The organism is Arthrobacter sp. Soil736 (assembly GCF_001428005.1).
GTDB lineage: Bacteria > Actinomycetota > Actinomycetes > Actinomycetales > Micrococcaceae > Arthrobacter.
Genome location: NZ_LMSB01000005.1, coordinates 57,672 through 113,363, shown reverse-complemented (window position 1 = coordinate 113,363; position 55,692 = coordinate 57,672). Strand labels below are relative to the sequence as shown.

Sequence of the window (55,692 nt, the reverse complement as noted above, 5' to 3'; positions counted from 1 at the left end):
TTGCCGGACGTGCCTTCAACGATGGTTCCGCCGGGCTTGAGTGCGCCGGACTTTTCTGCGGCGTCGATGATGGCGACGCCGATGCGGTCCTTGACGCTGTTGGCCGGGTTGTAGAACTCGAGCTTGACGGCCACCTGGGCGTCCAGGCCTTCGGTCAGCCGGTTGAGCCTGACCAGGGGGGTGCCGCCTACCAGCTGCGTTACATCGTCGTAGATCCGTGCCATGTACTTACGCCTATCTCTCAGGAGGGAATACTTTGGTCAGCCTAACGAGGGCGCGAGCGACCCTGCTAAGCATTAAGCCATGCAGAGTAATATTTCCGCGCCTTCGCCAGCTTGGGGTTGATGATGACCTGGCAGTAACCCTCCTCGGGGAACTTGGCGTAAAAGTTCTGGTGAATATTTTCCGCGGGATAGAAGTCAGGAAGCCGGCTGACCTCGGTCACGATCGGCCGTGACCACAGGGCCTGGTTCCGCTCGATCGCTTCCTCAAAGAGGATCTTCTCCTCGGTGGTCTCATAGAACATGGAGGAGCGGTACTGCGTGCCGACGTCGTATCCCTGGCGGTTGAGCGTTGTGGGGTCGTGCAGTGCGAAGAACATGTCCAGGATGACTTCGGCGGGGATAACGTCTTCGTCGAAGGTGACGGCAACGACCTCCGCGTGGCCGGTGATGCCTGAGCAGACGGAGTAGTAGTCCGGGTGGCGGTCGTGGCCTCCGGTGTATCCCGAGACGACGGACGTGACGCCCTTCGTTTTCTGGTAGACGGCGTCGAGGCACCAGAAGCATCCTCCGCCAAGCACAAAAGTTTTCATGTCCTCTTCAATGGTTCAGGCGTGCGGATGATTCCCCTAGTAACCCTACGGGCTCGTAACGGCCGCGGGCCAGAGGCGACTGTAGGGTAAAAGTATGAGTATGGAACCTGTGAACAGTGACGTGGCAGCAGAGCCGGAGGAAGCTCCGGCCGCCGCGGATGCCGCGGAATCATCTGATGCAGCCACGCTCGGGCAGCTCATGCTCGCCGTCGAAGAGCTCTGGCCCGAGTCACTGGCGGAGGACTGGGATGAGGTGGGCCTCGTGGCGGGGCACCCGTCCGCTGAAATCACCCGGGTCATGTTCGCAGTGGATCCCACGCTTGAGGTGATCGACGAGGCCATCGAATGGGGCGCGGAGCTGCTCATCAGCCACCACCCGCTGCTGCTCAAGGGCGTCACCACCGTCGCGGCGAATACCGCCAAAGGCAGGGCAGTCCACCGCCTGATTGAGTCGGGCACGGCGCTGCTGACCGTCCATACCAACGGCGATTCCGCCGTCGGAGGCGTGTCTGACGTGCTGGCCGACGCACTGGGGCTGGAAAACGTCGCACCGCTGACGCCTGCCGCCAACGGCCTTCCGGAGGAAGGCATCGGAAGGGTCGGCGACCTCGCCGAGGCAATGACCCTGGGCGACTTCGCGGCCCGGGTCTTCGGCATCCTGCCGTCGGTGGCGGGCGGGGTCAGGGTCTCCGGCGACAAGGACGGCCTGGTCCGGCGGATTGCCGTCTGCGGCGGGGCGGGAGACTCGCTCTTGGACGAAGTTCGGGCCAGCAATGCGGACCTGTTCGTCACGGCCGACCTCCGGCACCATCCGGCGTCCGAGGCGCGTGAAGCCGCAGTCAACGGCCGCCCTTACCTTATTGACGTGTCGCATTTCGCGAGCGAATGGCTGTGGCTTCCGGCTGCCGCGGACGCGCTCGGAAACGTGCTCGCTGACCAGGGCCTCGACGTCGAGATCCGCGTGAGCACCACCAACAGCGATCCGTGGGACTTCATTCTGACTCCCGGCGGGGACTAGAGTCTATAAAGCCCCGTAGGGGTGCCCGGCTCAGGCCGGATGGGAACAAGCGGAGGTAATCGTGGCCAAGGCAGCACCGGCGGAACAGTTGAAGTTGCTCGATCTCCAGGGCCTGGACGCCAGGCTCAGGTCCCTGTCCAACCGCCGCCGCAGCCTTGAAACAGACCCCCGGATCGCGGACCTCCAGGCGGCGCTCGGCATCGCCAACGGAGAGCTCGGCGCCGCGAAGATGGCCGTGCATGACGCGGAAGCGGAACTGAAGCGCGCCGCGGCCGATGTGGAGCAGGTGGCCAGCCGTATTGAACGCGACGAGACACGGCTCAACAGCGGCACTGGCCTGTCCAAGGACCTCGTGGCCCTGCAGAAGGACATCGCCTCGCTCAACAAGCGGCGCTCCGATCTCGAAGACGTCGAACTCGAGGTGCTGGAGCGGCTGGACGGCCTGCGTGAACGGCAGACGGCCCAGCAGCGCATCGTTGACGACATCCAGGGATCGTTCGGTGTGATCCGTGCGGAACTCGACGCCGCCCTTGCCGAAATCTCCGCCGAGGCAACCGAGGTGGCCGCCAGGCGTGCCGAATTCGCTGCAGGCCTGGATGCGGGAATGCTCGCCGTGTACGAGAAAACGCTGGCCAAGCGGGGAGTTGGCGCTGCCAGGCTCTTCCACGGCACGTCTGAGGGTTCCGGCATGCAGCTGAGCCCCGGCGACCTCGCCGAAATAAAGGCCGCAGCCGAGGACGAGATTGTCTTCTGCCCCGACTCCGGCTGCATCCTGGTGCGTTCCGCCGAGTGGGTCTGACCCAACTAGTGCAGTGTCTCAGTTTTGTTTGATGGCTTGGAGTGCGACGCGGCCGCGGGAGACTTTCTCGAGAATGGATTCCGCGGTCGCAGTCCAGATCAGGGGTTTGGGGTCCTTGTTGTTGACCTGGATGTATTCCTCGATTTTCTCGATCAGGTCCGGCACTGAGTGAAAGACTCCCCGGCGCAGGGCCTTGTCACTCAGGTCCCTGAACCAGCGTTCCACCAGGTTCAGCCAGGACGATGAGGTCGGGGTGAAATGCAGGTGGAACCGGGGATGCCTGCCCAGCCAGGCCTTGACGTCGGCATGCTTGTGCGTGGCGTAATTGTCCAGGATCAGGTGGATTTGAAGGCCTGCGGGGACTTGTTTCTCAATGGTTTTCAAGAAGGCCAGGAACTCCTCGTGGCGGTGCTTGGGAATGCAGGAGCCGATCACTTTTCCGGTGGCCACTTCCAGGGCGGCAAACAGCGTGGTGGTCCCGTTGCGTTTGTAGTCATGGGTCATCGTCTCCCCGCGGCCCTTCTTCATCGGCAGCGAGGGCTGGGTGTGGTCCAGCGCCTGGATGGAGGTTTTCTCATCCAGGCACAACACGATCGCGTTCTCCGGCGGGTCAATGTAGAGCCCGCACACATCGATCAGCTTCTCATCAAAGTGCGGGTCCGTGGAAAGCTTGAACGTCTCCACCAGGTGCGGCTTCAATCCCCGCGCCGCCCAGATCCGCTGCACCTGCGCCGGGGACACCCCCGTCCTCGCCGCCATGGTCCGCACCGACCAATGGGTCTGCGCCTCGGGCCTTGAATTCTGCGTCAGCTCAACGATTTCCTGGATCTTCGACTCGGGAATCACCGGCTTGCGCCCCCGACCGGGCTTCACCGACCCGAGCTTCTTCAATCCGTCCTCGGCAAAGCGGACCCGCCAGGCACGCACCGTTCCCGGATTCACACCCACCACCCGGGCGATCCACTCATTGGCAAACCCATCGGCCGCCATGAGCAACACCTGGGCCCGCTGCACCTCCCGGTGGGCGGCAACCTGGGACTTCGACAAAGCCTCCAAAACAGGACGCTCAGCCTCGGACAGCGTCAAGGCGGGTGCTGGATTCGACATACCCCAAGTTTAAACCACTACCCATGATCTATTTTGGAGACACTCCACTAGGTAGCAGCACACGCGGTTCCCAGCGCTGAGAACGGTGCCTGCTGCTACCTACTTGGGTGTCAGCCGGGCAGGATGATGTTCAGGGCGTGTGCCTTGCGGGCCGTTCCGGGCTCGAGTTCCGAAGTCCATTTTTCGCTGGCGGCCTTGTGCAGCTGCTGCGGCGTCTCCGGAGCCTTGCCCCGGCGGGTCAGCAGGTGCCGGGCCAGTTCGCCGCGGGTGTGCTTCGCGAAGTGGCTGACCACCTTGCGCGTGCCGTTCACCTCGGTGAAGACGTTTACAGCCACGGTGTTCAACGGCGGGGGAGCCCACGCCGCGGCATAGGTGCTCGAACGGCAGTCAACCAGCAGCTGGCCGTCAGCCGCGGCGCCGAGGGCGTCCGTGAGCTGCGGCTTCCAGAACGACGCGAGGCGTCCGACGTCGGGCAGTGCCGTTGACATGGACAGCCGGTAGGCGGGGACCGGGTCCGCGAACCGGATGGCGCCCCAGAGTGCCGAGATCACCAGAACCGATTCATCCGCCTTGCGTCGCTGGACCGCCGTCATCGTCTTGTAGCCCAGGGCATCGTAGAGCACGCCGGAATAGACCTGGTGGGCAGGCGCCGCCGGTTCCGCGTGAAGCCGGGTGTTGCGCTCGACGTCGTCCTTGAGCGACGCTCCGACGCCCAGCAGCGCCAGGGCGTCCTCGTGGGCACTGACAGTTCCCAAGGCGTCGAGCACCTTGGCCCGGTAAGTATTGAGCTCCGGGAAGCTCAGGGACGCCCAGTCCATGGCCTTGCCGCGGACGGCCGGAGTCTTGCCTTCGGACGGGGGGAGCAGAATTAGCACCGTACGATCTTACCGGTACGCGGAGTCGGCCGTTCTCCGCGAGGCACACTCAGCCGAGGTGCCAGCCCAGGAAGGACAAGACGTTCGGCAGGACGGACCGCCAGTAGGCGTCATCGTGGCCGCCCGGCTGGAAGCCGCCCTCGACCGGGACGGGGAGGCCTCGGACGTAGTTTTTTACCGTGGCGAACAGCTCGTCCTCAGTGCCGCAGTCGACCCGTTTGGGTGTCGCTGCGAGCCTGGGCCGGAGCGCGAACACGTCGTGGGCCGCGAAGTCAGCGGGGCCGTCGAAGGCGCTTTCCATTTGTGAGTCGTAGCTGCCCCAGACTGCCGGACTCATGGCCGCCACGGCCCAAATGCCGGGCATCCGGGCCTGGGATGCCAGAAGCAGGGCGCCGAAGCCGCCCATGGATATGCCGAAGAGTCCGATCCGCCCGATGTCGTAGCCCCGGGCGCCGAGGAACGGAACAAATTCCTTCACCAGCATCGACTGGGTGTCGCTGCCATCGGCGCGTGCGTGCCACCAAGTGTCGCCGCCGTCCACCGACGCAATGGCGAACGGCGTCCCGCCTGCGGCGAGATGGCGCTGCAGGATTACGTGAGCCTCGAGCGCATCGAAGATTCCCCTGTTGTTGCCGCCCAGTTCATGGAGGAACACGGCAACGGGGTAGTCTGTGGCGCTCCTCCCGGGGAGGACCGGCGTGGCGACAGTCCAGTGGGTTGTCGCCCCCCTCCGGTATTTCGAGACGAAGGACCCGGTGCTCATTTTGACAGCGGGAGGTCCGGCAGGGGATGTCGACGGCGGCGCTATGGCCGCCGTCGTGCTGACCGGTGCCGTACCGGCCGCCGTCGTACTGACCGGTGCGGGCCTGGGGTCCGGAGGGCCTGTGCAGGCTGCCAGCGCAACGGCGCCAACACCGGAAGCTGTCCACTGCAGCAGCCGACGCCGGGCAACGGGACGGTTGTCCATTTCCCGATCATAAGCCTCGGAGGTGCCTGCCGCCTCGGCTGCCGGCCGAACGGCCGGCCCGGCTGGTTACGCCGCCTTCACCGAGGACGGTGCGGCCTTCGACGATTCAGCTTGTGACGATACCGCCCGTGAAGCTGCGGCCGCCTGCGCTGCCTGGCTCTCCCGGGCGAGGAATGCCGAGAGCTCCCCGATGGTGCTCATGAGCGGCGCCGGGAAAACGACCGTGGTGTTCCTGTCCACGCCGATTTCGACCAGTGACTGCAGATTCCGGAGCTGCAGTGCCAGCGGATGCGCCATCATGGTGTCCGAGGCGTCGCCAAGGGCGGCCGCAGAGATGGCCTCGCCTTGGGCAGCGATAATCTTGGCGCGCTTCTCCCGTTCGGCCTCCGCCTGGCGTGCCATGGCACGCTTCATGCCCTCCGGCAGCTGGATGTCCTTCAGCTCCACCAGCGTGACCGCCACGCCCCACTCGAGCGTCAGAGCGTCCAGGATCTCCCGGATGTCGGTGTTGATCTTCTCAGTCTCTGACAGTATCTGGTCAAGGCTGTGCCGGCCCACCACCTTCCGCAGCGTGGTCTGGGCGATCTGGTTGATTGCGGCAGCGACGTTCTCGATCACGACAACGGACTTCACGGCGTCGACCACCCGGTAGTACGCCACCGCGGATATGTCGACACTCACGTTGTCCTGGGTGATGATGCCCTGCGACTGGATGGGCATGGTCACGATCCGCAGGCTGACAAGGTGAAGCCGGTCGATGACAGGAATGATGAAGCGTAGCCCCGGCATTCTGACTCCGACGACCCTGCCCAGCCTGAAGAGCACGCCCTGCTCATACTGCCGAACGATCCGGATGGACATCCTGGCCGCTATCAGCAGCAGCACCAGGAGGATGGCGACAATAACGATGGTGGTGGGGTCCATGGGGATCCCCTCCTTTGTGAGAGTTTGAGCGTATTAATTGTCTCACCACGCCCTCCGGCTGGCTCCTGCGCCGGCGCGGAGCATGGCAGGCCGGGAAGCCCGTAGACTGGACGGCGGATGGGTTGACCAGGCGGCCGCGCGTCACGCGAGTGGCTCGAGGAACGTCCGGGCTCCGCAGAGCAGGGTGGTGGGTAACGCCCACTCGGGGTAACCCGCAGGCCAGTGCCACAGAAAACAGACCGCCTGCCCCGCGCCGTTTTGAAAGCGGCACGAAGCAGGTAAGGGTGAAACGGTGGTGTAAGAGACCACCAGCTTCCCGGGTGACCGGGAAGGCTAGGTAAACCCCACCCGGAGCAAGGCCAGACAGGGCGCGATTGAGGGCTGCTCGCCCGAGTGCCCGGGTAGGCCGCTGGAGGGCGTCGGCAACGGCGTCCGTAGATGGATGGCCGCTACTCCCGCGCTGGTAACGGCACGGGAGCACAGAACCCGGCGTATCGGTCAACCCATCCACTTAATGCCCGCAGATTCCGGCCGGCCGCAGGTGTGAGTGATTTCACGCATTCCGCGGCGGTCCGGGCACCCGGGCAGCCCTAGAATGGACAGTGAACGTAGAAGTTCTTCCGCCGGATCTGCGTTTGCAGCCGGCGTTTTTCTTTGCAACGTCCAACGGCATCCGGGGTGGACCGAAACCCTGCCGGTGCCTGCGGCCCTGGATAACTTCCGGTGGCCGCCCTCCGGTTTACGAGGACGTATCCGGTTGAACCAAGGAAGGTAGTTCTGTGAGCCAGACGTCAGATTCTTGTCTTGATACGTGGATGGGCCGGGAGGCTCTTGCTGAAGCCATGATTCCGGTGATCGGCCGGCTGTACCGGGAAAACAACGTGGTGACATCCATCCACGGCCGCAGCCTGATCAACAAGTCCGCCATGAACATCCTCAAGGCACACCGCTTTGCTCGCCGGATGAGCAAGGACGAGCTCCTGCTCGAGGAAACGGCACCCCTGCTGGACACCCTCGCAAAGCTGGAGCTCGGTGCAGCGGCGATCGACATCGCGCGCCTCAACCAGAAGTTCAAGTCCGACGGCGGCGACGCCACTCTGGAGGAATTCCTCCGCGCCGAGCTGGCAGAGGTAGTGGGCAAGCGGGGCGGCGACGACCGCACCAGCACCGACGTCGTGCTTTACGGGTTCGGCCGGATCGGCCGCCTGCTCGCCCGCCTCCTCATTGAAAAGGCCGGCGGCGGGCACGGCCTGCGCCTGCGCGCCATCGTGGTGCGCCGCGGTTCCGACAACGACCTGTCCAAGCGGGCGAGCCTCCTGCGCCGCGACTCGGTCCACGGATCCTTCGAAGGCACCATCCGGGTGGACCAGGACGCCAACACCATCACTGCCAATGGTGTGCAGGTTCAGGTCATCTATTCGGACAACCCGGCCACGATCGACTACACGGCCTACGGCATCAAGGACGCCCTGGTCGTGGACAACACGGGCCGCTGGCGCGACACCGAGGGTCTGTCCCAGCACCTCCTGAGCAAGGGCGTGGCGCGCGTGCTGCTTACGGCCCCGGGCAAGGGTGAGCTGAAGAACATCGTCCACGGCATCAACCACGGCACCATCCTGGATTCGGACAAGATCGTCACGGCGGCGTCGTGCACCACCAACGCCATCACGCCGGTCCTGAAGGCGATCAATGACAAGTACGGCGTGGTCCACGGCCACGTGGAGACAGTCCACTCCTTCACCAACGACCAGAACCTCATTGACAACTTCCACAAGGGCGACCGCCGCGGCCGCTCGGCCGCGCTGAACATGGTCATCACCGAGACCGGGGCAGCCAAGGCCGTGGCCAAGGCACTGCCGGAACTGCTGGGCAAGCTCACCGGCAGCTCCATCCGCGTCCCCACCCCGGATGTCTCCCTGGCGATCCTGAACCTGAGCCTCGAACGGGGCACCACCAAGGACGAGGTCAACGACTACCTGCGGGAAATGTCGCTGCACTCGGTCATGCGCAAGCAGATCGACTACATCGACTCCCCGGAGGTCGTGTCCACGGACTTCGTCGGCTCACGCCGGGCAGGCATCGTGGATGGTCTGGCCACCATCTCCAACGAAAAGAACCTGGTTCTCTACGTCTGGTACGACAACGAGTTTGGCTACAGCTGCCAGGTGGTCCGCGTCATGGAGGAAATGGCCGGCGTGAACCCGCCGACTTTCCCCGCGAAGGACTCCGTCAAGGACGCAGCCCCCGTGCTGGCCGCCGCCACGGTCTAGGAGCACTGACTAGAAGCCCCGGCCTCGCGGCCGCCCGCCGCAACCCGCTGCCACGGCAGCGGGTTGCGTTGTTTCCCCGGAACTTCCCAGCTGAGTCTCTGGAATCAGCCGGGAAAGGGGACCAGACTGGTGTCATGGAACACGACTCGACTCTCCAGCACGAGACAACCTTGGAACATGCCCTCGATGTGGCGCGGGCCAACCAAAAGAAAGCTCAACAGCTGTTAGACGACGCCCGCGCTGCGCACGCGGCCGGCGAAATCGGCGAAGACAGGGTGGGCCAACTGGAACGCCTTCTTGACCTCGCCAACGTGGACCTTCGGCGGGTGATGCGGGAGCAATAGCGTGCAGTAGTATTCCTCGACTGTTCCTGCACAGCGCACCGTTCCTCAACACTGTGGATATCGGCCGCGATGTCAGTGCTCCGGCCTAGGCTCTGGGGGTGAGTAGAAAACCCGACCCGAAGCGCCCGAGCACATGAGCGTCAGCTGGGCTGCCTACCGACGTGCCCGCCGCCGCTCGCGTCAGGCGTGGGCCGTGCTGGGGGTCTTCTCCGTTGCCCTGGTCGCTGCGATCATCTGGTTCTTCACCGCCGGGCAATTTGTGGTAGCGGAGCCGGCCGTTTCCGGTCCGAGTGAGGCCCCTGTTTTCGACCCGGCCTGGATGAAGCCTGTGCTTCCACCGCGGCCGGTGCCCGACGGCAGCGCGGCTGCTGCCCTGGAGGGCCTCGCCGTCAAGGGCCGGGCGCCGAAGAACAACTACCAGCGCACGGCGTTCGGGCCGGCCTGGCAGGATGCCGACCGCAACGGATGCGATACCCGCAATGACATCCTGCGCCGCGATCTCCGCGAGGTTGTGTTTGCGAAGGACTCCAAGTGCAAGGTTGCCTCCGGAACGATGCACGAGCCGTACGTCGGCCGGATCGCCACGTTCACGCGCGGCGCGGAAACCAGCAAGGACGTGCAGATCGACCACGTGGTCGCGCTGGGGGACGCCTGGCAGAAGGGAGCCCAGCTGCTGACGCCCCAGCAGCGGCAAAACCTGGCCAATGATCCGCTGAACCTCATTGCGGCGGACGGCCCGGCCAACCAGGAGAAGAGTGCTTCGGACGCCGCCAGCTGGCTTCCGAAGAACAAAGCCCTCAGGTGCCACTACGTCGCGCGGCAGATCTCGGTGAAGGCGGCCTACGGGCTTTGGGTTACCCAGCCGGAGAAGGATGCCATGGCCCGAGTGCTGAGCTCCTGCCCGCAGCAGCGGACCATTGCCGCCCGGTGAAGTCGAGAACCATGACGCCCGGGCCTGGCGCCCCGGCAGGGGAGAGCGGGCCGTGAACGGCGGGGTCAGTGCCCGAACGGGTCCGGATCCACTCCCGGCATCCACGTCAGCCCGGCGACGCCCCAGCCGCTCTTCTTGGCCTGCTTCATCGCCTTGCGGGCGTACCTGTCAATGAGACGGTTCACGTAGAGCCGGCCATCCAAGTGGTCGTATTCATGCTGGATCACCCGGGCGAACCACCCCGTGGCTTCAAAGTCCACCGGCTGGCCGAATCCGTCGAAGCCCTGGACCCGCGCCCAGTCCGCCCGCTTCAGGGGGTACTGGCCTCCCGGGAAAGAGAGGCAGCCCTCAACCTCCTCGTCCGGATCGGGCAGGGCGCCGGAGATCTTGGAAAGCGTCAGAACCGGATTGACCAGGACACCGGACGGCGGCGCGCCGTCCTCGTTGTCGTACTCGTAAACAAAGATCCGCTTGCCCACGCCCACCTGGGGTGCGGCCAGTCCCACGCCGTTGGCTTTGTCGTTGGTCTCAAACATGTCGGCAATCAGCTGGCGGAGTTCGTCGTCGAACACCTCGACTTCGGCCGCGCGTCGGTGCAGCACCGGCTCGCCCCAGATGGTGATAGGCAGAACGGTCATGTCAGATGGATCCTTTGGTGCTGGGCGGACTTCAGCCGGCAGTGGTGTGAAACGAACAAAGGCCGCACCGGATAACCGGTGCGGCCTTTGTGATTGGCCGGCAAGTCAATGCCGTCCTTTGTGAGGGTGAGCGACGGGGGTTGAACCCGCGACCTCCTGGACCACAACCAGGCGCTCTGCCAACTGAGCTACGCCCACCATGTGCCCCACCAGACTGTCCGGCAAGCCGTTCGTCCGAAAAGGCAACGTCAAATAGTTTACCTGCTGTTCGGGGGTGGTTTTGCCACTTTTGGCCATTTCGGCAAAATTTCCCTCAAACGTGGCGCAGATTACTTTCCGGGCTCCACTGCGGCCGCCGTGGGAACGGTCCCGGCAGCGAGCTGATCGACGGGTGCGGCCGGGCCGGATACCCGCTTGGAGATCTGCTGGGCGGTGGCGCTGTCCGGGCCCGGCGCGGGCACGAAGACCGCCTCCCGGTAATAGCGGAGCTCATCAATCGAATCCTTGATGTCACCGAGCGCGCGGTGTCCGCCGTGCTTGGCAGGTGCCTGGAAGTAGGCGCGGGCGAACCAGCGCCGCGCCAGCTCCTTGATGGTGCTCACGTCAACGATCCGGTAGTGCAGGTGCTCCACCACCGAAGGCATGTCACGGGCCAGGAAGACACGGTCCGTGCCGACCGAATTTCCGGCGAGCGGCGCCTTGCGGGCATCCGGTACCCACTTGCGGATGTACTCGAGGACGGCGGCCTCGGCCTCAGCGAGAGTCTTGCCCTTGGGAAGTTCTTCGAGGAGCCCGGAGCGGGTGTGCATGTCCCGGACGAAGTCGTTCATCTGGGCGAGTGCTGCGTCGTCGGGCTTGATAACGACGTCCACCCCGTCCCCGAGGATGTTGAGTTCGGAATCCGTCACCAGGGCGGCCACTTCGATCAGGGCGTCATTAACACTGTCAAGGCCGGTCATTTCGCAGTCGATCCAGACGATGCGTTCGTTAGTAATAGGCACCCGATCAGCCTACCGTTTAGCCGTCCTGCTACGGTCCGGTGCTAAGATTTCGGGTACGTGGCGGTGCCCCTGTGCGCCTGCCGCAATCCATTCTGGCCGGATATAACGGGTGCAGATGGTGGCAGTATGCCCACAACAGATTGGACGATCCTGAGATGACGGCGCCCGTGCCTGCGATTGGGGAAAAGGCCACCGGCACTTCCACAGACCCGGCCCGGGCAGAGGTGGACAACCGTCGCTCGTCCATCCTCGCGGGTTTCATTGGCTCGGTATTCATGGTCATCGGGTCCCTTGGCGTCGGATGGCTGGCCCCGGCGTCGGAGCTGCGTCGGATGCCGCTGTTCATTTGGATGCGCACCGAGGCTTCCGGCGTCGCGTTGTCCATCGTGCTGCTGGCCGTCGGCGGCATGCTGCTGGTCCGGGCCTGGCTGAGGCTGGGCCAGCACATCCATATCTGGGGGAATGCGGCCCGAAAAGCCACCCTGCAGGCCATTGCCGCGTGGGGCCTGCCCATGATGTTCACGGTCCCGTTGTTCAGCCGGGACGTCTACGCCTACATCGGCCAGGGCCGCCTGATGGTCGAGGGGTTCAATCCTTACGAGAACGGCATCTCGGCGCTGTCCAACTACTTCCAGCTCGGCGCTGACAAGATGTGGACCGAAGCCCCGGTGCCTTACGGGCAGCTGTTCCTTTGGATCGAGCAGTTCGTGGTCTGGTCCACCAACGTCCACCCCGAGGCAAGCATCATGCTGTTCCGCCTCGCGGCGCTGGCCGGGGTGGCGCTCTGCATTATCTACGTCCCCAAACTCGCCGAACTCCACGGGGTCAATCCCCACCGTGCACTCTGGCTTACGGCGGCGAATCCGCTTTTCCTCACCAACTTCATCGCGAGCGTCCACAATGACGCGCTGATGATCGGCCTCGCCCTCGCCGGACTTTATTACTCAGCCACCCGGCGCGTCATCCTCGGAATCGTCCTTGTGACGGCCTCCATTGCAGTGAAACCCATCACCGTGGTCTTCCTGCCCTTCATCGGACTGCTCTGGGCGGGCAAGGGAGCGAGCTGGCCGCGGAAGTTTGTTTTCTGGGGCCTGACCGCGGGAATCAGCTTTGCCCTGCTCTACCTCATGAGCCTGGTGAACGGGTTCGGCTTCGGGTGGATCAACGGCTTGTCCGCACCCGGCAGCGTGTGGATCTGGTACGCCCCGGTGGGCCTGCTGGGCCTGGTGATCGCCTCCATCGCCAACGCGTTCAGCCTGGACGGGTGGGGACTCGCCAAACTGGTTTACGACGCCGGCAAGGTGCTTGCCGTGGGAATCGTCGCCTGGCAGATCTTCAAGGGCGACCACGACCGCATCATGCGCCGGCTGACGCTGGCGTTCGCGGCTGTGGTGGTGCTGGCCCCGATGATCCAGTCCTGGTACGTGGTCTGGCTGATCCCGCTGTTTGCCGTGACCGGCATCCGGGATGACTGGCAGGTCAAGGCCCTGTACTTCATCGTGTCCTTCTTCATGGTCTATGCGATTTCAGACCAACTGGAAGTCTTTCCGTATCTGCAGACCGAGGACCTGGGCCTGGCCTTGGCGCTGGCCCGCAACGCCGCGGCCATCATCGCCCTGCTGTTTGCGCTTTACCTGATCTTCCTTGACCGGAGTACCAAGCTGCTTTTCAGCAAGTCGGACCTGCCCGTCACCACGCGGCCCGTCATCTGACCGGGACGTTTCTCAGGGCTTCCCTGCGCGAGAGCGGGCTGAGCGACGGGCCGTTCCGGGCCACAAATTCCAGGACCCAGCCGGGCCCGGTCTTGGCGTACTCACGGAGCACCCACCCGATGGCCTTGCGGATGAAGAAATCCCTGTCGGCCATGTTCGCCTCGATGACGCTCGCGAGCAGAGCCGTGTCCGTGCGGGACTTCGCTCCCAGCTGGGCAGTGATGGAGGCGCGCCTGATCCAGACGTCCTGGTCCGCGCTCCAGCTGAGAAGCAAGGGGGTGAGTTCCTCCCGGTGGGCCTGGAGCAGGGCACAGATCCGGTGGGCCACGCCGTCCACATAGTCCCAGGATGCGCCTGTGCGGATGATTTCCTCGTACACCGGAAGCATCCCGAGGTCCCGGGCCACCAGCCGCAGCCCGGTGAGGTCGATCGCCGCGTAGCGCTTTTCGCGGTATTCGGCCTGCCGCCACAGGGCGAGCGCCGTTGACCGCAGGTCCTCGGCGGATGAAAGGGATGGGCCGCCGCAACGGCGCTGGCGGTCTTTCGCACGTCCGGCACGCGGACGCCGAGGGACGGCGTTGACGACTTCATGTAGGCCTGGGCCGCGGCGCCGCGGCCCGGGTCCGCCGCGGCGCGCAGCCCGGAGCGGATGGCGGCCAGCACCTCTTCATTTGCCATGCTGCCAAGATAGCCCGTTCAAGGAATCCGCGGCGTGGATTGCCGGTGCCGGACCGGCGCGCGGGGTCCTAGAGTAGGCAGGTACGAGGCAATGCCCGGCACGGACCCACCTGCCGCGCCAAAGAAATCCTGGAGGCCCCCACATGTCCATGATCAAGACTCCCGAGGAAATTGCCTTGATGCGCGAAGCGGGACGCGTCGTGGCCAACACCTTGGCCGCGGTCCGCCAGGCTGCCGCCGTCGGTGTTTCCCTGAAGGAACTCGACGACGTTGCCGCCGCCTCGATTTCCGACGCCGGAGCCACCCCGGCGTTCCTCAATTACCGGCCGCGCTGGGCATCCGTTCCGTTTCCGGGTGTGATCTGCACCAGCGTGAATGACGCCGTGGTGCACGGCATCCCCAACGGATACCGGCTGCAGGACGGAGACCTGCTCAGCGTGGACTGCGGCGCGTTCCTTGAGGGCTGGTGCGGGGATGCCGCCGTCAGCCTTATCGTCGGCACGGTAGATCCGCTGGACCAGGCGCTCATCGACGCGACCGACGCTGCGCTGGCCAGGGGCATCGACGCTGCGCGGGTGGGCAACAAAATGGGCGACCTCGCGTACGCGATCGGTGGCGCTGCCCGCCGGGCAGGGTACGGGCTGTTGGCCGACCACGGCGGGCACGGCATTGGCCGCACCATGCACGCGGAGCCGCCAGTGCCCAACGACGGCCGGCCCGGGCGGGGGATCAAGCTGGCCGAGGGGCTGGTCATCGCCATCGAGCCGATGCTCATTCTCGGCGGCAACGGTGATTACTACCACGACGAAGACGAATGGACGCTGCGGTCCGCCAACGGCGGCAGGGCAGCCCACAGTGAACACACCGTGGCCATCACGGCGGGCGGTCCGGTGGTCCTGACCCTGCCGTGATCCAACGCTGACGCTGCCCTGACTGCGATATTCTTGCTGGAGCTGAGGAAAGTTAGCGCTAACAAAGGAGACAGGACGCCATGCCGCGCACGGAGCACGCCATCAGTTTCGGCCCCTATTCGGCCATCATCACCGAGCGCAGTGGAGCCCTGCGTGAACTGCGGTACGACGGGCGGGACCTGGTGGTCGGCTTTGGTGCGGACGGCCCCATCCCGGATTACCGGGGCGTGGTCTGCGCTCCGTGGCCCAACCGCGTGGCCGGCGGCCGCTACAGCCACGGCGGCAGAACATTTCAGGCGGCCATCAACGAGCCCGAAAGGAACACGGCGCTCCACGGCCTCGTGCTCGATGTGCCGTGGACCCTGGCGGAGCGGACGGATTCCTCGGTCACGCTCCGTTGCCACGTCGGCGCCGGACCCGGCTATCCGGGCGTGCTCGCGGTGACCGCGTCCTATCAGCTGCTGGCCGACGGGCTCCACTGCGCTGTCACTGCCGCCAACGTCGGTGAGACGCCGGCCCCGTACGGGGTCTGCCCCCATCCGTACCTCGTCGCGGGCCCCGCCCCGCTGGACGAATGGCGGCTGGAGCTTCCGGCCCGCGAATTCCTCGAGGTCACGCCGGACCGGCTGCTGCCGCGGCACCTCAGGAGTGTCGAGGGGCGTGAGTTCGATTTCCGGAACGAGCGCGGCCTTGGTCCCGTCCGGATTGACCACGCCTTCACGGGCCTCAGCCGCAACCCCGACGGACTGGCGGCGGTCCGTGTCTTTGACCCCTCAGGCACGGGAGTGGAGATCGAATGGGACGAGCGGTGCCCGTGGGTGCAGATCCACACGGCGGACAAGCCCGTGGGGCCGGACCGGCTCGGGCTGGCCGTGGAACCGATGACCTGTCCGCCCGACGCGTTCAACTCGGGAACCGATGTGGTGGAGTTGCTCCCCGGGTCGTCGCATCAAGCAGGCTGGACGATCCGCGCCCTCAGCCGATAGCGGTGCCGGCGGTCAACCGGAGCTGGGCGGCCCGACCCGCAGCCGCACCAGTGCGCGGCCGGGAACGGCGTCGCTGACCACCTCAAAGCCGGCCTCCAGGAAGAGCCTGAGCGTCCCGTGGTACAGATCCGGGGCGCCGGCCTTGGGCCGTTTTGCGGCATCCACCGGATAGCCTTCCACCACTGTTGCCCCGTGGGCAGTTGCATGTTCGACGGCGGCCCCCAGGAGCGCGGCTGCGACTCCGCTGCGGCGGTGGCCGGGGGAGACGACGAAGCAGCTGACGGACCACACGTCGGCCGCTCCAAGGGACTCGTCAGAGGACTCGGCAATGTCCGGGCCGGCGGCCTTGAGGACCTGCGAACGCAGAATCCGCGGATAGCACTGCCGCGGCTCAACGGCACACCAGCCCACCGGAGTGCCGTCCCGGTAAGCGAGGACGCCCGGCGCCGGCATGCCGCCGTCGAACCTGTCTTTCAGCAGGGCCTTGCGTTCGGCAGGGGACGTCGCCGCAAAGTCAGCCCCGGCCAGGGCGAAGAACCGGCACCAGCAACGTGACGGTTCGCCCCGGACGCCGAACAGTTGCTCGACGTCGGGCCACTGCGCTGCTGCGGTGGCGACGCCGCCTTCGGCGTCGTTGTCCGGCTGTGTCATGGCAACAGCCTAGATCAGCCCCTCCGGGCTGGCGAGGTCGTCGGCTGCGGGCTACGCGGCAGCCTCCGGGGCTGTCTCGGTGCTCCGGCGAAGCGTCACCTGGCCGGTCACCGCAACGGGAGATCTCCTCCAGCGGAAGCCGCACCGTTGACAGCGCGGGGCGGAAGTCGCGCAGGGTTTCGATGTCGTCGAACCCGGCGAGAGAGGCGTCGCGCGGGATCCGCAGCCCCTCCGAACGCAGTGCTGCGGCGGCGCCGATGGCCATGACGTCGTTGACCGCGAAGATGCAGACCCGGCGGCCGGCAGAGTCCGAAGTCCTGCCCGCCTTGATGCGGGCGGCCAATGTATACGGGCGACGACTTCAACTATCCGGAGCTGATCGACGGCGACGGCACGCACCATTCGGACGCCCTGCTGGGCATCTTCGCCGCCATCTACCCGGCAGCATCGGCGGCGCTGCAAAGCTATGACGCCGGCGACCCCGCCAGGGCCCGTGCCATCCTGGATTCCACCCGGGAACTGGGCAAGCACATCTTCAGCGCCCCCACGTTCTACTACAAGACCGGCATCGCGTTCATGTCCTGGCTCAACGGCAAGCAGCCGGGCTTCCAGATGGTGGGCGGACTGCACTCCGGCCGTTCCGTGGTGCACCTAGCCAGGACCTTCGAACTGGCGGACCAGGCCGGCCTGCTCAAGGACCCGGCCCTCGCGGCGTTCCGAATGTCCGATTTCCTGCGCATCAACGGAGTGGGAGTATGAGCGACTTTTCACGGCTGTCCCTGAATAGCGCCACCACCAAGAAGTGGACCCTGGCCGAGGCGGTCGACGGCTGCGTCCGGGCCGGCATCCCGGCGATCGGTCCGTGGCGGGACATCGTCGCCGACGCCGGGCTCGACACAGCTGCAAAGCTGATCAAGGACGCTGGCCTGCGGGTTTCGTCGTTGTGCCGCGGCGGCTTCCTGACGGCAGCGGACGCCGACGGCCAGGCAGCCGCCCTCGCCGACAACCGCGCCGCCATCCTGGAAGCCGTGGCACTGGACACCCGGGAGCTGTTCCTGGTGGTCGGCGGCCTCGCGCCGGGGAGAAGGACGTGGTGGCTGCCCGCCGGCGCGTGGCTGGCCGGCTCGAAGACCTGGTCCCGTTCGCCGTCGAGCACGGAATCCGGCTGGTCCTGGAACCGCTGCACCCGATGTACGCAGCGGACCGCGCCCTGATCTCCACGCTGGGACAGGCCCTCGACCTGGCGGCCCCCTACGACGCGATGGCAGTCGGCGTCGCCGTCGACACGTTCCATGTCTGGTGGGACCCCGAACTGAAGGCGCAGATTGAACGGGCCGGCCGTGAAGGCCGGATCGCTCGTACCAGGTGTGCGATTTCAACCTGCCCATCGCGGCCGACGCCCTGCTGTCCGGGGGCATGATGGGCGACGGCGTCATCGACTTCGCGACCATCGGCACCTGGGTCCGCGACGCCGGCTATGCCGGCGACATCGAAGTGGAAATTTCAACCGGGAAATCTGGGACGCCGACGGCGGCACCGTCCTCGCCGTGATGAAGGAACGGTACGAGGAACTCGTGCTGCCCTTCGCCTGAAGCGCGCCAGCACGCCGCGGACGGCCCGGCACGGCCCTGCACGGGATAACGGTGCCGGGCCGCAGCGCTCAGCTGAAGTACTTGGCCGCCTGTCCTTAACAGGGCTGCCGTCCGCGGGTAGGGTGAGGCCGAGGAGGCAGGCTAATGAATGATCAGATCAGGGACGCAGAGGCGTCAATCGTCGTTGCGGCACCCGCGGAGAGGGTCTGGAAGGCCCTTACGGATCCCGACGACGTCAGGGAGTATTTCCTGGGCACGAACGTCACGTCCACGTGGCGTGAGGGCGACCCCGTGACCTTTGCCGGGGAGTGGAAAGGCAAAGCCTACGAGGACAAGGGTATTGTCCTGGCCAACAGGCCCAACGAGCTGTTGAGGATCAGCCACTACAGCCCGCTGACGGGCCTTCCCGATGTTCCCGAGAACTACCACACGGTAGAGTACCGCCTGGATCCGCGGGCTGACGGCACGGAAGTCAGCATTAGGCAGGGCAACAACAGGAGCGAATCCGAAGCGGACGAGTCGACCAAGCTCTGGGACATGGTGCTCGGCAACCTCAAGGAATATCTGGAGCGCTGACTCGGCGGAGCGGTCGGAGGTTACCGTGCCAGGCCTCCCGGCGCCGGCGTCCTTGGCGGCCGGCTTTTCAGCGCCGGCGTGCGGCCGATGCGCGCCGGCGGTGGTCAGCGGCCCGGAGCTGGATGATCCTCGCGGCGCCGGCAATTGCCACTAGCACGCCGCCGCCGACCGCAGCGATGAAGAGTGCGATGCCGAGGGCCACGGCACCTTCCAGCCCGAAGAACTTCACTTGGACGAGTTCCTGATTTTGCAGGATGAAGACGATCAGCAGCACAAGGACCACCAGGGCCGACGCGACCGCGGTCCAGATCATGCCCGCCCGGGTGACCGGACGTTTTGGTTCGTTCCTGGCCGCCGGAGTGGTGCCTCCGTCGTAGCCGGGAAGGGAAGCGGTGCCGGGCCGGATTTGGCCCTCACCGGTGGCAGGCCTCCGGCCTTCCGCTGGCAGGGGCACGTTCGGCCCGGAGGCCTGCGCCGACGGCGATGGTTGCTGATCGGACGGTTCGTGCTCAGATCGATTCTGCGACATGCCGGTGAATCCTTTCCGACGGTCCAGCGCGGCTGGGGGTGTGGGCGCCGGCGCCACATCACTGTGCCGGCGCCCACTCCGATCATAAGCACGCTTCAGGCGCATAGTAAGCATGCTTTGCATCGTTGAGGTTGCGTGTAGGGCGGCGCGGGAACGGTTGGTGACACTGCGCGCCGGACAACGAAAAACACCCCGGTCCGAAGACCGGGGTGTCAGTGATGACCCGACATATCCGTAAAGGATGTCTCGACTCACCACACGGTGCCCCAGGAGGGAATCGAACCCCCGACCGGCGGATTAGAAGGCCGCTGCTCTATCCCCTGAGCTACTGGGGCAGTGGCTGCCCTGCAGGTTCCAGGCGCCTAAAAAAGTCTACATTGACTTGACCCCGGACGGCGTCACAGGCCGGGACCGTTTCACCTGTCCTCCACACGGCGTCCCTGGCCGGGTTTTGCACATAGGAGAGGTTGGCCCTCCCTGTTCCCTCGTGGCCGGTCGATGCTGGGAGTGCCTGCTAGGGCAAGACAATTCGAGACAGGACACCAAGATGACTGACAACATCACCGTCCGCGGCTTCGTTGCCTCGGAGATCAGAAGCTCCACCACTCCCGGCGGTGTTGCCACCGCTTCCTTCCGCCTCGGGTCGACCGACCGGCGGTACGACCGCGCCTCCAACACGTGGGTGGATGGAAACACGAACTGGTTCACGGTTCAGGGGTATCGGCAGCTGGCCGGGAACATCGGCTGCAGCATCAAGAAGGGCCAGCGCGTCATCATCGTCGGGCGGCTGAAGATGCGCAGCTGGGAAAAGGACGGCCGGATCTACCACGTGGCTGAAATCGATGCGGAGTCCGTGGGGCATGACCTCATGTGGGGCTCCGCCAACTTCACCCGGACAGCCGCCAACAGCCCCCAGCCCGTCGTGGCCGCCGACGGAACTGGCGGCGATGCCGAGGGACACGAATCCGATTCCTCCGGGCGTGGCCATGAGGACGGCGAGGAGGATGAAGACTCCGAGGCCACAGACATCTTCATCGACGACGCCACAGGCGACACCCTGCAGTTGGACTCCGAAACCGGAGAGCTCACGGGGGCGGCAGCCTGACCGGCGGATGCCTGCGGCACCGTACCCCCCGGTGCCGCATGGCAGAATGGCAGCGTGACGCGAGCGATGACACCTCAGACAAGAACCGGCTCCAGGGGCTTTGCCGGCAGGATGTCCGGCCAGTTCGCGCTCGCTGTGCTGCTGCTGTCATCGCTAGCCGCGTGCAGTTCCGGCGCAGGCCAGCAGCCCGGCCCGGAATCGGCCGCGTCTGCCTCAGCCCCGTCTGCCGCGTCCTCCGCAGCGGCACAGGCGACGGCCGCAACCGCGACGGCCCGGCTGCAGCGGACCATGGCCGACGCCCTCGGAAGGCTCACGGCGGGTAACCCGAAACCCGGAACGGAACAGATCACGTCGGCCCTGACCGCCGCTGGTGTTCCGGCGCGCGGCCTGGAGGTATCGGCGGGCCGCACGCCCACCGGCCTGGACGTGGACTCCATTGAGGCCGCGTCAGTTCAGGGCAAGGACTGCGTGGTCGGCCAGATTCGCGACGGCAAAGTCACCGTGGCCGTGCTGCCGGTGCTGTCCAACGGGAAGTGCTTCGTGGGAGCTCCCGCCTGACGCGAATGTGAGATATCCCCGCCAACCCACTAGATTTGGAACCATGGCGGAATTTATCTACACAATGACCAAGGCCCGTAAGGCTGTTGGCGAAAAACTTATTCTCGACGACGTAAGCATGTCCTTCTTCCCGGGCGCCAAGATCGGCGTTGTTGGCCCCAACGGTGCCGGTAAGTCCACCATTCTGAAAATCATGGCAGGCCTGGACACGCCCTCCAACGGCGAAGCCCGGCTGAGCCCCGGCTACACCGTGGGGATCCTGCTCCAGGAGCCGCCTCTCAACGAGGAAAAGACCGTCCTGGGCAACGTCCAGGAAGGCGTTGGCGAGATCTACGGCAAGATCCAGCGTTTCAACGAGATCTCCGAAGAGATGGCCAGCCCCGACGCTGACTACGACTCCCTCCTGGAGGAAATGGGCCAGCTGCAGGAAGCGATCGACGCCGCCGACGCCTGGGACCTCGATTCCCAGCTCGAGCAGGCCATGGACGCTCTACGGTGCCCGCCGGCCGATGCCGACGTCACCCTCCTTTCCGGCGGTGAGCGCCGCCGCGTCGCACTCTGCAAGCTCCTGCTCCAGAAGCCGGACCTGCTCCTGCTCGACGAGCCCACCAACCACCTCGACGCGGAGAGCGTGCTGTGGCTGGAGCAGCACCTGTCCAACTACGCAGGCGCCGTGCTGGCCGTCACCCACGACCGGTACTTCCTTGACCACGTCGCGGAATGGATCGCGGAAGTGGACCGCGGCCACCTGTACCCCTATGAAGGCAACTACTCCACGTACCTGGAGAAGAAGCGGGCCCGCCTGGAAATCCAGGGCAAGAAGGACGCCAAGCAGGCCAAGCGGCTCTCCGAAGAACTGGAATGGGTGCGCTCCAACGCCAAGGGCCGGCAGACGAAGTCCAAGGCGCGTCTGGCACGCTACGAGGAGATGGCAGCCGAGGCTGACCGGACACGCAAGCTGGACTTCGAGGAAATCCAGATCCCGCCGGGACCGCGCCTGGGCGGCCTGGTCCTGGAAGCCAAGAACCTGCAGAAGGGCTTCGACGACCGCACCCTGATCGACGGCCTGTCCTTCTCCCTTCCCCGCAACGGCATCGTCGGCGTCATCGGCCCCAACGGCGTCGGCAAGTCCACCCTGTTCAAGACCATCGTGGGGCTCGAGCCCCTCGACGGCGGCGAGCTGAAGATCGGTGACTCGGTCAAGATCTCCTACGCGGACCAGAGCCGCGGCGGCATCGACCCCAACAAGACCCTGTGGGAGGTCGTCTCGGACGGCCTGGACTTCATCCAGGTGGGCCACGTTGAAATGCCGTCCCGCGCCTATGTCGCCGCCTTCGGCTTCAAGGGACCGGACCAGCAGAAGAAGGCAGGCGTGCTCTCCGGCGGTGAGCGCAACCGCCTGAACCTCGCCCTGACCCTCAAGCAGGGCGGAAACCTGCTGCTCCTCGACGAACCCACCAACGACCTCGACGTCGAGACCCTCAGCAGCCTCGAAAACGCGCTGCTCGAATTCCCGGGCTGCGCCGTGGTGGTCTCGCACGACCGCTGGTTCCTGGACCGGGTGGCCACGCACATCCTCGCCTACGAAGGCGACGACGAGAACCCGTCGAAGTGGTACTGGTTCGAAGGAAACTTTGAATCCTACGAGGAGAACAAGGTGGAGCGCCTCGGCCCCGACGCCGCCAAGCCGCACCGCGTCACGCACCGCCGCCTGACCCGCGACTAGTTCCACAGCAAAGGCCGGTTCCCCGCAGGGAACCGGCCTTTCGCGTGCCCGGCGGCTTTCGCGTGCCCGGAGATGGTGCCGCGGCCGGCCTAGTCCCGCTCTGCCCTGCGTATCTGGTGCTGGAGGACCTTCGACTGGAAGGCCCCCGCCACTTTGCTCTTCAGGTCCGTCGGCACCCGGACCATCCCTTCCTGGGCGACGGATGCCACGTGCAGGCCCTCGCGGTTGAAGATCTTTCCGGTGGCGAGCCCCCGGGCTCCCTGGGCGCTGGGGCTTTCCTGGACGTACAGCAGCCATTCATCCACCCGCACGGGCCGGTGCCACCACATGGCGTGGTCCAGGCTGGCCACGCTCATGCCCGGCGTGATCCAGCTCAGTCCATGCTTGCGCAGAATGGATTCGAGCAGCGTGTAGTCGCTGGCATACGCCAGCGCGGCGCGGTGTGTGTTGGCGTCGTCCGGCATGGCGCTGAAGGTCTTCATCCACACGGCGTTGCGGGCTTCCTTCTTGCCGGTGGCCGCGACGTAAAGGGCCGGATCGACGTGGCGGATGTCGAAGGGCCGCTCATAGGCCCAGTGCCGGGCCACGGGGTGGTCGAACTTGCCCAGGAGGTCCGCGGTGCTCGGAAGTGACTCCGGATCGGGAATTCCCTCCGGCATCTCCGACTGGTGCTCAATGCCGTCGTCCTCGGCCTGGAAGGAGGCGATCATGGACAGGATCGGCGTGCCGTCCTGATACGCGTGCACCCGGCGTGCCGAGAAGGACCGGCCGTCCCGCAGCCGCTGCACGCCGAAGGTGATGGGCTTGTTTGCGTCGCCGGGCCGGAGGAAGTAGGCGTGCATCGAATGCACGGTGCGGACCGGATCCACGGTGCGCATCCCGGCGATCAGGGACTGCGCCAGGACCTGGCCCCCGAAAACGCGCTGGTGCGGCTGCCGCTGCGACGGACCCATGAAGATATCCTCGTCCGTCCGGGCGCCTTCAAGCTCGCCAAGATCCAGCAGTTCGATCAGCGAGGTGGTGGGGTCGTTCAAGGGCAATGCCTGCACTCCGGCGTCCGCTTCAGTCATGGTTTGACTCTAGACGTCGCCCCGGCACCGCTCAACCGAGGCTCAGCCGGTAGTGTTCTTAATGTGTCTGATCTCCTCACCCAGTCCTTCCGCTTTGCCGATCCCCGCGACCTCGCCGATCTCAGGACCTACGCCACGCGCGCCAAGGCCATCGACGACGGCGCCATCCGCCTCCAGGCCGCTGGCCCGGTCCTGGCCGCCTACGTCTGCGTGCTCCGGCCCCGGCTGCTGGGGGAGTCCACCCCCACCATCCTGGGGCTGCGGACCATGGCGCTGGCAGAACCGTCCACCACGGATGTCACCGTGCCGATCGCGGCGGTGCTTGACCGGCTCGCGCGGGCAGGGGAGAACGACGCCGAACTCCCGGTTCCGCCGTCGACGGTCACCGAGTCATGGGCCGGCGTGGGAGCGCCGCGCAGCGGCTGGGAGCTGATCGCTTCGGTGCCGGACGCCGTCCTGAGGAAAGCCGCGGAAGCGGGCATCGCCGAGGTGGCCGGAATCGTGCCGGACAAGCCGGGCGCCCTGATCGTCAACAACGCCCGCGCCGCAGTATGGGGCCGCGAACTGGAGGGACTGTCCGGCCTTCCCGCCGGCGCAGCCTTTGCCGCGCTGGCCCTCGGATTCCTCGGCAGCGACGAACAGCGCCTGTACCGGGCAGGCCGCTGGTTCCGGCTCAGCGGCAGCCGCGGGCATGTCCTGGCCAGGACCGGCGCTGGCCTGCCGTAGCCGGGCTTAGGGCTCAGACGGGCTGTTCACCATGGACAGTGCCGCCCGTTCCATGTAGTCCCACAGCGTGCCCTCGTACAGCGGCGGCAGTTCGAGCGAGTCCACGGCCGTGCGCATGTGGTACAGCCAGCGATCCTTGGCCTCGGGCGTGACCCGGAACGGAATATGGCGCATCCGCAGCCTCGGGTGGCCGCGCTCTTCGCCGTACGTCGTGGGCCCGCCCCAGTACTGCTCAAGGAACATCAGGAAACGCCGCTTGGCCGGAGCCAGATCCTCTTCCGGGTACATCGGGCGCAGCAGCGGGTCGGTGGCCACGCCGTCGTAAAACACGTCGATGAGCTTCACGAACGTCTCGTGGCCGCCCACGGCATCGTAAAAGTTGTCCGTGTAGCCGGGCTGGCTGAACGGGTCATTGCGCATCAGTTGCCGGGGCGCGTTGGGCTCGGAGGGAGTGGGAACGGTCATTGCTATTCTCCGGCCTTTTGCTGCGGTCCGTGCTGGGGTTCTGCCTCGAGCGGACCGTCGGCCGGCTCATCGGCGGGAGCCACGTAATTGCCCTGGGACCTGTTGCCCACGCGGAGGATTTCACCGTTGCGCAGGTACCAGATGGCCCCGTTCTCATCACGGAGCCGGGTGATGCGCAGGCCAATCGATTCGACGACGCCCACCACTTCGCTGGTCTCGATGATGTCGCCGATGCCGTACTGGTCCTCGATGGTGATGAAGATTCCGGCCAGGAAGTCGCGGATCAGCTGCTGGGCACCAAAACCGATGGCGATACCGAGGATACCGACGCTTGTCAGCAGCGGGGCGACGTCCACGTCAAGGTTCTTGAGCACGTAGATGCTGGTGATCACGGCGATGACCACGCCCACCACGCTGTTCAGCAGCGATCCGATGGTGTTGGCGCGCTGGACCCGCCGCTCGTGGTCGAGGGCGCGCAGGGCGGGAGCGACCCACCTGAAGTGCGGCTTCTTGAACAGCGATGTTCCGCTGGCGACACTCTTGGTGATCCGGGAGATCACGAAGCTCGCCAGCAGCCACAGGATGACGCCTGCGCCGAGGCTGATCGCGATGCCGGCCACGTCGAACCCGGTGGGCTCCAGCGAGGCCGAAGGCGTTGTAAACATGCTGTACATCTGTGGGGATGCTCCTTGCTGCTGTCCGACGGCGGCAGGGGGTATCCGCCGGTCTTCCGGCGGCGGCCTGCTCTCTGGTCACTTTTAAGCGTAGCGGTGTATGCCGCTGGCTAACTTCCGGCCGCTGTGGTATCCGGAACGTGCAGGACAGGGAAATTTACGCTGCGGGCGATGAAACACAGGGCGTTGGCCTCGCGGTGCATTTCCTCGGCCAGCTCGATGTGGGCGGCGTCGGCGACTGTTACCCGCGGCCGGAGGGTCACATTTTCGAACTGCCCGCTGCCGTCGCGGTTGAGCCGCATCATGCCGGTTGCGTTGTCCTCATACGACATGACGACGACGCCGTGCTTCACCGCCACGTGCAGGAAGGACAGCATGTGACACTGGGCGAGAGCCGTCAGGAGCAGCTGCTCGGGGTTGTACCGCGACCGGTGGCCGCGGAACGTGGGGTCGGCGGAGCCCTTGAGGACCGGCAGCCCCGGAATCTCGACGTCGTGGTCCCGGGAGTACTCCCGGTAGGACGACGTGCCGCTTCCAAGGTTGCCGGTCCAGCGGACAGTCAGTGAATAGTTGTGCTCATCAAGGCCCATGCCGCCAGTTTAGAACGCCCGCAGTGAGGCCGCCCGCCGTCCGCTGCTCAGACGTGCGCCGCTCAGGCGTCGGCCGCGCGTGCCCGCAGGGCCCGGGCAACGCCGTCGCGGTTTTCCAGCATCATGCGGCGCAGCGCCGCGCTGTCCTCCGGGAGGGACGCCAGGAACTCGTCGGTGCGGTCCACGGTGGCCTGCGTGGTCAGCTGCGCCGGGTAAAGCCCGACGACGATCTGCTGCGCCAGTGCAAAGGTCCGCTCCGCCACGATGCCGGGGACGGCCGCGAAGTACTTCTCCGCGTACGGCTCCAGCAGTGCGGTGTCCAGTACCCGGGTGAAGCCGGTGACGGCAGAGCCCTGGATGGCCTTGGAGACCTCGCCCTTGACCACGATCGACTCCCACGCCGCCGCCTTGGCCTCCGCCGTGGGGATGGCGGCCGTCGCCAGTGCCGCCGCGTTCTGCCCGCTGGAGGTGTTGTCCCGCTCCAGTTCCGCGTCGATCTGTTCCTGGCCCATCCGTCCACCCACCACGAGCGAAGCCACCAGTTCCCAGCGCAGGTCCTGGTCGACCGTCAGCCCGTCCAGGGTGACCGAGCCGTCCAGCAGCCCCGCCACGTTGTCCAGCTGGGCACTGCTCCTGGCCAGCAGGGCGTAGGACTTGATGAACTGCAGCTGCGCGTCCGAGCCGCCGGGAACCGTCGAGGCGAGCTCCCAGAGCCGGTCTCCGGCAGCCACCGACGTCGCTTCGCGGTGTTCCTCCGCCACGTAGAAGGTGAGCGTGGTGGCCAGCTGCCGCAGCTGGACCAGGATCACCGACGAGTCGCTCTCGGAGGCGATGTTGGCCAGGATCAGGTCCACATAGCCGCGGGCCGGGCTCTCGCCGTCGCGGGCGGCGTCCCAGGCGGAGCCCCACACGAGGGTGCGCGGCAGGCTTTCCCGGAAGTCCTTCAGGTGCGACTTGGCGGTTGCGAGGGACTTTTCATCAAGCCGGACTTTGGCGTAGGCGAGGTCGTCGTCGTTGAGCAGGACCAGGTCCGGCCGGCGGAGGCCGGCGAGTTCCGGGACGTCGGTCCGTTCGCCGTCGACGTCCAGCTCCTCGCGGTGGACGCGCTCCAGCTTTCCTTCGTCGGTGACGTCGTAGAAACCCACGGCCAGCCGGTGCGGGCGGAGGGTGGGCTGGTCTTCCACGGCGGACTGCAGGATTGCGAAGGACGTGATGGTGCCGTCGGCGTCGACTGTCAGCTCCGGCTTGAGCGAATTCACCCCGGCCGTTTCGAGCCACAGACGGCCCCACTGGTCCAGGTCGCGTCCGCTGGCCTTCTCCAACTCGATCATCAGGTCGCCCAGCTCGGTGTTCTTCCAGGAGTGCTTGGCGAAGTATTCGCGGACACCGGCCATGAACTGCTCCGGACCCACCCAGGCCACGAGCTGGCGCAGCACGGAGGCGCCCTTCGCGTAGGTGATGCCGTCGAAGTTCACCTCGACGTCCTGGAGGTCGTTGATCTCGGCAAAGATGGGATGGGTGGTGGGGAGCTGGTCCTGCCGGTAGGCCCAGGACTTCTCCACGGATGCAAACGTGGTCCAGGCGCTCTGGAACTTCGTGTTCTCCACCGCGGCGAGGTGGGACATGTACTCGGCAAAGGACTCGTTGAGCCAGAGGTCGTTCCACCAGCGCATGGTCACCAGGTCCCCGAACCACATGTGGGCCAGTTCGTGCAGGACCGTGATGGCGCGACGTTCCACCTGGGCCTCCGGAACCTTGCCCCGGAACACGTAGCCTTCGAGGATGGTCACGGCCCCGGCGTTTTCCATGGCTCCGGCGTTGAATTCAGGGACGAACAGCTGATCGTACTTTTCGAAGGGGTAAGGGCAGCCGAACTGCGCTTCGAAGAACTCGAACCCCTGCCGCGTGAGCTCGAAAATGTTGTCGGCGTCGAGGTACTGCATGAGCGACTTCCGGGCGAACACGCCCAGCGGCACCACCCGGCCGTCGGAGCTGGTGACGTCGCTGCGCACGGACTGGTAAGGGCCGGCGATCAGGGCCGTGATGTAGGAGGACAGCCGGGGCGTGGCGCCGAACTCCCAGACCGAGCGGGCACCGCCGTCCGTCCCGGGGGAGGTCTCCACGGGAGCCGGAGTGGGGGAGTTGGAGATGATGTCCCAGTGCGACGGCGCCGTCACACTGAACCTGAACGTGGCCTTGAGGTCCGGCTGTTCGAAGACGGCGAACATGCGGCGGGAGTCAGGAACCTCGAACTGGGTGTACAGGTACACCTCGCCATCCACCGGATCAACGAAGCGGTGCAGGCCCTCGCCGGTGTTCATGTAGGGGGCATCCGCCACCACAGTGAGCTCATTGTGTTCTGCGAGGTCCGGCAGGTGGATCCGGACGCCGTCGGATACCTCGGCGGGATCGAGTTCACGGCCGTTCAGGGTCACGCTGTGGACGGTCTGCGTCACGGCGTCAATGAACGTCGAGGACCCTGGCGCGGCCGTGAACTTCACCGTGGTGGTCGATCCGAAGACTTTCTCGCCCGTGGTCAGGTCCAGGCTGACATCGTAGGATTCGACGGCGATCAGGTCGGCGCGCTCGCGTGCTTCGGCGCGCGTCAGGTTCATGCCTGGCAAGGTGGTGCCTCCAGAGGTCTTGGTTGCCGGACAAGCACCAGCCTGCCGGTCAGTTCGTCACTGTGAAGTCATTGTTTCATTACCGGGACCATTGGCAAGTTGCGCGGATCACTTTCTCCGCGTCGGCGCAGGCTCCGGGGTAGCGTTAAGGCATGGGAAAGTTCCTCGAATCGGTGGACATCAAGGCACTGCGGTTCGCCATCGGTTTCCCCCTGTTGCTGGCTACCGGCTTCGCAGTCTGTGCCGTCCTGCTGCGGCCCGATCTTCCGGATCCTCTGGCGGTCCGCTGGGACGACGGCGGCGGAACGGCCTTTGCGCCGTTCCCCGTCTATGTGGGGGTCGGGTCCGCCATGATCGTCGTGGCCGGCTGGCTGGTGCTGCTGCAGGCCGCGCCGCTGTCACGCCCCACCGTGATGCGCCGCATCATGATGGGCGCCGGGCTGACGGTCAGCCTGTTTGTCACCAGCGTGCTGGCGGCGGGACTGGTGGGACAGGCCGGGATCACCGATGCCCGGGATTCCGAAGTGGACCTCATCGTGCTGGCCATGGGGAGCGGGGCCGCTCTCTCGCTCGGCGTCATCATCGGGTTTGTCTTCAAAGCGGACCAGCAGTGGACTCCGGAGGATGACCGCGCCCTGCAGCAGGCCCTGGAACTGGAACTCGATCCCGAGCTGGCCACCGATTCGATCAGATTATGGGTTCACGCCCGCAGCTCTGTCTTTGTCATGATCGGCGTTGCGAGCCTGTTCCCGGCCTCACTCATTTCGATTGCCGTTCCCTGGCTGGGCGCCCTGCTGGTTGCCGCGGCCATCATCGGCGCCGCATTCCTTTTTGCCAGGGTCACGGCGGATCGCAGCGGACTGAGGGTTTTCGTTGCCGGGATACTGCGGGTCGTGGACGTGCCCGCGGAGGCCATCTCGGCTGCCGCTCCGGCGGACGTCCGCGCGGCCGACTATGGCGGCTGGGGCTACCGCCACCACGGCGGAACAGCAGCCGTGCTCGTGAGCAGCGGGCCCGCCGTCGTCGTCCGCAAGACTGACGGCCACCGCCTCGCGGTGAGCGGCGGAAACTCCGACTCGGCCGCGCGCCTCGCCGAGGTCCTGACGCGGGTGGCTGCCCGGGCCCGCCGCGAAGGCCGCCCTCCTTCCCCAGGCGACGGGGGCGCGTAGCTTCCTGCAGCCCACGGAGACGCAGCTAGTACTCTTGGATCTGTTGATCTGACCTGTACCAGCCGGGCCGCGCCCCGGTGCTCATGACTGAACGGAAGCTACCGTGACCACTACTCCTGCATTCCCGCGGGTCCACATCGCCACCGACCACGCCGGCATGGAGCTGAGCGCCCACCTGGTGAGCCACCTGTCCGCGAAGGGCTATGACGTGGTGGACCACGGCCCGAAGGAATATGACGCCTTGGACGATTACCCGTCCTTTTGCATCAATGCGGCGCTCGCGGTCGTGGCCGACCAGTCAGCCGGCGTGCATGCCCTGGGCATCGTGTTGGGCGGCTCCGGCAACGGCGAGCAGATCGCTGCCAACAAGGTAAAGGGTGTCCGCGCGGCACTGGCCTGGAACCACTCCACGGCCGTCCTGGCGCGCGAGCACAACGACGCCAACGTCGTGGCCGTCGGCGGCCGCCAGCACAGCGTCGAGGAAGCAACTGCCCTGATCGAGGCATTCCTGCAGGAGCCGTTCAGCAACGACGAGCGCCACATCCGCCGGATCGGCAAGATCGCAGCCTATGAAACCACCGGCGAGGTCGTCGAGTAGTGCCTGAAGGGCACTCCATCCACCGGCTGGCCCGCCAGTTCGGTGACGTCTTCGCCGGCGAGCCGCTTGCCGTGACCAGCCCCCAGGGCCGCTTCGCCGCCGGGGCGGCGCTCCTGGACGGGCGCACGCTGCTGCGCGCCGACGCGCACGGGAAGCATCTGTTCCTGCGCTTCGACCACGGAATGGTCCTGCACGTCCATCTCGGCCTCTACGGTGCGTGGGACTTCGGCGGGGACAGCGAGTTCCGGGGCGCGTCCAGCATCGGCGCGCCGCGGAAAGTGGGGGAGCGGGAGGTTTTCGACGACGGTCCGCCGGAGGCCGAAGGCGACACATCAGGCTACGCCGGCCCGCCCGCGCCCGTCGGCGCTGTGCGCGTCCGGCTGATCGGCAGCCACGGCTGGGCCGACCTGCGCGGAGCCACCACCTGCGCGGCGATCACCGAGGCGGAAGCGGAGGGGGTGCTTGCCCGGCTCGGCCCCGACCCGCTGCACAAACCTGACCCGCTGCAGAATCCGGATCCGCGCCGCAACGGGAGCGGCGGCCGGGAGGACTTTATCCGGCGTGTGCTGGCGCGCCGGACGCCGCTGGCGTCCCTGCTGATGGATCAGAAGGTGATTGCCGGCGTCGGGAATGTGTACCGGGCCGAAGTGCTGTTCCGCCGGCGGCTGGATCCCTGGCTTCCCGGCCGCTCGCTGTCGGCGGAGGCGGCGGGCCTCCTGTGGGATGACACGGCCGCGGTGATGGCCGACGGCGTCCGCGACGGCAGGATCATCACCACGACAGCAGTTTTCTGGAGCGGATCGGGTCCGTTGCCGCCGGCCGAAGACGCGCATTTCGTCTACCGACGCCACGGGCAGCCCTGCCGCATCTGCGGCACTGCCGTGGCCCTGGCTGAGCACGCTGCCCGCAAACTTTACTGGTGCCCGTCATGCCAGCGTCCGGCCTGAGCCTGGCCTCTCGGTAGTGAATCGAAAAGTGAGACCACGAAAAAGGGCCCCTCTGGGAGGGGCCCTTTGCTGGAGGGGACGACGGGAATCGAACCCGCGTAATCAGTTTGGAAGACTGAGGCTTTACCATTAAGCTACGTCCCCGTAAGAAAGCGTTCCGGCCGGTTGGCCTTCACTCATCTTTCGGACTGGCTGTTGAAGCCGGATATAACTAAACCTAATTCATGCCCCACGTGTCAAATGTGCAAAGCCGGCAGGTATGAACGTAGACTGTCCTGTGCATTACGGGGTGTAGCTCAGCTTGGCTAGAGCACCTGCTTTGGGAGCAGGAAGTCGCAGGTTCAAATCCTGTCACCCCGACTCTGCGGCCCGGGCCGATGGCCCGGGCAGAATTACGCGTTTGCAGAACCCCATCCAACAAAACCAGGAGTACTTAGACTGTGAAGAGCGCTGTCGAGAACCTCACCCCCACGCGGGTCAAGCTCAATGTTGAGGTCCCCTTTGAGGAATTGAAGCCCAGCATCGAAGAGGCATACAAGACTGTTGCTTCCCAGATCCAGGTCCCTGGCTTCCGGAAGGGCAAGGTCCCCTCCAAGCTGATCGACCAGCGCGTCGGCCGCGGCTACGTGCTGGAGACCGCCATCAACGAAGGCCTCAACGGCTGGTACCAGGCCGCCGTTCAGGAATCGGGCATCCGCCCCCTGAGCCGTCCCGAGGTTGAGATCACCGAGGTTCCGGATCCGTCCGCAACCGACGGCGAGCTCAAGTTCCACGCCGAGGTTGACGTCCGCCCGGAGATCGAACTTCCCGACTACGCCGGCATCAAGGTTGAAGTTGCCGCTGCGGAGTCTTCCGAGGCCGACGTCGACAAGGCACTGGACGAACTGCGCGGCCGGTTCGGCACGCTGAAGTCCGTGGACCGCCCCGCTGCCGACGGTGACTTCCTCACCATTGACATCACGGCAACCATCGACGGCGCCGAGGTTGACTCGGCTTCGGGCCTGTCCTACCAGGTGGGTGCCGGCACCATGCTCGAAGGCATGGACGAGGCAGTCACCGGCCTGAGCGCCGATGAAGACGCCATCTTCGACACCACCCTCGTGGGCGGCGACCACGCCGGCGAAGCCGCGCAGGTCAAGGTCGTAGTCAAGTCCGTCAAGGAGCGCGAGCTGCCTGAGGCCAACGACGACTTCGCCCAGCTGGCTTCCGAGTTCGACACGCTGGCCGAACTGCGCGAAGACCTCGCCAAGCAGGCTGCTGACTCCAAGATCGTCGAGCAGGGCGTCGAGGCCCGCGACAAGGTCCTGGACAAGCTCGTCGAGCTCGTTTCGGTGCCCGTTCCGGAATCCGTTGTCGAAGAGCAGCTGGAAACCCACTTCAAGGCCGAGAACTCCCACGGTGAAGGCGAGCACGACACCGAAGAGCACCGCGCCGAGGTCAAGGCCAACACCGAGCGTGCCTTCCAGAACGAAATCATCCTCGACGCCATCGCCGAGAAGGAAGAAGTGGGCGTCAGCCAGAACGAGCTGATCGACTACATCGTCACCACCGCCAGCCAGTACGGCATGGACCCGAACCAGTTCGCTCAGATCATCGACCAGAGCGGCCAGGTCCCCATGATGGTCTCCGAGGTCCGCCGCCGCAAGGCGCTGGCCGTTGTTCTCGGCCAGGCTGAGGTCACGGACTCCGAGGGCAACAAGGTTGACCTGAGCGACTTCGTCCGCCCCGGCGGCGAAGAGGCTGCTGCCGCCGAAGGCGAGGCGGCAGAAGAGGCTGCAGCCGAGGTCGCCCCGAGCGACGATCCCGCTGCGGCGAAGTTCTAGTAGCTCAGATATTTCAGCAGTGAAGTTCCAGTAACTGGCAGCTGCGGACAAGCCCCCCGATCCCTGGATCCGGGGGCTTGTCCCTTTAAGCCCCGACAACCGGGGGAACCCGGAATTTACGCGGACGATGCGGTCTGCGGCAATCGTGCGCCGTCAGCGAACAGCGCGATTCCGGAGAACAAAACCGCAGCGAAAGCGGTTAGTGTCCAAGTAGAGAAGTTCAGTGATGTCACCGTCACCAGCGAGAGGTAAGTACACATGTCACAGCAAGCAGGGGCGCCCCGCATGGCAACTGTCGATCCGGCAGCCCAGGACAACTACATTTACAACCGCCTGCTGAAAGAGCGCATCATCTGGCTTGGGTCCGAGGTCCGCGATGAAAACGCCAACGCGATCTGCTCGCAGCTGCTGCTCCTTTCCGCAGAGGATCCCAACAAGGACATCTACCTCTACATCAACTCTCCCGGCGGCTCCGTGACGGCCGGCATGGCCATCTATGACACCATGCAGTTCATCACCAACGACGTCGTCACCGTCGCCACCGGCCTCGCCGCCTCCATGGGCCAGTTCCTGCTGTCGTCCGGCACCAAGGGCAAGCGGTACGCCACTCCGAACGCCCGCATCCTGATGCACCAGCCGTCCGGCGGCATCGGCGGCACCGCCTCGGACATCAAGATCCAGGCCGAGCTCATCCTGCACATGAAGAAAGTCATGGCGGAACTGACGGCCGATCAGACCGGTCAGACGGTGGAGACAATCCTCAAGGATAACGACCGTGACAAGTGGTTCACCGCCACCGAAGCACTGGAGTACGGCTTCTTTGACAAGATCTCCGCGCATGCCGGCTCGGTAGCCGGCGGCGGCGGAACTGCCCAGAAATAACCGGCACGTAGAGCGAACTGAATCCAGGAGTAAATGACATGAACTACAACTTCGGCTCGACTGCCGGCAACCTGCCGACCAGCCGCTACGTGCTGCCCCAGTTCGAGGAGCGCACGCCGTACGGCTTCAAGCGCCAGGACCCCTACACCAAACTCTTCGAAGACCGCATCATCTTCCTCGGCGTGCAGGTGGACGACGCCTCGGCGGACGACGTCATGGCACAGCTGCTGGTCCTGGAGTCCACGGACCCGGACCGCGACATCACCCTGTACATCAACTCGCCGGGCGGCTCGTTCACCGCCATGACCGCAATCTACGACACGATGACGTACATCCGCCCGGAAATCCAGACCGTCTGCCTGGGCCAGGCCGCCAGCGCCGCTGCCGTCCTGCTCGCTGCGGGAACACCCGGCAAGCGGCTTGCCCTGCCCAACGCCCGCGTCCTGATCCACCAGCCTTCGCTGTCCGGCGGCCAGGGTGGTCAGGCTTCCGACCTCGAGATCCAGGCAGCCGAGGTCATGCGGATGCGCTCCTGGCTCGAGGACACCCTGGCCAAGCACTCCGGCCGGACGCCGGAGCAGGTCAACAACGACATCGAGCGCGACAAGATCCTTACCGCCGCCGAGGCCATGAATTACGGCCTCATTGACCAGGTTCTGGATTCGCGCAAGATCAAGCCGCAGGCGATTGTCAGGTAAGAGGCTGTTCCCGGCGCCGGTGAGGTTCAGATTTTTTGGGCCGCACCGGCGTTCGGTTTCCACCCCTCGGGCCGAATGTGACCTAGAGTGGATGTAATCACGGCCCGATCCGCGAGGGGATGGCCGTGATTCAAGCAACCGGTGCACAGCTGCACTCGCAGCAAGATACTAAGGGGTTCACATATGGCTCGGATTGGCGAGAGCACGGATCTGCTCAAGTGCTCTTTCTGCGGAAAGAGCCAGAAGCAGGTGCGCAAGCTCATTGCCGGGCCCGGCGTCTATATCTGCGACGAGTGCATTGAGCTCTGCAACGAGATCATTGAAGAAGAGCTCGCGGAAGTAGCCGATCTGGGCAGCTTCGAACTGCCCAAGCCCCGAGAGATCTTCGACTTCCTGCAGGAATACGTCATCGGCCAGGAACCCGCCAAGCGTTCCCTCGCCGTCGCCGTCTACAACCACTACAAGAGGATCCAGGCCGGCCACGCCCCCAAGAGCGGCAGCCTGGCGGACGGCGTCCATCACGACGACGTCGAAATCGCAAAGTCCAACATCCTCCTGATCGGCCCCACCGGCTGCGGCAAGACCTACCTGGCGCAGACCCTGGCGCGCCGGCTGAACGTGCCGTTCGCCGTTGCCGACGCCACGGCCCTGACCGAGGCCGGCTACGTCGGCGAGGACGTCGAAAACATTCTGCTCAAGCTCATTCAGGCCGCGGATTACGACGTCAAGAAGGCCGAGCAGGGCATCATCTACATCGACGAGATCGACAAGATCTCCCGGAAGAGCGAAAACCCCTCGATCACCCGTGACGTCTCCGGCGAGGGCGTCCAGCAGGCCCTGCTCAAGATCCTCGAGGGCACCGTAGCGTCGGTTCCGCCGCAGGGCGGGCGCAAGCACCCGCACCAGGAATTCATCCAGATCGACACCACCAATGTCCTCTTCATCGTCGCTGGCGCCTTTGCCGGCCTGGAGGACATCATCGGTTCGCGGTCCGGACGCAAGGGCATCGGTTTCGGAGCCCCGCTGAACGAGGTCAAGAACACCACCGACTCCTACGGCGAAGTGATGCCGGAGGACCTGCTCAAGTTCGGACTCATTCCGGAGTTCATCGGCCGCCTGCCGGTCATCACCACGGTGTCGAACCTGGACCGTGCCGCGCTGATCCAGATTCTTTCCACTCCCAAGAACGCCCTGGTGAAGCAGTACCAGAAGATGTTCCAGCTGGACGGCGTGGAACTCGTGTTCGACGACGCCGCGCTGGACCTCATCGCCGACCAGGCCCTGGAGCGGGGAACCGGCGCCCGCGGGCTCCGCGCCATCATGGAGGAAGTCCTCCTGCCGGTGATGTTCGACCTGCCCAGCAGGGACGACATCGCCAGCGTGGTGATCACGGCCGACGTCGTAGCCAAGAAGGCGCAGCCCACCATGATCGCCCACGACGTCGTGGCCAAACGGCGGAATAAATCCGCCTAGTTCGTCGCTGTCGCTGATGGTGTGCCTGCGGTACACCATTCCCTGCTGACCTCCACGTGATGCACCTGCGCGTTGCATCTGGGCGCCGCCGCCCGTTCTCCATGCACCGGCGTGCCCACCACGACCAGAGAAGGAAACACCCATGACTGAAACCACTTCCAACAAGGCCGATTTCTGGTTCGATCCGCTCTGCCCCTTCGCATGGATCACTTCCCGCTGGATCGGCGAGGTGGAGGGCGTCCGTGACATCGCCACCGAGTGGCACGTGATGAGCCTTTCCGTGCTGAACGAGGGCCGGGACCTGGATCCCAAGTACCGCGAAGCCATGGACAAGGCATGGGGACCGGTCCGCGTCATCATCGCCGCCCAGGAACAGCACGGCGACCACGTGGTCAAGCCGCTCTATGACGCCATGGGATCGCAGATCCACGACGGCGGCCAGATTGACTTCTCGATCGTCATCAGCAAGGCACTCGCCGACTGCGGCCTGCCGGCGGAACTGGCCGCGGCCGCAGAGTCCGACGCATTCGACGTCCAGCTGCGAGCCAGCCACCAGCAGGGCATCTCCCTCGTGGGCCAGGATGTCGGGACGCCCGTGGTGGCCTTCAACGGCACCGCGTTCTTTGGCCCCGTGCTGACCCGCATTCCCCGTGGCGAGGAGGCCGGCCGGCTGTGGGACGCCACGGTCACCCTCGCGTCCTACCCGCACTTCTTCGAGATCAAGCGCAGCCGGACCGAGAGCCCGGCTTTCGACTAGCAATCGGCCTGTAGGCCAGCGTTTGAGGCGCCAGGAGCCCCGGTAGAACTACATCAGAGTAGTTCTACCGGGGCTCTTGCGCATCCAAACCAGGGGGACAACAATGGTTCTTACCCACTTCGAAAGAAGAGGGACGCAAGAACCAAAGATTCAGTGACACTCATCCGACGCAGCCTTCGGCAAAGTCAGATGATGGCTACCAGTGACAAGGTAGGAAGACCTGAAATTTCTGAGGATCTTGCCAGACTGTCAAAGATGTCACCAGACAGCCGAAAAGTCGAAGCCCCACCAACGGCAAAACGCTGATGGGGCTTCCCCTTTGCCCTAAATGCGGTGCCCCCAGAAACTTGCCCGAACAGCCCGGCCAGGTGTGTCCATGAGCAGTGAACCAATCGCGGACTACGCCCTCCTGTCGGACTGCTGCTCCGGTGCGCTGGTGAGTGCGGCCGGCTCCGTGGACTGGCTCTGCTTCCCCCGCTTCGACAGCCCCTCGGTGTTCGGCCGGATCCTCGGCCCCGAGGCGGGATACTGGTCGATCCGGCCTGCGGGCGCCCACTCCTCGACCCGGCGCTACCTCGGACCCACGTTGGTCCTGGAAACCACCCACACGTCCGCCGAGGGGTGCGTGACCGTCACGGATGCCCTCGCCCTCGGTGACGGCCGGCGGGGCCACGAGCTCGGTGCGGACTCTCCGGGCACCTTACTGCGACAGGTGTCCTGCACGCAGGGCTCGGTCGACGTCGACATCGTCTTTTGCGCCCGACCCGACTATGGCCTCGCCCGGCCGATGCTCAGCGCAGCCGACGGCGGTATCCTGGTCCGCGCGGGAGATGCGGTCCTGTCGTTCTCGACCCCGGCGACCTTCCAGCTCAACACAGACGCCAGCACCGACACCGACACCGCGCAGGCGCGCCTCACCCTCGTCGCCGGAGACGTTGTCGGCTTTGCCCTCGACTCCCTGGCCCGCGGGAGCGGGGCCACGGAGTTCTGGAGCCAGGATGACATCGGACGCAGGCTCGAGGATACCGTCCAGGGCTGGGCCAGCTGGTCCCGGATGCACCAGAACTACCGTGGCCCGTGGCAAGAGCTCGTGGCCGGCAGCGGACGCATTCTGCAGGCGCTGAGCTACTACCCGAGCGGCGCCATCGTGGCCGCCCCGACAACGTCGCTGCCGGAGGTGGCCGGCGGCACGCGCAACTGGGACTACCGCTACAGCTGGATCCGGGACGCCAGCATGACCCTGCAGGCCCTGTGGGTGGCGGCCTGCCCGGATGAGGCCGGGAAGTTCTTCCAGTTCCTGGCCACCGCGGCCGCCAGCCAGCTGGCCGGCGGCGAGGAACTGCAGATCATGTTCGGCGTCGGTGGGGAACGGGAGCTCCCCGAACGCGAACTCGCACACTTGCCGGGCTGGCGCGGCAGCGCTCCGGTCCGGGTGGGCAACGGCGCCTGGAACCAGCGCCAGCTCGACGTCTACGGCGAGCTTCTGGACGCTGCCGCAACCTTGCCGCAGTATCTCGCGGAGCTGGCACCGGAAACACGGAAGTTCCTCGCCGACGCCGCGGACTCGGCCGCCGCGCGCTGGCGGTCCGCCGATCACGGCATCTGGGAAGTCCGCGGGGAGCCGCGCCACTACCTGCACTCCAAGCTCATGTGCTGGGTCGCCGTCGACCGCGCCATCTCCCTCGCTGGAATCCTGCAGTCAACCGAAAGGGTTCCGCGCTGGACGGAGGCGCGGGACGCGATTGCGGCGTCCATCCGCACCGAGGGGTGGAGCGGGGCAGCAAACGCCTACACCCAGGCCTACGGCTGTGACGACCTCGACGCTTCGGCCCTCATGCTCTGTATCGTGGGATTCCTGCCAGCCGATGATCCGGGGATGATCGCAACGATCGAGGCGATCGAGGAGCGGCTCACGGACCCTCGCGGCCTCGTGTACCGCTACCTGGCCGATGACGGCATGGCCGGGGAGGAAGGTACGTTCCTGCTGTGCACCTTCTGGCTGGCGCACGCCCTCGCCCTTGCCGGACGCACCCAACGCGCCCGGGCCGTGTTCGAGCAGGCGGCCGCGTTCGCCACGGACCTGGGCCTGCTGGCCGAAGAGGTCGCTCCGGACAGCAGCGAACTCCTGGGCAACTTCCCGCAGGCGTTCAGCCACATCGGCCTCGTCAATGCGGCCTGGGCGATCGGCGAAGCCGAGGACCGGGCGGCCGGCCCCTGAACCTGCAGACGAGCGACACGGCAGACGAGCGAGGGCGCCGGCCAGGTTTCCCTGGCACGGCGCCCTCGTCACTCTCCGGAGGTCGGCCTCACGGCATCAGCCCTCCGGACCCGGCCTCAGGCCTGGGCGGGCTCCTCGGCCGGAGCCAGCTCCACGCCGCTCACCGTCAGTTCGCCGTCGCCGGTTTCCAGGGTGATCTCCTGGGCATTCGCCGCGGCTTTGAGGTCGCCGAGCCCGGCCTGGAGCTGGGCCACGAGCGAAGCATTGGCCGTAACGGTCGCGGAGAGCACCTCGGTGCGCTGCTTGACCTTGGCCTCGGACTTCGCCTTCCGGATGCCGCTGAGGGCAATGCCCACAGTGCCCAGCATGGTGGTGTCCCCGCCGGTGATTTCCAGCGCAGCCGGCCATGCGGCGCGGTGCACCGAGCCCGTCCGCCACCAGCTCCAGACCTCTTCCGTGGCGAAGGGCAGGAACGGGGCGAAGAGGCGGAGCAGCGAGTCCAGTGCGGTTGCCAGCGCAGCCAGCACGGAGGCCTGCTCGGTCTCGCCCGCGGCGCCGTAGGCACGGTCCTTGATCAGCTCAACGTAATCGTCGGTGAACTGCCAGAAGAACGACTCGGTAATCTGCAGGGCCCGGGCGTAGTCGTAATTGTCGAACGCCTTGGTGGCCTGGGCAATCACGTCGGAGAGCTGCGCCAGGAGCGCACGGTCCAGCGGGTTGGTCAGCACGGACAGGTCCGTGGAAACCACCGAGTTCTCCGTCGCTCCCAGGTTCAGTACGAACTTGGAAGCGTTGAGCAGCTTGATGGCCAGGCGGCGGCCGATCTTCATCTGCGCGATCTCGTACGCGGTGTCGGCACCCAGCTTGGCGGAGGCGGCCCAGTAGCGGACGGCGTCGGAGCCGAACTCGTTCAGGACGTCCGTGGGTACCACCACGTTGCCCTTGGACTTGGACATCTTCTTGCGGTCCGGGTCCAGGATCCAGCCGGAGATGGCCGCGTGCTTCCACGGCGCGCCGTTCTGCAGGGCGTCCGCACGTACGGCCGAGGAGAACAGCCACGTGCGGATGATGTCGTGCCCCTGCGGGCGGAGGTCGAACGGGTAGACCTTGCCGAACAGGTCCTCGTCCCGGCTCCAGCCGCCCACGATCTGCGGGGTCAGCGAGGACGTGGCCCAGGTGTCCAGGACGTCGGCGTCGCCCGTGAAGCCGTTGGGCTGGTCGCGCTGGGACTCGTCGAAGCCGGGCGCGGCATCCGCGGCGGGATCAACGGGCAGGGACTCGTCGGACGGCAGGACCGGGTTGTCGTAGTCCGGGTTGCCCTGGGCGTCCAGCGGGTACCAGACCGGGATCGGCACGCCGAAGAAACGCTGGCGGGAGACCAGCCAGTCGCCGTTCAGGCCGGCAATCCAGTTCTCGTAGCGGGAGCGCATGAAGGACGGGTGGAAGTTGATTTCCTGGCCGCGGCGGATCAGGCGTTCGCGGCGGTCCTCGTCGCGGCCGCCGTTGCGGATGTACCACTGGCGGGACGTGACGACCTCAAGCGGCTTGTCGCCCTTTTCGAAGAAGTTCACCGGGTGGGTGATCTTCTTGGGCTCGCCGTCCAGCAGGCCAGCCTCGGTGAGGAGCTCCACCACGGCTTCCTTGGCCGAGAAAACGGTTTTGCCGGCGATGGCGGCATACGCTTCACGGCCGGCGTCGGTGGTGATCCACTCCGGAGTATCGGCGATGATGCGGCCGTCGCGGCCCACAATCGCCCGCGTGGGAAGCTGCAGTTCACGCCACCAGGTGACGTCCGTCAGGTCGCCGAAGGTGCAGACCATGGCGATGCCGGAACCCTTGTCCGCCTTGGCGAGCGGGTGGGCCTTGACCTCCAGTTCGACGTCGAACAGGGGGGACTTCACGGTCTTGCCGAACAGCGGCCGGTAGCGCTCGTCGTCGGGGTTTGCCACCAGCGCGGCGCAGGCCGCGAGCAGCTCGGGACGCGTGGTCTCGACGTAGATCTTCTCGCCGTCGGCGGTGAAGAACGGGTAGCGGTAATACGCGCCCGGCACTTCGCGGTCCTCGAGCTCGGCCTGGGCCACTGCGGTGCGGAACGTGACATCCCACAGCGTGGGGGCTTCGGCCATGTAGGCGTCGCCGGCCGCCAGGTTCGCGAGGAAGGCTCGCTGGGACACCGCGCGGGAAGTGTCATCGATGGTCCGGTAGGTCAGGTTCCAGTCCACGGACAAGCCGAGGGTCTGGAACAGGTTCTCGAACACCTTCTCGTCCTCGACGGCGAGTTCCTCGCAGAGCGCGATGAAGTTCTGCCGGGAGACGACGTCGAAGTCGCGCTGGTTCTTGGCCGGCTGTGCGGGCGGCCGGTAGCCGGCGTCGTAGGGGATGGCCGGATCGCAGCGGACACCGTAGTAGTTCTGCACGCGGCGCTCGGTGGGCAGCCCGTTGTCGTCCCAGCCCATCGGGTAGAACACGTTCTTGCCGGTCATGCGCATGTAGCGGGCCTGGACGTCGGTGTGCGTGAAGGAGAACATGTGGCCCACGTGGAGGGAGCCTGACGCCGTCGGCGGGGGAGTGTCGATCGAGTAGACCTGCTCCCGTGTGGTGTCCGGGTTGAACTTGTAGGTTCCTTCGTCCAGCCAGCGCTGCGTAAGGGCAGCCTCAAGGCCTTCAAGGGCCGGCTTGTCGGGAACGTTGATGGGGGCGGTGGCGGGCGTGTCTGTACCCTGCGTTGATTCAGCCATGGGCCAATTGTTTCATGCCCCGCAGCGGGAGCCCGCAGCGGGAGCCCGCAGCGGGGTCTCCCGAGCGGCCTGGAGTAGCATGCCGCCTATGGAGAATGCAGGCGGTTCTTTTCGGATTAAGCGCATCTATGACGATCCCGCGGACGACGACGGCTGCCGGGTTCTGGTGGACAGGCTCTGGCCGCGCGGCGTCACCAAGGAAAGGGCCGGCCTTGAGCTCTGGCTCAAGGACATCGCGCCGTCGCCGCCCCTGCGCCAGGAATTCGCCCACATGCAGGAGCGTTTCGCCGATTTCCGGGCGCAGTATGAGGACGAACTGGAGAACAACCCCGCGGTGGAACAGCTGCTGGACCTGGCGGCACGGCACAAGAGGGTGACGCTGCTGTACGCGGCCAAGGATCCGGAAGTGAACCACGCCCGGGTGCCGCTGGAGTTCCTCCAGGACAGGAGTTCCTAGGGGTGGACGGCGGGTGTTGCACTTGGATGGTGACGCAGGTGCGGGTTGTAGCGACCGGGGCATCCGGGGGTGGTTTCCTCGGTGGCACTGCATGACCGGAACGGAGTCCCGGTGGTGTGCCCGTGTGTCGGTTATTGCAGCACATCCTGGATTCCGGCGGGAGCCCGAACGCAGTTGCTGCCTACGGATTCGATCTAAAGAATCGGTTCGAGTTCTTGGACGAGACCGGCAACCTGCGCGGAGATCGCCTTGATTAATTCTTTGGGATAAAACGCGTGAATCTTGAGTCTCCGGCGTGATATTCGCGGCGGAGCTGCGATTACCCTGATGTGGACCGACGTCCATGATTTTGTCTTCAAGTTTTCTGACAAGGGAGGATTTCATGTCGTTCTTTACCGCTTTGGTGACCGGCAAAGTCGCGGCGGGGGTGCTGGCCGGCGGCACCCTGGCCGTAGGAGGAACAGCCGCGGGAGCCTACACCGGGACACTGCCTGCTCCGCTGCAGCAAAGTGCCCATGAGATCATCGGCGCCCCCGCCGCTGCCCACCCTTCCCAGGCAGCGGATCACACGGCGGGCGCCGACTCTCAGGGGAAGGACGCCCGGCCTTCTGACGCCCCTTCGCCGAACCCCAGCGCAACGCCGGCCGGACCCGACGCCACGGGTCCGGCCGCGTTCGGATTGTGCAAGGCGTTCACCAAGGGAGGACTGGATTCAACCTCAACCGCTTACAAATCCTTGTCCGCGGCGGCCGGGGGTGCCGGCATCGCCGGGTACTGCAAGACCGTGGCAGCGCCTGGTGAATCAGCCGAGCACCGGCCCGAGACACCTGGGAACTCAGGCAAGGCTGAGGATGAGAAGACCAAGGCGCATCCGCCGGCCCAGGCCGAGCGCGGGCTGTCCCACAAGCCTGCCACGGCCGGAAAACCCTAAGCCCGGCGGCCAGGTAATGTCCGGGCGGCGGGGGACGGACCCGATCAATGACGATCTTGTGGCCTCCGGCCACGGGGACCATGCATCGTTCTTCGCCGCCGTCTACCGGACCTACTCCCCGGTAGTCGCCGGATACCTGAGGGCAGGCGGGGTGGACGATCCGGAAGGGGTGACCCACGACGTGTTCCTGGCGCTGTACCCGAGGCTGAGTTCGGTCCACGGCGGGGCCCAGGGCCTGAGGACTTTGATCTTCTCCATCGCCCATGCCCGTTCCGTGGACCACCACCGCCGCCGCCACAGCAGACCTGCCCTGGTCGAATACGACCCGGACCGCGACCGCCGCCGGGCCACATCCGCCGAAGATGATGCCCTCGATGGCAGCCCTGAGGCCAAGGCCCTGGCGATGCTCGAAGGCCTGAGCGAGGATCACCGGGAAGTGCTCCGGCTGCGCATCATCGCGGAGTTGTCCGTGACCGAGGTCGCGGACATCATGCACAAGTCCACAGGGGCCATAGCCCAGCTGCAGTACAGGGCGCTGAAGAGCCTGCGGAATCAACAGACGGCAAAGGACGGGGTGGCGCCATGACCACCGGATACACAGTTCACGACGAGCACGTCGTCGACCTATTCCTGCTTGAAGTAGAAACGGATGACACGACTGACCTGAAAGCAGCGCTGCTGGAGCTGCGCTCCTTCGCGGCCGGCCCACCCGTCGCACCATCTGCGAAGCTGGCCGAGCTCATGGAAACCGGACCGGCCGCCGACCTGGATGCCCTGCGGCAGCGCAGACACCGCCGTATGGCCGTCACTGCCCTGGCGGTGGCCGCATCCATGGGGATCGGCGCCGCCGCCGTGGCTGCAGCCGACCCCGGCTTCCGGGAGAAAGCCCAGGAAACCATCACCACGGTGATCGACACCCTGACCCGCGGCCACTCCGGACGGACGACACCCGCCCCCGCTTCACCGCAGGCACCAGGCCATGCCCCCGACCATCCGACACCTGCGCCGAACGTGCCGGGGCGCTCCGGGAAGGAAATCCCCTCACCCGCCACCGGGGCAGGGAACCCGGGCCACGACAACCTGCCAACGGTCACCCCAGGATCACCCCCGGAGACCACACAGGCCAAGGGAACGGAGAGCCACCCGGCAGGCCTCGATCACCAGAACACGCCAAACCGGACCCGACCCGCAACTCCGTCCACCGGTCCGCACAGCTAACACACACAGGCCAGGTCCCTGCGGGCAGCTCCCGTGCGAAGCCGCGGAGGGCTCATGACAAAGACAAGGCCCAGCGCAAGTCCACGGCCGGGCCAATAACTTTCCATACCGGGCGCCGCACCTCCGTGCCGCCCGCCGAGAGGCAACGCCATGAATAACGAATTTGAGTACAAGACAGTCGTCGTGGACCGCCGCCCCCGGCGGCAAGCCAAGGAGCTAAAAAAGCTGGCCAAGGATGGCTGGGAAGTTGTCTCCGTCAGGCCACGGACAGCGCTCTCATGGGGGAGCACCACCGACGATGCCACGCTCAGACGCATCCGCCAATGAACATTGACACGGCACTTCGTCCAGGGCAGGAGTTCCTAGGGGTGGACGGCGCTGAACGCTGCTGCTGAATGGCGTTAGGGTGGTGCCATGACTGAGGTTTCGAACAAAAAAGCAGCTGTAGTTACTGGTGCGAGCACCGGCATTGGGGAAGCGACTGTCCGGGCTTTGAGGGCCGAAGGGTGGACGGTCTATGCGGTCGCCCGGCGCCAGGACCGGCTGGCCGCGCTGGAAGCCGAGACAGGCGCCGTCGGCATTCCGGCTGACATCGCCGAGGACGCCGACGTCGCCAGGCTCCTGGCCGAAGTGACGGCGGCCGGCGGGATAGACACGCTGATCAACATCGCCGGCGGCGCCCGCGGGGCCGATCCCGTGGGGCAGGCTAAGACGGACGACTGGGAGTGGATGTACCGGGTCAACGTCCTCGGCACCTTGAACCTCACGCGCGCGTTCCTGCCCATGCTGCGGGAACACGGCGAAGGCACGGTCCTGAACCTGACGTCCACGGCCGGGCTCACGGCCTACGAGGGCGGCGCGGGCTACAACGCCGCCAAGTTCGCCCAGCATGCCCTGACCGGAGCGCTCCGGCTGGAGGAGGCCGAACACAACGTCCGCGTGATCGAGGTCGCCCCCGGTCTGGTCCGCACCGAGGAGTTCGCCCTCAACAGGCTGGGTGACCCGGCCGCCGCCAGCAAGGTTTACCAGGGCGTGGAAAAACCGCTGACAGCGGAGGATGTGGCGGATGTGGTGCGGTACGCGGTGTGTGCGCCGCACCATGTCAATCTGGACCAGATCGTGATCCGGCCGGTGGCGCAGGCGGCGACTCACAAGCTGATCCGCAAGCAGGCGTAACGGCACCGGACGTTCACTCCGGATTCGTACGGATGTCGGGCAGTGGTGGCCGGCCGTTGGCAACCGGCCATCACGGTGGCACGTGCACCTGCACACCACCAGAGTGGAGAACACCACATGCACACCCCGACGAAGCTTGGCGCTGCCGTACTCAGCGCAGCCCTGCTGCTCGCCATCCCGTCCCACGCACTGGCTGCGGACACCAACCCCCAGGGCGGAGACAACCACTTCGACCTCCAGGCCCACCGGGGCGGGATCGGGCTCACGGTCGAGTCCACCCTTCCGGCCTTCGCCAAGGCTTTGGAAATCGGCGTCACCACGCTTGAGCTTGACCTCCAGATCACCAAGGACGGGCGCGAAGTCATCACGCACGACCGCAAGATCAGCGACAAGAAGTGCGCCGACACCGCCCCCGGCACGCCCGGGGACCCGCTGTTCCCGTACGTCGGCAAGTACATCAAGGACCTCACGTTCGCCCAGGTCCGCAGCCTCGACTGCGGCACGCGCACGCTGCCGCAGTTCCCGGGCCAGCAGGCCGCTCCGGGCGAGAAGATGCCCACACTGGCGGAGGTGTTTGCCCTTGTGGACTCGTACAGCGCCAGCCAGGTGAGGTTCAACATCGAAACCAAGGTCGAGGCCGGAGCGCCGGAGCAGACGGCACCCCGTGAGCAGTTCGTGGACGTTGCGCTGCGGGAGGTCAAGGCCGCGAACATGCAGCACCGGGTGTCCATCGAGAGCTTTGACTGGGGTGCGCTGCGCCTCGTGCAGCAGCGGGACCCGCAGCTCCGCACCGTTGCCCTGACCAACAAGGACTTCCTCCAGGCGGGCCAGCCGGGAAGTTCGCCCTGGCTCGGCGGCATCGACTCCGACGACTTCGGCGGCGACCTCGTGGCCGCAGCGCACCACCTCGGATTCGACGCAATTTCGCCGGTGCACGGCACCCCGCAGAACGGCACCGTGGAGGACGCCAACTACGTTCCGTATGTCACGGCGGACATGGTCCGGCGCGCCCACGCGGCCGGGATGCAGGTCATCCCCTGGACCGTCGATGACAAGCCCACCATGCGCGCCCTGATCGCCACCGGCGTCGACGGGATGATCACCGACTACCCGGACCGCCTCCGCGACGTCATGGGTGAGTCCGGGATGAAGCTCCCGCAGAGCTACCAGCCTGTTCCCGGGCGCTGACCCCTCGGTAGAGAAGGGCGGGGCGCCCCGGCTTGCACGCCGGGCCTGTGCGCCCGGACTGTACGCCCGGCCTGCACGCCCTGATCTAGCCGGCGGCCGGAATGCTGAGCGTGGCCATCACGGCGGCATGGTCGGTTCCGGGGACGCGGTGCACGGCGTAGCCGGAGTTCCCGATGTGCGGGCTCGTCACCAGGTGATCGATGGCGATGCCGGGCAGCGGGATGCCCTCCATGGGCCAGGTGGGTTCCATGGGCCAGGTGGGGATGAGCCTGCCGCCGGACGCCGTCCCCACGTCCACCATCTTTCGTCCGCCCGGACCGCCGTCGAGAACCCTCCGGAACTCGGCGTGATCGTACGTGGCGTTGAAATCTCCGATCAGCAGCCGGTTGCCGGGCCCCTCGGGCCCGGTGCGGCCAATGAGCTCGCCCAACGCCGCAAGGTCGCTCCGCCACTGGCCGACGCGGACGCCCACCGGCGGCAGGGCATGAACGTTCGTCACCTCGAGCGTGGCTGCGTGTCCGGCGTCCTGCAGCTGGAGCCGAACCGTGCGAATCTGGAAGGGAGTGTCCGGCAAGAGGCCTACGGCCTGCATCGCGTACTTGGAATACGTCGCGCTGCCGGCGCCATCATCTGTGGGACTGCTGATCTTGTTGGGCAGGAGGCTTCCCAGCCCCGCGGCAGCCAGCCGGTCCTCAAGCGCCTGGGTATATTCCTGGACGGTCAGCAGGCCCACGCCGTTCTCGCGGACCAGCCGGACGATTTCGGCCGCGTCCGCCTTGCCGAACCGGGAATTGATGCTCATGGCCGTCAGAGGAACGGACGAGCCGGCCGGGCCCGGGGAAGAGCCCCCGGCGTCCGCCCGGCCGGCGTCGGGCGGCCAGAGCCAGAACAGCTGTGCCGCCAGCATGACGGCGGCAGCGGCCATGACCAGTACCCGGCGGCTCAGCAGGGCAAGCGCCAAGGCCACGACGGCGGGAATCACCATCCAGGGGGTGAAGGACAGGAGCTGGACCACCGGCGTGGGCCATTCCGCGGGGACAGCCCGGAAGATCGAAAGGGACGCCACGGGCAGGAGCACGGCGAACGCCAGCAACTGCCAGACGAAGGCCCGTCCGCGCTTCGAAGCGGAAGCGGCCCGTTTCGAAGGAGGGCGTTCGGGACGGTTACCGTCGGCGTCGGTCATGTGATCGAGTCTAGGCACGAGTGGTTCGCCGTGCGCGGATTACGGCGGCTCACCGGTTATGGAGTCCGCCAGCACAGCCGTTAGACTGGTGCCATCAGCTTTGACCCGGCCATCACCGGTGAGCTTCCGGCAGAACGCCTGGCGTGCGGCAACGCGCACCTGGCCATTAGAACCGGACGGGTAAGCCCGTCACAGCAGCAATGAGCGGCCGACGCCGGTACTCCTGTTGGGGGACCGGTGCCGGTAAGTGAGGTGGTACCGCGGTGCCGGGTTGCATTGTCCAACGCTGTTGGACAGCAGCGCACGGGCCGTCCTCGCATCCTGAATGAATCAACTAGTTCACAGCTCAACCCAGGATGTCGAGATGACCTATTACCCCAAGGCCTCAGCCGCACCGTCCCGTGCAGGCGCCAAAACCTCCGGCGTGTCCGCCTCCGTGAAGTTCCCGGAGATCGAAGAACGCATCCTCAAATACTGGGACCAGGACGGCACCTTCCAGGCAAGCATCGACCAGCGCCCTGCCGACCTCCCCGGCGGTGCGCCCGGCAGCAACGAATTCGTCTTCTACGACGGCCCTCCCTTCGCCAACGGCCTGCCGCACTACGGCCACCTGCTGACCGGCTACGCCAAGGACCTGGTGGGCCGCTACCAGACCCAGCGCGGCAAGCGCGTGGAGCGCCGCTTCGGCTGGGACACCCACGGCCTGCCCGCCGAGCTGGAAGCCATGAAGCAGCTCGGCATGACGGACAAGACCCAGATCGAGGCCATGGGCATCGACAAGTTCAACGACGCATGCCGTGCCTCCGTCATGAAGTACGCCAACGAGTGGAAGGCGTACGTCACCCGGCAGGCCCGCTGGGTGGACTTCGACAACGACTACAAGACACTCAACGTCGAGTACATGGAGTCCGTGCTCTGGGCCTTCAAGCAGCTCCATGAGAAGGGCCTGACCTACAACGGCTACCGCGTGCTGCCGTACTGCTGGAAGGACGAGACACCGCTGTCCAACCATGAGCTGCGCATGGACGACGACGTTTACAAGAACCGCCAGGACCAGACTGTCACCGTGACGTTCCCCATCACGGCAGGGGAGTCCGGCCTCTCCCGGCAGCTGGCAGGGGTCCAGGCGCTGGCCTGGACCACCACGCCGTGGACCCTGCCCACTAACCTGGCGCTCGCCGTCGGGCCTGACATCACCTACGCCGTGCTGCCCGCCGGACCCAACGGCATCAAGGCCGCCTCGCCGGAAGCCGCAGTGACCGGCAGCTTCCTGCTCGCGGCCGACCTGCTGGACACCTACGCGAAGGACCTGGGGTACGACGACGACGGCGCTGCGGCGGCCGCCGCCGTCACCTCCACGCACACGGGCGCCGAGCTCGAGGGACTCCGGTACGAGCCGCTCTGGCACGACTTCAGCGACGCCGAAAAGTTCGGCACCGAGAACGCCTGGCGGCTCCTCGTGGCGGACTACGTCACCACCACGGACGGCACGGGAATCGTCCACCAGGCACCCGCCTACGGTGAGGACGACCAGAAGGTCTGCGAGGAAGCCGGCATCCCGGTGATCCTGTCCGTGGACGAGGGCGCCAAGTTCCTGCCGCTGTTCAAGCACGGCGACCTGCACGACATCGCCGGGCTGCACGTCTTCGAGGCCAACAAGCCCATCACCCAGGTGCTCCGCGCCCAGGGCCGCCTGGTCCGCCAGGCCAGCTACGAGCACAGCTACCCGCACTGCTGGCGCTGCCGCAACCCGCTGATCTACCGCGCCGTGTCCTCCTGGTACGTGGAGGTCACCAAGTTCCGGGACCGCATGTCCGAGCTGAACCAGGAGATCAACTGGATCCCCGGGAACGTCAAGGACGGCCAGTTCGGCAAATGGTTGGCCAACGCCCGCGACTGGTCCATCAGCCGCAACCGCTACTGGGGCAGCCCCATCCCCGTCTGGCAGTCCACGGACCCCGAATTCCCGCGGACCGACGTCTACGGTTCCCTGGCCGAGATCGAAGCCGACTTCGGCCGCCTGCCGTTGAACAAGGACGGCCAGGTTGACCTGCACCGCCCGTTCATCGACGAACTGACCCGCCCCAACCCGGACGACCCCCGCACCCCCGAAGAGGGCCAGTCCGTCATGCGCCGCGTCGAGGACGTCCTGGACGTCTGGTTCGACTCCGGCTCCATGCCCTACGGGCAGGTCCACTACCCGTTCCAGAACGAGGCGTGGTTCGACACCCACAACCCCGCCGACTTCATCGTGGAGTACATCGGGCAGACCCGCGGCTGGTTCTACATGCTGCACATCCTGTCCACCGCGCTGTTCGACCGGCCGGCCTTCCGCAACGTGATCAGCCACGGCATCGTGCTGGGCTCGGACGGGCAGAAGATGTCCAAGAGCCTGCGCAACTACCCGGACGTCTCCGAGGTCCTGGACCGCGACGGCTCCGACGCCATGCGCTGGTTCCTGATGTCCAGCCCCATCCTGCGCGGCGGCAACCTGGTGGTCACCGAGCAGGGAATCCGCGACGGCGTGCGCCAGGTCATCCTGCCGCTGTGGAACGTGTACAGCTTCTTCACGCTGTACACCAACGCGGCCAGGGGCGGCGACGGCTACGACGCGCAGCTGCGCTACGACGGCTACTCCGACACCCTGGACCAGTACCTGCTGGCCAACACCGGGGACCTGGTCCGGAACATGACCGCGCAGCTGGACAGCTACGACATCTCCGGGGCCTGCGACGAGCTGCGCAGCTACCTGGACATGCTCACCAACTGGTACGTCCGCCGCAGCCGCCAGCGCTTCTTCGACGAGAACGTTGACGCCTTCGATGCGCTGTACACGGCGCTGGAGGCCGTCAGCCGTGTGTCCGCTTCACTGCTGCCGCTCGTTTCGGAGGAGATCTGGCGCGGACTCACCGGCGGCCGCTCCGTGCACCTGGCCGAGTGGCCAAACGCCGGGCTGTTCCCGGCCAACCCCGCCCTCGTTGAGGCGATGGACCGGGTCCAGCAGATCTGCTCCACCGGTTCCTCGCTGCGCAAGGCCGCGAACCTCCGCGTCCGCCTGCCACTGCAGGAACTCACTGTGGTGGCACCCGGTGCGGATGCGCTGGAAGGGTTCGCCGCCGTCGTCGCCGATGAACTGAACCTGCGGAGGGTGCGCATGCTGGACGCCGCCAGCGCCTCCCCGGAGGAATTCGGCATCGAACAGAAGCTCGTGGTCAACGCCCGGGCCGCAGGTCCGCGCCTGGGCAAGAACGTCCAGCTCGCCATCAAGGGCTCCAAGTCCGGTGACTGGTCCGTTTCGGAGGCCGGCGTGGTGACTGCGGGCGGGCTCCAACTCGAGCCGCAGGAATACACGCTGGAGACCGTGGTTGCCAAGTCCGGGGGCGGTTCGGCGTCCGTCGCAGTGCTGCCCGGCGGCGGCTTCGTGGTCCTCAACACCGAGGTCACCCCGGAGCTTGAGGCCGAAGGGCTCGCGAGGGACATGGTCCGCGCCATCCAGCAGGCCCGCAAGGACGCCGGGCTGAACGTCAGCGACCGGATCCGGACCACGGTCACGGCCCCGCAGAACGTGCTGGACGCACTGCTGGCGAACGCCGAACTGGTCAATACCGAAACCCTGACACTGGAACTGGACACCGTTCCGGCCGACTCCGGGGAACCCCGCATCACCGTCGAAAAAACAGAGGCCTGAAACATATGACCGACGAATTCTCCGTGGAGAGCGTCTACGCCGAGCTGCTGGGCCGTGCGCCGGAAAACAAGATGGAGCCGCGGCTCGCACCGCTGTTCCGCGCCATGGATGTGCTGGGGGAGCCCAACAAGGCGTTTCCGATCATCCACGTGACCGGCACCAACGGCAAAACATCCACGGCACGGATGATCGAGGCGGGCCTCCGGGCCCACGGCCTCAGCACCGGCCGCTACACGAGCCCGCACCTCTCCAAGGTCACGGAGCGGATCAGCATCGATGGCGCGCCGGTCTCGGATGAGACGTTCGTCCGGATCTGGGACGAAATCCGGCCGTACCTCGAAATCGTGGACAACGAGCTGCTCGCCGAGGGACAGCCAAGACTGACGTACTTTGAGTGCCTGACCATCCTCGCGTTCGCCGTCTTCGCCGACCAGCCGGTCAACGTCGCGGTCATGGAGGTCGGCCTGGGCGGCATCACCGACGCCACCAACGTGGGCGACGGCCAGGTCGCCGTGGTGACTCCCATTTCGCTGGACCACACGGACCTCCTTGGTGACACCACCGAGGACATCGCCTACGAGAAGGCCGGCATCATCAAGCCCGGCGGCTTCCTCATCAGCGCCGCCCAGCCGGTGGACGCCGCCCAGGTCCTGCTGGAGAAGGCCAAGGAAGTTCAGGTGCCCTTCCGCTTCGAAGGCGTGGAATTCGGCGTCGAATCCCGGCAGGTCGCCGTCGGCGGGCAGGTGGTGACCATCCAGGGCATCGCCGGGCGCTATCCGGAACTGATGGTTCCGCTGCACGGCGCCCACCAGGCGGAGAACGCGGCCGTGGCCGTCGCCGCGCTGGAGGCCTTCCTGGGCGGCGGCGACAAAGAGCTCGACGCCGAGGTGCTCCAGGAGGCTTTCGCCACCGTCACGTCGCCCGGACGGCTTGAGGTGGTGCGCACCGCCCCCACCATCATCGTCGACGCCGCGCACAACCCGGCCGGCATCCGCGTTTCGGCCGAAGCGATTCAGGAAGCGTTCAGCTTCAGCAGACTCGTGGTGGTGGTGGGGGTCCTCAAGGAAAAGGACGCCGAGGAGATCCTGCGCCAGCTCAAGGAATCCCTGGGCGACCTTGCCGAGGAATACTGCTTCACCCAGTCGAATTCACCGCGGGCGGTACCTGCCGCGGAACTTGCGGAGATCGCCGTCGACCTTGGCTTTGGCGAGGAAAACATCCACATTGCCGAGAAGCTCGACGACGCCCTGGAATGGGCCGTGGAGCGCGCCGAAGCCACCGACGACCTCGCCGGCGGAGTGCTGGTCACGGGCTCGATCACCCTCGTTGCCGATGCCCGCATCCTGCTCGGAAAGGCCGACGCCTGATGGCGCGGCTCACCAAGGCCCAGCGCGAATGGCGGCCGGGCATGCCCAAGAAGCGGCGCTCCACCAAGATCATGTTCGCGTCCACCGTCCTGCTACTGGAAGCGTTCGTGGCTTTCTTCGCCGCCCTGGCGGTGTTCGGACTGCGCCGCAGCGAGATCTCCCCGGTGCTGATTCTTTCGGTCGGCATCGGACTGAGTGTGGTCCTCATCCTGGCGTGCGCCGTCCTGTCGAAGCCGTGGGGCGTGGCGCTGGGCTGGATCCTCCAGCTGGTGCTCATCCTCCTCGGCTTCGTGGAGCCGATGATGTTCCTTGTGGGCGCGCTGTTCGCCCTCGCCTGGTGGTACGGCATCAGGACGGGCATCCGGATCGACGCGGAGGCGGCCCAGCGGGCGCGCGAACAGGCCGAATGGGACGCCGCGCATCCTGCCGGAGCCGGCAATGAAGGCACCGGCCAGAACCCGTAGACTTACCCGGAAACCCACAACCAACCGCATTGGAGCAGCTGTGAGCATTGAGCGCACTCTCGTCCTGATCAAGCCCGACGGCGTCACCCGGAACCTGACCGGCGAGATCCTCAGCAGGATCGAAGCAAAGGGCTACACCCTGGCCGAACTCAAGAAGGTCGACGCCAGCCGTGAGCTGCTGGAGCAGCACTACGAAGAGCACATTGGCAAGCCGTTCTACGAGCCGCTGGTTGAATTCATGCTCAGCGGCCCGGTTGTCGCCGCGATCTTCGAGGGCCACCGCGTCATCGAGGGTTTCCGTGTGCTGGCCGGCACCACCGACCCCACGACGGCGGCGCCCGGAACCATCCGCGGCGACTTCGGCCGCGACTGGGGCCTGAAGGTCCAGCAGAACCTCGTCCACGGCTCGGACTCCGTGGACTCGGCCGATCGCGAAATCAAGATCTGGTTCCAGGACTAACGGCGCCTAAGCGCGAACGGACACTTGAGGCACCTGTTTCTTCGGAGACAGGGGCCTCAAGTGTCCGTTCGCGCTTAAGAACCCTGGCTTAGAATCCGGACGTGCCGACGAACACCTGGATGAAGGCGAAGAAGATGGTGGCGACCACGGCGACGTAAAGGAGCGCGGTGATGATCCAGCCGGAGTCTCCCAAGATCCGGGCCACTCCGGCGGGAGCCGGGATGACGCCGTGGACGGTGTTGCGCACCGTCACCCAGACGAACAGCGGAATCATGACGGCCCAGACCACCATGCAGAACGGGCACAGGATGCGGATCTCATAAAGTGCCTGGAACCACAGCCACACCACGAAGGCAAAGCCCAGCGTCACGCCCGTCTGCAGCCCTATCCAGTACCAGCGGGCGAACCTTGCTCCGGACAGCAGCGCCATTCCGGTGGTGATAATGACGGCGAAGGCCACGATGCCGATGAACATGTTGGGGAAACCGAAGACAGAGCTCTGCGGTGTCTGCATGACCTGACCGCACGAGATCCACGGATTCACGTCGCAGACGGTGGTGTGGTTGGGGTCCTTGAGTACTTCGAGCTTTTCCAGCACCAGGATGCCGGATGCAAGCCACCCCACAATCCCGGTGACCACCAGCAGCCAGCCGAAGGGGCGGTCGCGGGTCATGGCAGGTAAGGCGGCGCCCGCCGTGGCGGGGGTGCGCTCGGATTCCTCACTGTATGCGGTTCCGGAATCCGTGCCGGCGGAAGGCGAAGTGCTGGGCATGGGGATGGCGTCCTTTGTCTTGGGTGCTCCTGCCGAGATTGTATCGCCGCCAACTGGGAGCATCCCCGTGACCGCCGCCACGGCAGCCTGCATTGACCGCCTTTGTCACACAATTACAGCGTTTTTGAACGGCGGTGTGAGAGAATAAACGTGGCTGGAGCGCGAACCACATTCGAACTCCGGTCCGGTGGCTTGTTCCCAAGACCGCCAATGAAGAGCAGTGAAGGCTCCGGATACCTAGATCCGGCCTCCCGCATTCCATTGGACGGCACCTGGTTGTGGATTGCAGAAACAACGGGTTCCAGTAACATCCCCGCCGGCCTTTCAGGGCTGCCGCACCCCACTGCCGGTGCGAACCTGAGGGTATCCAATTGACTTCTGTCAACGCCTGAGGGTTTTGACAATATGTGCCCCAATGGGTGCCGGATGTGGCGGCATGTCAGGGGCAGGAGTGTCGCCACATATGGATAATGACCAGGTAATAGCCGTTAACGAAGAACAGGCTGCCAACGAGGAAGCGGTAGCAGCCGAGGCTCCCAAGAAGGCCACCCGGACCCGGCGCAAGGCAGCGCCCAAGGCCAAGGCGGCCGAGTCTGACTCCGCGCCGCTGCTTCCGGAACTCCA

General features: G+C 65.9%; 52 protein-coding genes, 4 tRNA genes, 1 other RNA gene and 4 pseudogenes (2 of these 61 running past the window's edge). 38 read left to right on the top strand and 23 right to left on the bottom strand.

Features of this window, described 5'->3' with window-relative positions:
* A protein-coding gene (gene cysK, locus ASG92_RS04965) for a cysteine synthase A (RefSeq protein ID WP_056625280.1) crosses the window boundary here: on the bottom strand, positions 1-224 show its beginning. Its footprint begins 712 nt before the window's first position; the window shows 224 of its 936 coding nt (coding positions 1-224); it begins with the start codon at positions 222-224; its stop codon lies off the left edge, out of view.
* A gap of 65 nt (positions 225-289) precedes the next feature.
* On the bottom strand, positions 290-814 hold the full coding sequence (gene msrA, locus ASG92_RS04960; RefSeq protein ID WP_056625277.1) for a peptide-methionine (S)-S-oxide reductase MsrA: 525 nt from the start codon (positions 812-814) through the stop codon (positions 290-292).
* A gap of 100 nt (positions 815-914) precedes the next feature.
* Here msrA and ASG92_RS04955 point away from each other — a divergent pair, with 100 nt between their 5' ends.
* Both ASG92_RS04955 and ASG92_RS04950 read left to right on the top strand, forming a co-directional pair.
* Positions 915-1,832, top strand: coding sequence for a Nif3-like dinuclear metal center hexameric protein (locus ASG92_RS04955; protein WP_056625274.1), 918 nt, complete (start codon positions 915-917; stop codon positions 1,830-1,832).
* 61 nt (positions 1,833-1,893) lie between these two features.
* Positions 1,894-2,631 (top strand): C4-type zinc ribbon domain-containing protein, encoded by a 738-nt coding sequence (locus ASG92_RS04950; protein WP_056625270.1) that lies wholly within the window; start codon positions 1,894-1,896, stop codon positions 2,629-2,631.
* An 18-nt stretch (positions 2,632-2,649) separates the two neighbouring features.
* Here ASG92_RS04950 and ASG92_RS04945 read toward each other — a convergent pair whose 3' ends face one another.
* The 4 genes from ASG92_RS04945 to ASG92_RS04930 all read right to left on the bottom strand — a co-directional run bounded on the left by ASG92_RS04945 (position 2,650) and on the right by ASG92_RS04930 (position 6,504).
* Entirely contained in the window at positions 2,650-3,738 is a 1,089-nt protein-coding gene (locus ASG92_RS04945) for an IS630 family transposase (protein ID WP_056625267.1), read from the bottom strand.
* 110 nt (positions 3,739-3,848) lie between these two features.
* On the bottom strand, positions 3,849-4,613 hold the full coding sequence (locus ASG92_RS04940; protein ID WP_056625264.1) for a peroxide stress protein YaaA: 765 nt from the start codon (positions 4,611-4,613) through the stop codon (positions 3,849-3,851).
* 49 nt (positions 4,614-4,662) lie between these two features.
* The gene (locus tag ASG92_RS04935) at positions 4,663-5,580 is read right to left on the bottom strand and encodes an alpha/beta hydrolase-fold protein (protein ID WP_082579308.1); all 918 of its coding nucleotides are present in this window, start codon (positions 5,578-5,580) and stop codon (positions 4,663-4,665) included.
* Positions 5,581-5,646: 66 nt separating this feature from the next.
* A complete protein-coding gene (locus ASG92_RS04930; RefSeq protein WP_056625259.1) occupies positions 5,647-6,504 on the bottom strand; it encodes a slipin family protein in 858 nt (285 codons plus the stop codon).
* A gap of 118 nt (positions 6,505-6,622) precedes the next feature.
* On the opposite strand from ASG92_RS04930, the gene rnpB reads away from it, so the two are divergent.
* From rnpB to ASG92_RS04915, 4 genes are all read left to right on the top strand, one after another.
* Positions 6,623-7,014, top strand: an RNA gene (rnpB, locus tag ASG92_RS05050) — RNase P RNA component class A.
* A 269-nt stretch (positions 7,015-7,283) separates the two neighbouring features.
* Complete coding sequence (locus tag ASG92_RS04925; RefSeq protein ID WP_082579307.1) at positions 7,284-8,774, top strand: glyceraldehyde-3-phosphate dehydrogenase; 1,491 nt, start codon at positions 7,284-7,286, stop codon at positions 8,772-8,774.
* 134 nt (positions 8,775-8,908) lie between these two features.
* Positions 8,909-9,118 carry a hypothetical protein gene (locus ASG92_RS04920; protein ID WP_056625254.1) on the top strand — a complete coding sequence of 70 codons (210 nt, stop codon included), beginning with the start codon at positions 8,909-8,911 and terminating at the stop codon, positions 9,116-9,118.
* 133 nt (positions 9,119-9,251) lie between these two features.
* On the top strand, positions 9,252-10,049 hold the full coding sequence (locus tag ASG92_RS04915; RefSeq protein ID WP_056625251.1) for an HNH endonuclease family protein: 798 nt from the start codon (positions 9,252-9,254) through the stop codon (positions 10,047-10,049).
* A 65-nt stretch (positions 10,050-10,114) separates the two neighbouring features.
* Here the strand turns inward: ASG92_RS04915 and def are convergent, their stop codons facing one another.
* The 3 genes from def to orn all read right to left on the bottom strand — a co-directional run bounded on the left by def (position 10,115) and on the right by orn (position 11,688).
* Complete coding sequence (gene def, locus ASG92_RS04910; protein ID WP_056625249.1) at positions 10,115-10,687, bottom strand: peptide deformylase; 573 nt, start codon at positions 10,685-10,687, stop codon at positions 10,115-10,117.
* Positions 10,688-10,812: 125 nt separating this feature from the next.
* A tRNA-His gene (locus ASG92_RS04905) sits at positions 10,813-10,885 on the bottom strand.
* 131 nt (positions 10,886-11,016) lie between these two features.
* Positions 11,017-11,688 (bottom strand): oligoribonuclease, encoded by a 672-nt coding sequence (gene orn, locus ASG92_RS04900; protein WP_082579306.1) that lies wholly within the window; start codon positions 11,686-11,688, stop codon positions 11,017-11,019.
* 155 nt (positions 11,689-11,843) lie between these two features.
* Here orn and mptB point away from each other — a divergent pair, with 155 nt between their 5' ends.
* Complete coding sequence (mptB, locus tag ASG92_RS04895; RefSeq protein ID WP_056625243.1) at positions 11,844-13,400, top strand: polyprenol phosphomannose-dependent alpha 1,6 mannosyltransferase MptB; 1,557 nt, start codon at positions 11,844-11,846, stop codon at positions 13,398-13,400.
* Here the strand turns inward: mptB and ASG92_RS04890 are convergent.
* Positions 13,393-14,078: pseudogene (locus ASG92_RS04890) on the bottom strand (DNA alkylation repair protein). The gene mptB and the pseudogene ASG92_RS04890 overlap by 8 nt on opposite strands.
* Before the next feature lie 143 nt (positions 14,079-14,221).
* On the opposite strand from ASG92_RS04890, the gene map reads away from it, so the two are divergent.
* Positions 14,222-14,989 (top strand): type I methionyl aminopeptidase, encoded by a 768-nt coding sequence (map, locus tag ASG92_RS04885; RefSeq protein WP_056625240.1) that lies wholly within the window; start codon positions 14,222-14,224, stop codon positions 14,987-14,989.
* A gap of 80 nt (positions 14,990-15,069) precedes the next feature.
* Positions 15,070-15,975 carry an aldose 1-epimerase family protein gene (locus tag ASG92_RS04880; RefSeq protein ID WP_056625237.1) on the top strand — a complete coding sequence of 302 codons (906 nt, stop codon included), beginning with the start codon at positions 15,070-15,072 and terminating at the stop codon, positions 15,973-15,975.
* 12 nt (positions 15,976-15,987) lie between these two features.
* On the opposite strand, the gene ASG92_RS04875 is transcribed toward ASG92_RS04880, so the two are convergent.
* A complete protein-coding gene (locus ASG92_RS04875) occupies positions 15,988-16,626 on the bottom strand; it encodes a GNAT family N-acetyltransferase (protein WP_056625234.1) in 639 nt (212 codons plus the stop codon).
* 51 nt (positions 16,627-16,677) lie between these two features.
* A pseudogene (locus ASG92_RS27105) lies at positions 16,678-16,921 on the bottom strand (substrate-binding domain-containing protein); the annotation flags it as partial.
* A gap of 47 nt (positions 16,922-16,968) precedes the next feature.
* Here ASG92_RS27105 and ASG92_RS04870 point away from each other — a divergent pair.
* The 3 genes and pseudogenes from ASG92_RS04870 to ASG92_RS04860 form a co-directional block, all read left to right on the top strand.
* Positions 16,969-17,385, top strand: a pseudogene (locus tag ASG92_RS04870) (DUF993 family protein); the annotation flags it as partial.
* Positions 17,382-18,218, top strand: a pseudogene (locus ASG92_RS04865) (sugar phosphate isomerase/epimerase). The pseudogenes ASG92_RS04870 and ASG92_RS04865, both read left to right, overlap by 4 nt.
* A 144-nt stretch (positions 18,219-18,362) precedes the next feature.
* A complete protein-coding gene (locus ASG92_RS04860) occupies positions 18,363-18,794 on the top strand; it encodes an SRPBCC domain-containing protein (protein WP_056625230.1) in 432 nt (143 codons plus the stop codon).
* A 67-nt stretch (positions 18,795-18,861) separates the two neighbouring features.
* Here the strand turns inward: ASG92_RS04860 and ASG92_RS29130 are convergent, their stop codons facing one another.
* Together ASG92_RS29130 and ASG92_RS04850 are read right to left on the bottom strand one after the other, a co-directional pair.
* Complete coding sequence (locus ASG92_RS29130; RefSeq protein ID WP_056625226.1) at positions 18,862-19,323, bottom strand: lipopolysaccharide assembly protein LapA domain-containing protein; 462 nt, start codon at positions 19,321-19,323, stop codon at positions 18,862-18,864.
* Positions 19,324-19,585: 262 nt separating this feature from the next.
* Positions 19,586-19,658: transfer RNA gene (locus ASG92_RS04850), tRNA-Arg, on the bottom strand.
* Between the two features lie 212 nt (positions 19,659-19,870).
* On the opposite strand from ASG92_RS04850, the gene ASG92_RS04845 reads away from it, so the two are divergent.
* Genes ASG92_RS04845 through ettA form a run of 3 tightly spaced genes read left to right on the top strand, consistent with a single transcriptional unit; the run spans position 19,871 to position 22,712 of the window.
* The gene (locus tag ASG92_RS04845; RefSeq protein ID WP_056625223.1) at positions 19,871-20,428 is read left to right on the top strand and encodes a single-stranded DNA-binding protein; all 558 of its coding nucleotides are present in this window, start codon (positions 19,871-19,873) and stop codon (positions 20,426-20,428) included.
* Between the two features lie 54 nt (positions 20,429-20,482).
* The gene (locus tag ASG92_RS29550; RefSeq protein ID WP_240987008.1) at positions 20,483-20,986 is read left to right on the top strand and encodes a hypothetical protein; all 504 of its coding nucleotides are present in this window, start codon (positions 20,483-20,485) and stop codon (positions 20,984-20,986) included.
* A 43-nt stretch (positions 20,987-21,029) separates the two neighbouring features.
* The gene (gene ettA, locus ASG92_RS04835) at positions 21,030-22,712 is read left to right on the top strand and encodes an energy-dependent translational throttle protein EttA (protein ID WP_056625218.1); all 1,683 of its coding nucleotides are present in this window, start codon (positions 21,030-21,032) and stop codon (positions 22,710-22,712) included.
* A gap of 89 nt (positions 22,713-22,801) precedes the next feature.
* Here the strand turns inward: ettA and ASG92_RS04830 are convergent, their stop codons facing one another.
* Positions 22,802-23,782 carry an acyl-CoA thioesterase II gene (locus tag ASG92_RS04830; protein WP_056625216.1) on the bottom strand — a complete coding sequence of 327 codons (981 nt, stop codon included), beginning with the start codon at positions 23,780-23,782 and terminating at the stop codon, positions 22,802-22,804.
* A gap of 63 nt (positions 23,783-23,845) precedes the next feature.
* On the opposite strand from ASG92_RS04830, the gene ASG92_RS04825 reads away from it, so the two are divergent.
* Complete coding sequence (locus tag ASG92_RS04825) at positions 23,846-24,508, top strand: hypothetical protein (RefSeq protein ID WP_056625215.1); 663 nt, start codon at positions 23,846-23,848, stop codon at positions 24,506-24,508.
* 6 nt (positions 24,509-24,514) lie between these two features.
* Here the strand turns inward: ASG92_RS04825 and ASG92_RS04820 are convergent, their stop codons facing one another.
* The 4 genes from ASG92_RS04820 to pepN form a co-directional block, all read right to left on the bottom strand.
* Positions 24,515-24,973 carry a globin gene (locus tag ASG92_RS04820; protein ID WP_056625213.1) on the bottom strand — a complete coding sequence of 153 codons (459 nt, stop codon included), beginning with the start codon at positions 24,971-24,973 and terminating at the stop codon, positions 24,515-24,517.
* Between the two features lie 2 nt (positions 24,974-24,975).
* Entirely contained in the window at positions 24,976-25,647 is a 672-nt protein-coding gene (locus ASG92_RS04815; RefSeq protein WP_056625210.1) for a mechanosensitive ion channel domain-containing protein, read from the bottom strand.
* A 110-nt stretch (positions 25,648-25,757) separates the two neighbouring features.
* Positions 25,758-26,237 carry an OsmC family protein gene (locus tag ASG92_RS04810; RefSeq protein ID WP_056625209.1) on the bottom strand — a complete coding sequence of 160 codons (480 nt, stop codon included), beginning with the start codon at positions 26,235-26,237 and terminating at the stop codon, positions 25,758-25,760.
* A gap of 62 nt (positions 26,238-26,299) precedes the next feature.
* Positions 26,300-28,852 carry an aminopeptidase N gene (pepN, locus tag ASG92_RS04805; protein ID WP_056625206.1) on the bottom strand — a complete coding sequence of 851 codons (2,553 nt, stop codon included), beginning with the start codon at positions 28,850-28,852 and terminating at the stop codon, positions 26,300-26,302.
* A gap of 161 nt (positions 28,853-29,013) precedes the next feature.
* On the opposite strand from pepN, the gene ASG92_RS04800 reads away from it, so the two are divergent.
* The 3 genes from ASG92_RS04800 to ASG92_RS04790 all read left to right on the top strand — a co-directional run bounded on the left by ASG92_RS04800 (position 29,014) and on the right by ASG92_RS04790 (position 31,575).
* Positions 29,014-30,030, top strand: coding sequence for a hypothetical protein (locus ASG92_RS04800; protein ID WP_056625204.1), 1,017 nt, complete (start codon positions 29,014-29,016; stop codon positions 30,028-30,030).
* Between the two features lie 103 nt (positions 30,031-30,133).
* Positions 30,134-30,628, top strand: coding sequence for a ribose-5-phosphate isomerase (locus ASG92_RS04795; RefSeq protein WP_056625200.1), 495 nt, complete (start codon positions 30,134-30,136; stop codon positions 30,626-30,628).
* On the top strand, positions 30,628-31,575 hold the full coding sequence (locus ASG92_RS04790; RefSeq protein ID WP_056625197.1) for a DNA-formamidopyrimidine glycosylase family protein: 948 nt from the start codon (positions 30,628-30,630) through the stop codon (positions 31,573-31,575). Before ASG92_RS04795 ends, ASG92_RS04790 begins: the two co-directional genes overlap by 1 nt.
* Before the next feature lie 70 nt (positions 31,576-31,645).
* Here the strand turns inward: ASG92_RS04790 and ASG92_RS04785 are convergent.
* Positions 31,646-31,719 (bottom strand) — tRNA-Gly (locus tag ASG92_RS04785).
* Between the two features lie 141 nt (positions 31,720-31,860).
* On the opposite strand from ASG92_RS04785, the gene ASG92_RS04780 reads away from it, so the two are divergent.
* The 7 genes from ASG92_RS04780 to ASG92_RS04750 all read left to right on the top strand — a co-directional run bounded on the left by ASG92_RS04780 (position 31,861) and on the right by ASG92_RS04750 (position 39,426).
* Positions 31,861-31,935: transfer RNA gene (locus tag ASG92_RS04780), tRNA-Pro, on the top strand.
* 80 nt (positions 31,936-32,015) lie between these two features.
* Entirely contained in the window at positions 32,016-33,398 is a 1,383-nt protein-coding gene (gene tig, locus ASG92_RS04775) for a trigger factor (protein WP_056625193.1), read from the top strand.
* Positions 33,399-33,683: 285 nt separating this feature from the next.
* Positions 33,684-34,280 carry an ATP-dependent Clp protease proteolytic subunit gene (locus ASG92_RS04770; RefSeq protein ID WP_056625190.1) on the top strand — a complete coding sequence of 199 codons (597 nt, stop codon included), beginning with the start codon at positions 33,684-33,686 and terminating at the stop codon, positions 34,278-34,280.
* 38 nt (positions 34,281-34,318) lie between these two features.
* Positions 34,319-34,978 carry an ATP-dependent Clp protease proteolytic subunit gene (locus ASG92_RS04765; RefSeq protein ID WP_056625188.1) on the top strand — a complete coding sequence of 220 codons (660 nt, stop codon included), beginning with the start codon at positions 34,319-34,321 and terminating at the stop codon, positions 34,976-34,978.
* A gap of 183 nt (positions 34,979-35,161) precedes the next feature.
* The gene (gene clpX, locus ASG92_RS04760; RefSeq protein WP_056625185.1) at positions 35,162-36,451 is read left to right on the top strand and encodes an ATP-dependent Clp protease ATP-binding subunit ClpX; all 1,290 of its coding nucleotides are present in this window, start codon (positions 35,162-35,164) and stop codon (positions 36,449-36,451) included.
* A gap of 142 nt (positions 36,452-36,593) precedes the next feature.
* Positions 36,594-37,208: a DsbA family protein gene (locus ASG92_RS04755; RefSeq protein WP_056625184.1), complete on the top strand. Its 615-nt coding sequence runs from the start codon at positions 36,594-36,596 to the stop codon at positions 37,206-37,208.
* Positions 37,209-37,584: 376 nt separating this feature from the next.
* Positions 37,585-39,426 carry a glycoside hydrolase family 15 protein gene (locus ASG92_RS04750; RefSeq protein WP_056625181.1) on the top strand — a complete coding sequence of 614 codons (1,842 nt, stop codon included), beginning with the start codon at positions 37,585-37,587 and terminating at the stop codon, positions 39,424-39,426.
* A gap of 116 nt (positions 39,427-39,542) precedes the next feature.
* Here the strand turns inward: ASG92_RS04750 and valS are convergent, their stop codons facing one another.
* Positions 39,543-42,164, bottom strand: coding sequence for a valine--tRNA ligase (gene valS, locus ASG92_RS04745; protein WP_056625179.1), 2,622 nt, complete (start codon positions 42,162-42,164; stop codon positions 39,543-39,545).
* Positions 42,165-42,252: 88 nt separating this feature from the next.
* Between valS and ASG92_RS04740 the strand changes: the two genes are divergently transcribed.
* The 7 genes from ASG92_RS04740 to ASG92_RS04715 all read left to right on the top strand — a co-directional run bounded on the left by ASG92_RS04740 (position 42,253) and on the right by ASG92_RS04715 (position 47,134).
* Entirely contained in the window at positions 42,253-42,621 is a 369-nt protein-coding gene (locus ASG92_RS04740) for a DUF488 family protein (protein ID WP_056625175.1), read from the top strand.
* Between the two features lie 382 nt (positions 42,622-43,003).
* Positions 43,004-43,552, top strand: a complete 549-nt coding sequence (locus ASG92_RS04735; protein ID WP_056625172.1) for a hypothetical protein — start codon at positions 43,004-43,006, stop codon at positions 43,550-43,552.
* A 16-nt stretch (positions 43,553-43,568) separates the two neighbouring features.
* Complete coding sequence (locus ASG92_RS04730; protein WP_056625169.1) at positions 43,569-44,138, top strand: sigma-70 family RNA polymerase sigma factor; 570 nt, start codon at positions 43,569-43,571, stop codon at positions 44,136-44,138.
* Entirely contained in the window at positions 44,135-44,770 is a 636-nt protein-coding gene (locus ASG92_RS04725; RefSeq protein WP_056625166.1) for a hypothetical protein, read from the top strand. Before ASG92_RS04730 ends, ASG92_RS04725 begins: the two co-directional genes overlap by 4 nt.
* Positions 44,771-44,920: 150 nt before the next feature.
* Positions 44,921-45,097: a DUF4177 domain-containing protein gene (locus tag ASG92_RS28130; protein ID WP_157372103.1), complete on the top strand. Its 177-nt coding sequence runs from the start codon at positions 44,921-44,923 to the stop codon at positions 45,095-45,097.
* A gap of 87 nt (positions 45,098-45,184) precedes the next feature.
* Positions 45,185-45,946: an SDR family oxidoreductase gene (locus tag ASG92_RS04720; protein ID WP_056625162.1), complete on the top strand. Its 762-nt coding sequence runs from the start codon at positions 45,185-45,187 to the stop codon at positions 45,944-45,946.
* 117 nt (positions 45,947-46,063) lie between these two features.
* Positions 46,064-47,134, top strand: coding sequence for a glycerophosphodiester phosphodiesterase (locus ASG92_RS04715; RefSeq protein WP_056625159.1), 1,071 nt, complete (start codon positions 46,064-46,066; stop codon positions 47,132-47,134).
* Positions 47,135-47,219: 85 nt separating this feature from the next.
* Here ASG92_RS04715 and ASG92_RS04710 read toward each other — a convergent pair whose 3' ends face one another.
* Complete coding sequence (locus ASG92_RS04710; protein ID WP_240987007.1) at positions 47,220-48,317, bottom strand: endonuclease/exonuclease/phosphatase family protein; 1,098 nt, start codon at positions 48,315-48,317, stop codon at positions 47,220-47,222.
* A 364-nt stretch (positions 48,318-48,681) separates the two neighbouring features.
* Between ASG92_RS04710 and ileS the strand changes: the two genes are divergently transcribed.
* The 4 genes from ileS to ndk are packed head-to-tail and all read left to right on the top strand — an operon-like array spanning position 48,682 to position 54,296.
* Positions 48,682-52,005 carry an isoleucine--tRNA ligase gene (gene ileS, locus ASG92_RS04705; protein ID WP_056625155.1) on the top strand — a complete coding sequence of 1,108 codons (3,324 nt, stop codon included), beginning with the start codon at positions 48,682-48,684 and terminating at the stop codon, positions 52,003-52,005.
* 5 nt (positions 52,006-52,010) lie between these two features.
* Complete coding sequence (locus ASG92_RS04700) at positions 52,011-53,372, top strand: folylpolyglutamate synthase/dihydrofolate synthase family protein (RefSeq protein WP_056625151.1); 1,362 nt, start codon at positions 52,011-52,013, stop codon at positions 53,370-53,372.
* A complete protein-coding gene (locus tag ASG92_RS04695) occupies positions 53,372-53,836 on the top strand; it encodes a DUF4233 domain-containing protein (RefSeq protein ID WP_056625148.1) in 465 nt (154 codons plus the stop codon). Before ASG92_RS04700 ends, ASG92_RS04695 begins: the two co-directional genes overlap by 1 nt.
* 40 nt (positions 53,837-53,876) lie before the next feature.
* The gene (gene ndk, locus ASG92_RS04690) at positions 53,877-54,296 is read left to right on the top strand and encodes a nucleoside-diphosphate kinase (protein WP_056625144.1); all 420 of its coding nucleotides are present in this window, start codon (positions 53,877-53,879) and stop codon (positions 54,294-54,296) included.
* Positions 54,297-54,384: 88 nt separating this feature from the next.
* On the opposite strand, the gene ASG92_RS04685 is transcribed toward ndk, so the two are convergent.
* A complete protein-coding gene (locus ASG92_RS04685) occupies positions 54,385-55,068 on the bottom strand; it encodes a vitamin K epoxide reductase family protein (RefSeq protein ID WP_056625349.1) in 684 nt (227 codons plus the stop codon).
* Between the two features lie 463 nt (positions 55,069-55,531).
* On the opposite strand from ASG92_RS04685, the gene ASG92_RS04680 reads away from it, so the two are divergent.
* A protein-coding gene (locus ASG92_RS04680; RefSeq protein WP_056625140.1) for an Rne/Rng family ribonuclease crosses the window boundary here: on the top strand, positions 55,532-55,692 show its beginning. The gene runs 3,151 nt beyond the window's last position; the window shows 161 of its 3,312 coding nt (coding positions 1-161); it begins with the start codon at positions 55,532-55,534; the stop codon falls past the right edge of the window.

Excerpts from the sequence above, each read along its gene's own strand:
- ASG92_RS04755 (WP_056625184.1), top strand. The coding sequence starts at position 36,594 with ATGACTGAAACCACTTCCAACAAGGCCGATTTCTGGTTCGATCCGCTC.
- ettA (WP_056625218.1), top strand. The coding sequence starts at position 21,030 with ATGGCGGAATTTATCTACACAATGACCAAGGCCCGTAAGGCTGTTGGC.
- pepN (WP_056625206.1), bottom strand. The coding sequence starts at position 28,852 with ATGAACCTGACGCGCGCCGAAGCACGCGAGCGCGCCGACCTGATCGCC.
- ASG92_RS04935 (WP_082579308.1), bottom strand. The coding sequence starts at position 5,580 with ATGGACAACCGTCCCGTTGCCCGGCGTCGGCTGCTGCAGTGGACAGCT.
- ASG92_RS04830 (WP_056625216.1), bottom strand. The coding sequence starts at position 23,782 with ATGACTGAAGCGGACGCCGGAGTGCAGGCATTGCCCTTGAACGACCCC.
- ASG92_RS04860 (WP_056625230.1), top strand. The coding sequence starts at position 18,363 with ATGAATGATCAGATCAGGGACGCAGAGGCGTCAATCGTCGTTGCGGCA.
- ASG92_RS04750 (WP_056625181.1), top strand. The coding sequence starts at position 37,585 with ATGAGCAGTGAACCAATCGCGGACTACGCCCTCCTGTCGGACTGCTGC.
- ASG92_RS04700 (WP_056625151.1), top strand. The coding sequence starts at position 52,011 with ATGACCGACGAATTCTCCGTGGAGAGCGTCTACGCCGAGCTGCTGGGC.
- ASG92_RS04730 (WP_056625169.1), top strand. The coding sequence starts at position 43,569 with ATGTCCGGGCGGCGGGGGACGGACCCGATCAATGACGATCTTGTGGCC.
- clpX (WP_056625185.1), top strand. The coding sequence starts at position 35,162 with ATGGCTCGGATTGGCGAGAGCACGGATCTGCTCAAGTGCTCTTTCTGC.
- def (WP_056625249.1), bottom strand. The coding sequence starts at position 10,687 with ATGACCGTTCTGCCTATCACCATCTGGGGCGAGCCGGTGCTGCACCGA.
- ASG92_RS04710 (WP_240987007.1), bottom strand. The coding sequence starts at position 48,317 with ATGACCGACGCCGACGGTAACCGTCCCGAACGCCCTCCTTCGAAACGG.
- ASG92_RS04815 (WP_056625210.1), bottom strand. The coding sequence starts at position 25,647 with ATGTACAGCATGTTTACAACGCCTTCGGCCTCGCTGGAGCCCACCGGG.
- valS (WP_056625179.1), bottom strand. The coding sequence starts at position 42,164 with ATGGCTGAATCAACGCAGGGTACAGACACGCCCGCCACCGCCCCCATC.
- ASG92_RS04920 (WP_056625254.1), top strand. The coding sequence starts at position 8,909 with ATGGAACACGACTCGACTCTCCAGCACGAGACAACCTTGGAACATGCC.
- ASG92_RS04685 (WP_056625349.1), bottom strand. The coding sequence starts at position 55,068 with ATGCCCAGCACTTCGCCTTCCGCCGGCACGGATTCCGGAACCGCATAC.
- ASG92_RS04820 (WP_056625213.1), bottom strand. The coding sequence starts at position 24,973 with ATGACCGTTCCCACTCCCTCCGAGCCCAACGCGCCCCGGCAACTGATG.
- ileS (WP_056625155.1), top strand. The coding sequence starts at position 48,682 with ATGACCTATTACCCCAAGGCCTCAGCCGCACCGTCCCGTGCAGGCGCC.
- ASG92_RS04955 (WP_056625274.1), top strand. The coding sequence starts at position 915 with ATGGAACCTGTGAACAGTGACGTGGCAGCAGAGCCGGAGGAAGCTCCG.
- msrA (WP_056625277.1), bottom strand. The coding sequence starts at position 814 with ATGAAAACTTTTGTGCTTGGCGGAGGATGCTTCTGGTGCCTCGACGCC.
- ASG92_RS04770 (WP_056625190.1), top strand. The coding sequence starts at position 33,684 with ATGGCAACTGTCGATCCGGCAGCCCAGGACAACTACATTTACAACCGC.
- ASG92_RS04735 (WP_056625172.1), top strand. The coding sequence starts at position 43,004 with ATGTCGTTCTTTACCGCTTTGGTGACCGGCAAAGTCGCGGCGGGGGTG.
- ASG92_RS04945 (WP_056625267.1), bottom strand. The coding sequence starts at position 3,738 with ATGTCGAATCCAGCACCCGCCTTGACGCTGTCCGAGGCTGAGCGTCCT.
- ASG92_RS28130 (WP_157372103.1), top strand. The coding sequence starts at position 44,921 with ATGAATAACGAATTTGAGTACAAGACAGTCGTCGTGGACCGCCGCCCC.
- ASG92_RS04725 (WP_056625166.1), top strand. The coding sequence starts at position 44,135 with ATGACCACCGGATACACAGTTCACGACGAGCACGTCGTCGACCTATTC.
- ASG92_RS04715 (WP_056625159.1), top strand. The coding sequence starts at position 46,064 with ATGCACACCCCGACGAAGCTTGGCGCTGCCGTACTCAGCGCAGCCCTG.
- ASG92_RS04930 (WP_056625259.1), bottom strand. The coding sequence starts at position 6,504 with ATGGACCCCACCACCATCGTTATTGTCGCCATCCTCCTGGTGCTGCTG.
- ASG92_RS04800 (WP_056625204.1), top strand. The coding sequence starts at position 29,014 with ATGGGAAAGTTCCTCGAATCGGTGGACATCAAGGCACTGCGGTTCGCC.
- ASG92_RS04695 (WP_056625148.1), top strand. The coding sequence starts at position 53,372 with ATGGCGCGGCTCACCAAGGCCCAGCGCGAATGGCGGCCGGGCATGCCC.
- ASG92_RS04875 (WP_056625234.1), bottom strand. The coding sequence starts at position 16,626 with ATGACACAGCCGGACAACGACGCCGAAGGCGGCGTCGCCACCGCAGCA.
- ASG92_RS04880 (WP_056625237.1), top strand. The coding sequence starts at position 15,070 with ATGCCGCGCACGGAGCACGCCATCAGTTTCGGCCCCTATTCGGCCATC.
- ASG92_RS04810 (WP_056625209.1), bottom strand. The coding sequence starts at position 26,237 with ATGGGCCTTGATGAGCACAACTATTCACTGACTGTCCGCTGGACCGGC.
- ASG92_RS04720 (WP_056625162.1), top strand. The coding sequence starts at position 45,185 with ATGACTGAGGTTTCGAACAAAAAAGCAGCTGTAGTTACTGGTGCGAGC.
- map (WP_056625240.1), top strand. The coding sequence starts at position 14,222 with ATGTCCATGATCAAGACTCCCGAGGAAATTGCCTTGATGCGCGAAGCG.
- ASG92_RS04740 (WP_056625175.1), top strand. The coding sequence starts at position 42,253 with ATGGAGAATGCAGGCGGTTCTTTTCGGATTAAGCGCATCTATGACGAT.
- ASG92_RS04845 (WP_056625223.1), top strand. The coding sequence starts at position 19,871 with ATGACTGACAACATCACCGTCCGCGGCTTCGTTGCCTCGGAGATCAGA.
- mptB (WP_056625243.1), top strand. The coding sequence starts at position 11,844 with ATGACGGCGCCCGTGCCTGCGATTGGGGAAAAGGCCACCGGCACTTCC.
- ASG92_RS04765 (WP_056625188.1), top strand. The coding sequence starts at position 34,319 with ATGAACTACAACTTCGGCTCGACTGCCGGCAACCTGCCGACCAGCCGC.
- ASG92_RS29130 (WP_056625226.1), bottom strand. The coding sequence starts at position 19,323 with ATGTCGCAGAATCGATCTGAGCACGAACCGTCCGATCAGCAACCATCG.
- ASG92_RS04915 (WP_056625251.1), top strand. The coding sequence starts at position 9,252 with ATGAGCGTCAGCTGGGCTGCCTACCGACGTGCCCGCCGCCGCTCGCGT.